The 57,671-nt window shown below is 30.1% G+C and carries 47 protein-coding genes, 3 tRNA genes and 1 riboswitch (1 of these 51 cut by a window edge); of the genes, 32 read left to right on the top strand and 18 right to left on the bottom strand.

Annotated features, from left to right (window positions below):
- From sov to ASC36_RS02345, 4 genes are all read left to right on the top strand, one after another.
- On the top strand, positions 1–1,933 hold the end of the coding sequence (sov, locus tag ASC36_RS02360) for a T9SS outer membrane translocon Sov/SprA (protein ID WP_055424879.1). It extends 5,156 nt beyond the left edge of the window; the window shows 1,933 of its 7,089 coding nt (coding positions 5,157–7,089); the start codon falls outside the window, past its left edge; it ends in the stop codon at positions 1,931–1,933.
- 28 nt (positions 1,934–1,961) lie between these two features.
- Positions 1,962–2,336 carry a glycine cleavage system protein GcvH gene (gene gcvH, locus ASC36_RS02355; RefSeq protein WP_055424917.1) on the top strand — a complete coding sequence of 125 codons (375 nt, stop codon included), beginning with the start codon at positions 1,962–1,964 and terminating at the stop codon, positions 2,334–2,336.
- Positions 2,305–2,688 (top strand): VanZ family protein, encoded by a 384-nt coding sequence (locus ASC36_RS02350; RefSeq protein ID WP_055424878.1) that lies wholly within the window; start codon positions 2,305–2,307, stop codon positions 2,686–2,688. The genes gcvH and ASC36_RS02350 overlap by 32 nt, the downstream gene beginning before the upstream one ends.
- A 402-nt stretch (positions 2,689–3,090) precedes the next feature.
- On the top strand, positions 3,091–3,366 hold the full coding sequence (locus ASC36_RS02345) for an RNA recognition motif domain-containing protein (RefSeq protein WP_055424877.1): 276 nt from the start codon (positions 3,091–3,093) through the stop codon (positions 3,364–3,366).
- Positions 3,367–3,453: 87 nt separating this feature from the next.
- On the opposite strand, the gene ASC36_RS02340 is transcribed toward ASC36_RS02345, so the two are convergent.
- From ASC36_RS02340 to ASC36_RS02310, 7 genes are all read right to left on the bottom strand, one after another.
- A complete protein-coding gene (locus tag ASC36_RS02340) occupies positions 3,454–5,721 on the bottom strand; it encodes a TonB-dependent receptor (RefSeq protein ID WP_055424876.1) in 2,268 nt (755 codons plus the stop codon).
- A 127-nt stretch (positions 5,722–5,848) separates the two neighbouring features.
- Positions 5,849–6,256, bottom strand: coding sequence for an HYC_CC_PP family protein (locus ASC36_RS02335; RefSeq protein ID WP_055424875.1), 408 nt, complete (start codon positions 6,254–6,256; stop codon positions 5,849–5,851).
- 72 nt (positions 6,257–6,328) lie between these two features.
- Entirely contained in the window at positions 6,329–7,840 is a 1,512-nt protein-coding gene (purH, locus tag ASC36_RS02330) for a bifunctional phosphoribosylaminoimidazolecarboxamide formyltransferase/IMP cyclohydrolase (protein ID WP_141656178.1), read from the bottom strand.
- A 13-nt stretch (positions 7,841–7,853) separates the two neighbouring features.
- The gene (locus tag ASC36_RS02325; RefSeq protein WP_055424873.1) at positions 7,854–8,900 is read right to left on the bottom strand and encodes an SRPBCC family protein; all 1,047 of its coding nucleotides are present in this window, start codon (positions 8,898–8,900) and stop codon (positions 7,854–7,856) included.
- 161 nt (positions 8,901–9,061) lie between these two features.
- Complete coding sequence (locus ASC36_RS02320; protein WP_055424872.1) at positions 9,062–9,466, bottom strand: DUF1573 domain-containing protein; 405 nt, start codon at positions 9,464–9,466, stop codon at positions 9,062–9,064.
- Between the two features lie 31 nt (positions 9,467–9,497).
- Complete coding sequence (locus tag ASC36_RS02315; RefSeq protein ID WP_055424871.1) at positions 9,498–9,860, bottom strand: DUF1573 domain-containing protein; 363 nt, start codon at positions 9,858–9,860, stop codon at positions 9,498–9,500.
- Positions 9,861–9,981: 121 nt separating this feature from the next.
- The gene (locus tag ASC36_RS02310) at positions 9,982–11,049 is read right to left on the bottom strand and encodes an NADH:flavin oxidoreductase/NADH oxidase (protein WP_055424870.1); all 1,068 of its coding nucleotides are present in this window, start codon (positions 11,047–11,049) and stop codon (positions 9,982–9,984) included.
- Positions 11,050–11,220: 171 nt separating this feature from the next.
- Between ASC36_RS02310 and ASC36_RS02305 the strand changes: the two genes are divergently transcribed.
- The 9 genes from ASC36_RS02305 (at position 11,221) to ASC36_RS02265 (ending at position 25,020) form a co-directional block, all read left to right on the top strand.
- The gene (locus tag ASC36_RS02305) at positions 11,221–12,594 is read left to right on the top strand and encodes a TolC family protein (RefSeq protein WP_055424869.1); all 1,374 of its coding nucleotides are present in this window, start codon (positions 11,221–11,223) and stop codon (positions 12,592–12,594) included.
- 9 nt (positions 12,595–12,603) lie between these two features.
- Positions 12,604–13,596 (top strand): HlyD family secretion protein, encoded by a 993-nt coding sequence (locus ASC36_RS02300; protein WP_055424868.1) that lies wholly within the window; start codon positions 12,604–12,606, stop codon positions 13,594–13,596.
- 71 nt (positions 13,597–13,667) lie between these two features.
- Positions 13,668–14,762, top strand: coding sequence for an ABC transporter permease (locus ASC36_RS02295; protein WP_245630721.1), 1,095 nt, complete (start codon positions 13,668–13,670; stop codon positions 14,760–14,762).
- Positions 14,755–15,942, top strand: coding sequence for an ABC transporter permease (locus tag ASC36_RS02290; protein ID WP_055424866.1), 1,188 nt, complete (start codon positions 14,755–14,757; stop codon positions 15,940–15,942). Before ASC36_RS02295 ends, ASC36_RS02290 begins: the two co-directional genes overlap by 8 nt.
- Positions 15,943–16,137: 195 nt before the next feature.
- On the top strand, positions 16,138–17,730 hold the full coding sequence (pckA, locus tag ASC36_RS02285) for a phosphoenolpyruvate carboxykinase (ATP) (RefSeq protein ID WP_055424865.1): 1,593 nt from the start codon (positions 16,138–16,140) through the stop codon (positions 17,728–17,730).
- Positions 17,731–17,955: 225 nt separating this feature from the next.
- Positions 17,956–20,277: an ATP-dependent helicase gene (locus ASC36_RS02280; RefSeq protein ID WP_055424864.1), complete on the top strand. Its 2,322-nt coding sequence runs from the start codon at positions 17,956–17,958 to the stop codon at positions 20,275–20,277.
- A gap of 692 nt (positions 20,278–20,969) precedes the next feature.
- On the top strand, positions 20,970–22,415 hold the full coding sequence (locus tag ASC36_RS02275) for a catalase (protein WP_055424863.1): 1,446 nt from the start codon (positions 20,970–20,972) through the stop codon (positions 22,413–22,415).
- Positions 22,416–22,473: 58 nt separating this feature from the next.
- Positions 22,474–22,941, top strand: coding sequence for an ankyrin repeat domain-containing protein (locus ASC36_RS02270; protein ID WP_055424862.1), 468 nt, complete (start codon positions 22,474–22,476; stop codon positions 22,939–22,941).
- Between the two features lie 147 nt (positions 22,942–23,088).
- On the top strand, positions 23,089–25,020 hold the full coding sequence (locus tag ASC36_RS02265; protein ID WP_055424861.1) for a hypothetical protein: 1,932 nt from the start codon (positions 23,089–23,091) through the stop codon (positions 25,018–25,020).
- A gap of 61 nt (positions 25,021–25,081) precedes the next feature.
- Here ASC36_RS02265 and ASC36_RS02260 read toward each other — a convergent pair whose 3' ends face one another.
- The 3 genes from ASC36_RS02260 to ribA form a co-directional block, all read right to left on the bottom strand.
- Complete coding sequence (locus tag ASC36_RS02260; protein WP_055424860.1) at positions 25,082–26,635, bottom strand: S8 family serine peptidase; 1,554 nt, start codon at positions 26,633–26,635, stop codon at positions 25,082–25,084.
- Positions 26,636–26,654: 19 nt separating this feature from the next.
- Positions 26,655–27,905, bottom strand: coding sequence for a peptidase T (pepT, locus tag ASC36_RS02255; RefSeq protein WP_394331985.1), 1,251 nt, complete (start codon positions 27,903–27,905; stop codon positions 26,655–26,657).
- 358 nt (positions 27,906–28,263) lie between these two features.
- Positions 28,264–28,851, bottom strand: coding sequence for a GTP cyclohydrolase II (gene ribA / locus ASC36_RS02250; protein WP_055424858.1), 588 nt, complete (start codon positions 28,849–28,851; stop codon positions 28,264–28,266).
- A gap of 160 nt (positions 28,852–29,011) precedes the next feature.
- On the opposite strand from ribA, the gene ASC36_RS02245 reads away from it, so the two are divergent.
- The 8 genes from ASC36_RS02245 (at position 29,012) to ASC36_RS02210 (ending at position 39,691) form a co-directional block, all read left to right on the top strand.
- Positions 29,012–30,190 carry a sigma-54-dependent transcriptional regulator gene (locus ASC36_RS02245; RefSeq protein ID WP_055424857.1) on the top strand — a complete coding sequence of 393 codons (1,179 nt, stop codon included), beginning with the start codon at positions 29,012–29,014 and terminating at the stop codon, positions 30,188–30,190.
- Between the two features lie 472 nt (positions 30,191–30,662).
- A complete protein-coding gene (guaA, locus tag ASC36_RS02240) occupies positions 30,663–32,195 on the top strand; it encodes a glutamine-hydrolyzing GMP synthase (protein ID WP_055424856.1) in 1,533 nt (510 codons plus the stop codon).
- A gap of 134 nt (positions 32,196–32,329) precedes the next feature.
- Positions 32,330–32,983: a DUF2461 domain-containing protein gene (locus tag ASC36_RS02235; protein ID WP_055424855.1), complete on the top strand. Its 654-nt coding sequence runs from the start codon at positions 32,330–32,332 to the stop codon at positions 32,981–32,983.
- A 938-nt stretch (positions 32,984–33,921) separates the two neighbouring features.
- Complete coding sequence (locus ASC36_RS02230) at positions 33,922–35,151, top strand: ABC transporter permease (RefSeq protein WP_055424854.1); 1,230 nt, start codon at positions 33,922–33,924, stop codon at positions 35,149–35,151.
- A gap of 2 nt (positions 35,152–35,153) precedes the next feature.
- A complete protein-coding gene (locus ASC36_RS02225; RefSeq protein WP_082435379.1) occupies positions 35,154–36,260 on the top strand; it encodes a DUF3810 family protein in 1,107 nt (368 codons plus the stop codon).
- A 297-nt stretch (positions 36,261–36,557) separates the two neighbouring features.
- A complete protein-coding gene (locus ASC36_RS02220) occupies positions 36,558–38,165 on the top strand; it encodes an Ig-like domain-containing protein (protein ID WP_055424852.1) in 1,608 nt (535 codons plus the stop codon).
- A gap of 45 nt (positions 38,166–38,210) precedes the next feature.
- On the top strand, positions 38,211–38,657 hold the full coding sequence (locus ASC36_RS02215) for a heme-binding domain-containing protein (RefSeq protein WP_055424851.1): 447 nt from the start codon (positions 38,211–38,213) through the stop codon (positions 38,655–38,657).
- Between the two features lie 83 nt (positions 38,658–38,740).
- Entirely contained in the window at positions 38,741–39,691 is a 951-nt protein-coding gene (locus ASC36_RS02210; RefSeq protein ID WP_055424850.1) for a S66 peptidase family protein, read from the top strand.
- Between the two features lie 249 nt (positions 39,692–39,940).
- Here the strand turns inward: ASC36_RS02210 and ASC36_RS02205 are convergent, their stop codons facing one another.
- A complete protein-coding gene (locus ASC36_RS02205; RefSeq protein WP_055424849.1) occupies positions 39,941–40,399 on the bottom strand; it encodes a GtrA family protein in 459 nt (152 codons plus the stop codon).
- Between the two features lie 101 nt (positions 40,400–40,500).
- Here ASC36_RS02205 and ASC36_RS02200 point away from each other — a divergent pair, with 101 nt between their 5' ends.
- The gene (locus ASC36_RS02200; protein WP_245630720.1) at positions 40,501–41,589 is read left to right on the top strand and encodes an agmatine deiminase family protein; all 1,089 of its coding nucleotides are present in this window, start codon (positions 40,501–40,503) and stop codon (positions 41,587–41,589) included.
- Positions 41,590–41,927: 338 nt separating this feature from the next.
- Here the strand turns inward: ASC36_RS02200 and ASC36_RS02195 are convergent, their stop codons facing one another.
- The 3 genes from ASC36_RS02195 to ASC36_RS02185 all read right to left on the bottom strand — a co-directional run bounded on the left by ASC36_RS02195 (position 41,928) and on the right by ASC36_RS02185 (position 46,808).
- Positions 41,928–43,322 carry an NADH-quinone oxidoreductase subunit N gene (locus ASC36_RS02195; protein ID WP_055424848.1) on the bottom strand — a complete coding sequence of 465 codons (1,395 nt, stop codon included), beginning with the start codon at positions 43,320–43,322 and terminating at the stop codon, positions 41,928–41,930.
- Between the two features lie 316 nt (positions 43,323–43,638).
- The gene (locus ASC36_RS02190) at positions 43,639–44,775 is read right to left on the bottom strand and encodes a YncE family protein (protein ID WP_055424847.1); all 1,137 of its coding nucleotides are present in this window, start codon (positions 44,773–44,775) and stop codon (positions 43,639–43,641) included.
- On the bottom strand, positions 44,772–46,808 hold the full coding sequence (locus ASC36_RS02185; protein ID WP_073961186.1) for a TonB-dependent receptor: 2,037 nt from the start codon (positions 46,806–46,808) through the stop codon (positions 44,772–44,774). Before ASC36_RS02185 ends, ASC36_RS02190 begins: the two co-directional genes overlap by 4 nt.
- A 114-nt stretch (positions 46,809–46,922) precedes the next feature.
- Positions 46,923–47,121, bottom strand: a riboswitch (cobalamin riboswitch).
- 117 nt (positions 47,122–47,238) lie between these two features.
- Here ASC36_RS02185 and ASC36_RS02180 point away from each other — a divergent pair.
- Both ASC36_RS02180 and ASC36_RS02175 read left to right on the top strand, forming a co-directional pair.
- The gene (locus ASC36_RS02180) at positions 47,239–47,571 is read left to right on the top strand and encodes a MerR family transcriptional regulator (protein WP_055424845.1); all 333 of its coding nucleotides are present in this window, start codon (positions 47,239–47,241) and stop codon (positions 47,569–47,571) included.
- A 20-nt stretch (positions 47,572–47,591) separates the two neighbouring features.
- The gene (locus ASC36_RS02175; RefSeq protein WP_055424844.1) at positions 47,592–47,828 is read left to right on the top strand and encodes a hypothetical protein; all 237 of its coding nucleotides are present in this window, start codon (positions 47,592–47,594) and stop codon (positions 47,826–47,828) included.
- 130 nt (positions 47,829–47,958) lie between these two features.
- Here ASC36_RS02175 and ASC36_RS02170 read toward each other — a convergent pair whose 3' ends face one another.
- Both ASC36_RS02170 and ASC36_RS02165 read right to left on the bottom strand, forming a co-directional pair.
- Positions 47,959–48,987: a glycosyltransferase family 2 protein gene (locus ASC36_RS02170; protein WP_176696531.1), complete on the bottom strand. Its 1,029-nt coding sequence runs from the start codon at positions 48,985–48,987 to the stop codon at positions 47,959–47,961.
- Between the two features lie 4 nt (positions 48,988–48,991).
- On the bottom strand, positions 48,992–49,945 hold the full coding sequence (locus ASC36_RS02165) for a glycosyltransferase family 2 protein (protein WP_055424842.1): 954 nt from the start codon (positions 49,943–49,945) through the stop codon (positions 48,992–48,994).
- 507 nt (positions 49,946–50,452) lie between these two features.
- On the opposite strand from ASC36_RS02165, the gene ASC36_RS02160 reads away from it, so the two are divergent.
- Positions 50,453–51,013, top strand: coding sequence for a 1-acyl-sn-glycerol-3-phosphate acyltransferase (locus ASC36_RS02160; RefSeq protein ID WP_055424841.1), 561 nt, complete (start codon positions 50,453–50,455; stop codon positions 51,011–51,013).
- Positions 51,014–51,169: 156 nt separating this feature from the next.
- Here the strand turns inward: ASC36_RS02160 and ASC36_RS02155 are convergent, their stop codons facing one another.
- Positions 51,170–51,868 (bottom strand): hypothetical protein, encoded by a 699-nt coding sequence (locus tag ASC36_RS02155; protein ID WP_055424840.1) that lies wholly within the window; start codon positions 51,866–51,868, stop codon positions 51,170–51,172.
- 72 nt (positions 51,869–51,940) lie between these two features.
- Here ASC36_RS02155 and ASC36_RS02150 point away from each other — a divergent pair, with 72 nt between their 5' ends.
- Positions 51,941–52,318: an RNA-binding S4 domain-containing protein gene (locus ASC36_RS02150; RefSeq protein ID WP_055424839.1), complete on the top strand. Its 378-nt coding sequence runs from the start codon at positions 51,941–51,943 to the stop codon at positions 52,316–52,318.
- A 9-nt stretch (positions 52,319–52,327) separates the two neighbouring features.
- Here the strand turns inward: ASC36_RS02150 and ASC36_RS02145 are convergent, their stop codons facing one another.
- Entirely contained in the window at positions 52,328–52,846 is a 519-nt protein-coding gene (locus tag ASC36_RS02145) for a shikimate kinase (RefSeq protein WP_055424838.1), read from the bottom strand.
- Between the two features lie 120 nt (positions 52,847–52,966).
- Here ASC36_RS02145 and ASC36_RS02140 point away from each other — a divergent pair.
- The 6 genes from ASC36_RS02140 (at position 52,967) to ASC36_RS02115 (ending at position 57,595) form a co-directional block, all read left to right on the top strand.
- A tRNA-Lys gene (locus ASC36_RS02140) sits at positions 52,967–53,039 on the top strand.
- 48 nt (positions 53,040–53,087) lie between these two features.
- Positions 53,088–53,160, top strand: a tRNA-Lys gene (locus tag ASC36_RS02135).
- A 46-nt stretch (positions 53,161–53,206) separates the two neighbouring features.
- Positions 53,207–53,279: transfer RNA gene (locus ASC36_RS02130), tRNA-Lys, on the top strand.
- Positions 53,280–53,955: 676 nt separating this feature from the next.
- Positions 53,956–54,351, top strand: a complete 396-nt coding sequence (tssD, locus tag ASC36_RS02125; RefSeq protein ID WP_055424837.1) for a type VI secretion system tube protein TssD — start codon at positions 53,956–53,958, stop codon at positions 54,349–54,351.
- A 47-nt stretch (positions 54,352–54,398) separates the two neighbouring features.
- Positions 54,399–56,186, top strand: coding sequence for a type VI secretion system Vgr family protein (locus tag ASC36_RS02120; protein WP_055424836.1), 1,788 nt, complete (start codon positions 54,399–54,401; stop codon positions 56,184–56,186).
- 17 nt (positions 56,187–56,203) lie between these two features.
- Positions 56,204–57,595: a PAAR-like protein gene (locus ASC36_RS02115; protein WP_055424835.1), complete on the top strand. Its 1,392-nt coding sequence runs from the start codon at positions 56,204–56,206 to the stop codon at positions 57,593–57,595.
- Positions 57,596–57,671 lie beyond the last annotated feature (76 nt).

The raw sequence follows: 57,671 nt of genomic DNA, 5'->3' as shown, positions 1-57,671 counted from the left end.
AATTTTTGCCAATAATTTTTTATTTGGTTGGCAATACAATATTGGATTCAATCTTACACGTTCACTCAAGTTGGATTTTTCATCTGGAACAAGGACGATATTGGATGATATAGGAAACGGATTGCCGGATGACGGAATGATATGGAATGGATTGTTTACCGCAGGAAGGCCTATCAATTTTAATCAAAGATTCCAGTTAAATTATAGAGTTCCTATTCATTTGCTTCCCTATTTGGATTTTACTTCAATGGAAGTAGGATATACAGGTCAATATGATTGGCAGGCTGGTTCTAATTTTCAGACTTCTTATGACCCAACTAACACCGATCCAAGAAAAAGAAGTTTAGGAAATACAGCACAAAATGCACAAACAATAACAGTTATAGGAAATGTTGATTTCAATAGATTTTACAATTATTTTTCAAACTATAAAAAATTTGAGGAAAAAAGAAGAAAAAGACAAAGAGAAATAGACTCCTTAAATAGAGCCTACGAAACAAACTTTGCATTAAAAAAGCCTAAATCATTTAAGAAATACATTATTAAAAATAAATATAGGACTACAGATTATTTATGGATGATAGCAGGTAGTTTCAAGAGAGGTCAAATACAGGTAAATGAAAACAAAGGAACTATCTTACCGGGATTCTTGCCTGAACCTAGTTTTTTCGGAGTAGGAAGATATGCCGGTTCAACAAGTGGTCCAACTTTTGGATTTTTATTTGGCTCACAATTTGATTTAAGAAATAAAGCGGTAACAGAAGGCTGGGTTTCCTTAAATGAATATATGACCAGTCCATATGTAAAAACAAATAACTCACAATTGTCCGCTACCTTACAATTAGAACCGATTAATCATTTACAGATTGATTTAAATATCATGCGTAATCATCAAAAGACATTATCTCATTCAGGATTTAATTCCATTGATCCTATAACAGGACAACTAGTAAATACATTTGTAAATCAATCAGCTATGTTCAGCTCATCCGTTGTATCTTTTGCTACCTCTTTTAAATCCGGAGAATATGTGTATAATAAAATGATAAGCAATTCTATGATTTTATCACAAAGAGTTGCTGCAATACAAGGACAACCTCTAGTTGATTCAAATAATGATGGTTATATAGATGGTTATGGATTAACAAACTCAGAAGTTTTATTACCATCGTTTGTGTCTGCGTTCACGGGTAGGAGTCCGAATAGTCAAAAGATAGGTTATAAACGCAATATGCCGGTTCCTAATTGGAAAATTACCTACGGAGGATTAAAAAATATTCCATTTATTAATTATTGGTTTAAAGAATTTAGAATTAACCATAGTTATATTTCAAATTATACTATTAATGGAGTGCAAACCAATCCTGATTATTATTTATTACAAAACGATACGAAAGCACCTGAACGGGATTTAAATGGTAACAGATACAATTATTATACATACGGTTCCGTTGTCATGTCTGAAGGTTTTAGTCCATTAGCAGGAGTTGATGTAACGATGAGAAATAATATTCAAATTAGAGTAGCATATAATAAAGATAGAATATATTCTTTAGGCTTAACTAATTACACTTTACAGGAGGATTATGGCAATGAGGTGGTATTTGGGTTAGGGTATATTGTGAAAGATGTTAAATTGAAGTTACGCTATAGAGGTGCTACTAAACCAATAACCGGTGATTTGAATATTCGAGGTGATGTTTCAATTAGAGATAACAAAACTACCATCAGACGTTTGGTAGAATTGGATTCACAGGTAACGGGAGGGCAAAATCTAGTTTCATTAAAATTTTCAACAGATTATAGCTTTACAAAGAATTTTAATCTTAAATTTTTCTATGAGCAAATGATTACTAAATATAAAGTTTCTACCGCTTATCCGCTTTCAACCATAAGAGCCGGCTTAAGTGCGACATTTACCTTTGGAAATTAATTATATTTGTAAAGAAAAAATTTTTAAAATGAATATTCCATCTGAATTACTTTATAGTTCTAAACATATATGGATAAAAATCGAAGGTGTAACGGCTCATATCGGTATTACTGATTACGCTCAAAAACAGCTAGGAGATATTATTTATGTAGATATAAATTGCATAGGTGGTAAACTGAAGATTGATGAAGTTTTTGGTACCTTAGAAGCCATAAAGACCGTGTCGGACCTTTTTATGCCTATTAATGGAAAAGTGCTTGAATTAAACCAGGAGCTGGAAAATTTACCTACATTAGTAAATACGGATCCTTATGGAAAGGGTTGGATTATAAAAATTGAATTACAAGATACTACAATAGACCATTTATTTAATGCTGAAAAATATAAAGAATTGGTTAATTAAACATTATAAAAAAATACGTATTATACTATTTTTATATTTTAGTTTGTTAACGTGGTTATTGCTACGTGCTCCTCAAGGAAATAAAAAGTTGTTAAAATATTTTCCTCTTTTTAATGATAAGTTAATTCATACTATTACATTTTTAGGATTAGCTTTTTTAGCAAAAATGTCTTTTCCGAAAAAAAACCAATTTCAAATAATATGTATAGGTACTTGTTATGGAATTTTGATTGAATTTTTACAAGAATATATGAAACTGGGAAGAACTTTTGAATTTTTTGATATGGTAGCAGATTGCGTTGGTTGTATTATTGGTTCTTACATTGCAAAAAAAATAACTATGAACTTATAAACATTTCGCCTGTTTTAAATTTGCTTCTCTTTTTTAAATTATAGCTTTAACAAAGAATAAACGTTCGATTATTACAATTTTTACTTTAAATTTTAAGAATTTTTCATTTTCTTATTTAGCTACTTTAAAATATTAAATGGGTAAAATATATTAATTTAGCTTAAAATATTAATAATAAAATACCTTATATAAATTAATATTAATGTAAAAGGTAGTAGGTAGGAAAGGTATTTTTATATTCTTATAAAAAATAAAAAATAAAATTAGATTTTATTGATAAAATTATGTAAATTAGCACGTTGAGATTGTTATTATACTTACTTCTACTTTTTACTTTGAATTGCTAGTTTTTGGTCTGATTTCTTCTCAATTAATTTTTTACCAATTTTTTAAAATTTTTATATGAACATTTTTATTTCAAACCTGAATTACAGGTTGACCAACGAAGATTTACATGACTTATTTTCAGAGTACGGAGAAGTTGAATCAGCAAAAATAATACAAGATCGTGAAACCGGAAGATCAAGAGGTTTTGGATTTGTTGAAATGGCAGACGCGGAAGCTAAAACGGCAATTCAGGAATTAAATCAAAAAGAATTTGATGGTAAAGTTATTAATGTCTCAGAAGCTAGACCAAGAGACGAAAAACCTAGAAATAGCTTTAGAAGAAGTTATTAAAAGGTTCATTTATTAATAAATACTGGAATAAAAAACGACTGAATTATATTCAGTCGTTTTTTATTTATAAGTAAATTCAATTGATCTTTATAATTTAAAATCAAATCCCAAATAAAACATAGAAGACACTATAGGAGCATAAATTATCGAGGTATCGAAATAGGAACCAAAAGGATTTTCAGAATTTATAATTGGATTTTTTTGTTTATAGTTGCTCAGATTTTCCACCCCTAAATAAGTCCTGAATTTATCTGTAAAATATCTGGATAATTGAGCATTCATTAGCGTATAATTAGGAGAAAACGATTTTCGTTGATACTCTATCGGGTTTTGAGAGGTATTAGGAAGTCTTTGTTTACCTATGTATTGCCATGTAAAATCCATCGCCCATTTACTTTTATTTTCAGTCTCTTGAGTAGTATACGATATAGAAAATAGACCTCTATTTTTAGAAGTAAATGGAACTTGTCGCCTACCTTCAGCATAATCTGCTTTAATATCATACCATTTATAAGCAAAATGTAATTCCAGGTTGGTAATAGGTATAATATCCCATACAGCCTGAAAAGTATTTGAAAATGATTTCCCATCTAAATTATAAAACCATAGAGCTTGGGAGGATCGATCAAGGTCTATAAGAATTTGTTTTTTAAAATCCGTTCGGTAATAATCGATCGTAAATGTATTTTTGACAGTTCCCATTTTAAAATTTTGAATTAAACTACCCCCATAATTCCATGCGATTTCAGGTTTTAAACCATAAATATCGCCATGGTTTGATTGAATATATACCTTACGTGAAGAGGCAAAATACTGCATATTTTCTGAAAAAATATTGGCTGTTCTCATACCTTTCCCGGCAGCTAAACGAAGGGTGGTTTTAGGCAAAAAAGAATATTTAATATTAATTCTCGGTAGTACTTGGTTCCCCGCCAAATTATGAAAATCTGTTCTTACTCCTGTTACTAAAGTTAAATTTTTAATTGCTGTATTCGTATATTCGGCAAATATACCCGGTACATTTTCAGTTCTTTTAAAATTAGTATTTTCAAAATCCTCATTGAATGCATCATGAAGATAACTTGCACCTAGCGTATATTTATGATTAGTGTTGCCCATGATACTTTCAAATAATAAATTGGTGAAAAATGAATTTTCATTACCGGTATAAATTCTTTGACCAAAATAGCTGTCAATATTGTGATGAATAAACTTAGTTTGTAAACCTATACTCTGATAAGGCTTACTAAGATATACAAATCCGGTTTTGTTCCATATTTCAAAATGTGTATTTTCAATACCTAGCCCATAATGATTTTTAGTCAGGCGGTCCGTTGATTCTCTAAATTTTTTTTCGCCCCCTGTTTGTTTATCATAAAGCGCTTGAATACCAATTTGAGAACCCCATCCATTGTTTTTAATTCCATCATAATGAATGATATCCATTATATTTATTTGCTTGGAAATAGGACTGTCAAGAAATCCATCATGATTCATATCTTCTTTAGCCAGTCTACCGCTTAGATGGGTTAAAATTGTATTGCTCCAATTATTGGAAATAGATGAAGCGTTAATTACATTTAATTCCAAACGAGCATTATGATTACCAAAAAAATTGATAGTGGTGAAATTCTTATCTTTATACTTCATTAATTCAGTATTAATTTGACCGGTAATTGCTTCGTAACCATTAGTAACCGTACTGCCTCCCTTGGTAAGTTGAATACTGCTTATCCAGGTGCCGGGTATAAAATTTATACCACTGGCACTAGACAATCCTCTTACTTCCGGCATATTGTCAACTGTGATGGAAGTATATTTTTGATCTAATCCTAACATTTTGATTTGTTTTGAACCTGTTACTGCATTGGTAGTTGATATGTCTACAGTGGGATTCGTTTCAAAACTTTCTGCCAAATTACAACAAGCGGCTTTCAACAATTCAGTTTTATTAATAGTATAAGTAAGAGAAGCGGAATTGGCTTTTATGCTCACCGCATTAGCCCTTTGTCGTATCACAACTTCATCCAATACTTTATCTGAGCGAGAAGGTTCCGCATCTAAAAAAACGTCTACGGGATGATCCACAGATTCTATTTTAATTTCTTGGGGAATAAAACCTTCTTTAACTGTTTCAATAGTAAAGAGACCTTCGTGATACATCAACTCAAAATTACCTAAGCTGTCCGTAACAGTTTTCATAATTGGATGTTCTTTCCAATTCACATTGGCGCCCCTAATCGGGATATTTTTTCCATTTTCTAAAGTAGTTAATATACGACCTTTTAATGTTTTATGCTGAGCTATTGAAAATAAGCCATAAAAGAGCAAAAACATACTTATATATTTTTTCATTTATTTTCATTTATTTGTAAAAATTGATTATTTATACTTGCACTATTGAGAATTGACTATACACAATAATGCTACTATTTCTATCATAAAGAAAATAGAATATAGATTAACAATGAAAAAATATACTTTATCCGTAGTAGGTATAACGGCAATACAATTTATATAATTGAGAAATAGGAGGGGGAGGGTTGCAATAAAGTTGCGCGACACCTTCTTTTTGACAAGATGCCCAATTAAATAGATTCCAATTCAAATTGGGAAGGATTCCTATAAAATTAAAAATGAAATGTTGAAAATTAGTCTCAAATGAGAAAAATGTATTTTCATTAGATTTTATTAGTATGTCCTTACAGCATAAATCTCTTTTAAAAGTAGGATTATCCTTCTTTTTCGAATGTTTTAATTCATTAGAAAATTTTTTAAAATTAATAGTATAGCCTATATTCTCTCCATGACACCAATTTTGGTATATAAAGATGTTTAGATTTGCAAATAAAACCAGGCAAATCAGAATTATAGACTGAATTAATTTCATAAGTTAAAGATAGAAAAAATTCATTTTGATTTAACAGTTGAATATATAGGTAATATATAAAGTTCTTTTATATCAATGTTTAAAATGTCGTATTCCTGTAAATATCATGGGAATATTGTATTCATTACAGGCGTCAATGCTTTCTTTATCACGTAGGGATCCTCCGGGCTGAATAATAGCTTGTATACCGTTCTTGGCAGCGGTATCTACTACATCTCGAAAAGGAAAGAAAGCATCCGAAGCCAGTACTAAATTATCTGTTCTTTTTTCTTTAGCGCGTTCAATAGCTTGTTGCGCTGCCCATATTCTATTGGTTTGTCCTGAACCAATACCCAGGGCTTGTAGTTCTGAAGCTACCACTATCGCATTAGATTTAGCATGTTTAACTATTTTTTGAGCAAAAATTAAATTTTCCAATTGTTTTTGATTCGGTGCTGTATTAGTTACTTGTTTGAAGTCATTAACAGTAGCATGATCAACATCCTGCACTAATAAACCACCATCAACCTTTACCAATTCAATTGAATCAGTTAAAGAATTGTTTACTTTAATAACGCGTAAACTTTTTTTGGTAGATAATATTTGTAATGCTTCGCCGGTAAATGAAGGTGCAATAACTATTTCTAAAAAAACAGTTACCAATAGTCGAGCGGTGTTTTCATCCACGGAGCGATTAAAAGCAATAATTCCTCCAAAAATAGAGATCGGATCGCATTGAAAAGTTTTTTGATATGCATCGGCGCTGTTTTTTCCTAATGCTACCCCGCATGGAGTAGAATGTTTTACCGCACAACAACAGGTCTCAGAAAATTCATTAACTACTTTATAAGCCATATCCATATCACGGAAATTGTTGAATGAAAGCTCTTTTCCTTGTAATTGTTCCAAGTCTTTCATTGCACCATTTTTAGTTTTATCAATATAAAAGGCGGCTTTTTGATGAGGATTTTCCCCATATCTTAGGTCTTCTACTTTTTCAAAAGAAGTGGTTAAGTAGTGAGGATAATCATCACGTAATAAATAATTGGCAATGGCTGCATCATAGCAAGAGGTAAGATTAAAAACTTTACCGGCCAACCATTTTCGTGTATTTTGGGAAGTGTCTCCTTCTTTTTTTATTTCTTTAATTACTAGTGCGTAATCTTCAATTTGAGAAACAACAGTTACCGAATGAAAATTTTTGGCTGCCGAACGTAGCATAGCAGGTCCTCCAATATCTATAAATTCTATCATTTCCGATTCGGGTAATCCTTCATTTAGTTTATCAAAAAATGGATATAGATTAACTACAACCATATCTATGGTATCTATCTTAAGATTATGAATAGATTGTATATGATCTTCTTTTGTTCTGGAAGCCAGTATTCCTCCATGTATGGTAGGATGTAAAGTTTTAACTCTTCCATCTAATATTTCAGGAAAATGGGTGTAATCACTTATTTCTGTAACTTGTATATTATTGGATTTTAAATATTTATATGTCCCTCCGGTTGAAATGATTTCATAACCTTGAGATTTTAAAAAAATAGACAAATCAATTATATTAGTTTTGTCTGAAACACTTATCAAAGCTTTTTTCATCAGTATAATTTTAGATTTATTCGGCAATTAAATAAAAAGCTTTTCCTTTAATATCATCATCAATAGATAAAGGATAATCCTTATATTCTTCCCAGTAAATATTTTTAAGCTTAATACCATTTTCTTTAGCATATTTATCTAATATGTAGCGGGCATTAAAAAGATTATGAACTTTTTCATTTATAGGAGTTGTAATTGCTTTTCCGGCTGGAAGTGAAAGTATGCTCATAGTGTTATTGGCAGGAATTATATTTGAATCTAAATCTACCGGATAACCGGAATAAAAAACAGCAGTTTTAGCTACGGTATCATATGTACTGTAATATATGATAGGATTTTTAATATCTATGTGAGAAAATTTTAAACTGTCCGTTAAGTAATTAGATATTTCATGTAAGGATTTATACATAGCTTTATACACTTCGAAAGAATTGGTGGAAGTTTCATTTTTAATTGCTAACAATTGTATGCCTTTAAAATCCAAATACTCGGTATCACCTTCATTGAGTTGTTTATTAGATCGTCCGTTTTGGAGTAAAACTGTAAGTTTTTCAAAGCTTTTATTTAGGCTTTCTTCAAGTTTATGAGAATATAAATAAGCAAAAATACGTGTAAAATAAGTAAAATTATCCGTTTTGAGATGGAATGAAACACGGGTTACTCCTTCATTCGATTTAAAATTTATATCCTCAATACAAACTACTCCAGTTTCAACAAAAATTATTTGAGATTTTATATAATTGTTTACTTTACTTGTTAATATTTTATATTCTCCTTTACCAATAGTATGATCTTTCGAATTATTCCAAGTTAAACTGCTACCGGCTCCTTTATAGGGAGAGAAATAATTTATTCTGGTGTTCACAGAATCTTCATTAATTAATAGCCCCCAAGATGCGTAATTTTCAAGATCATTAAATTCTGCAAATACTTCACTAATTGGATTGTTAAACTCTTTGGTAGTTATAATTTCTATTTTTTTTGGAAGAAATGATGGCATTATGCAACCGGCAACAATTATTAAAAAAACTAAAAACAGAAAAATATTAACAATCTTTTTCATGTAAATAAATAAGAAGTTATAATATGTAAAAAAATGAATTTAGTGTGAAAACACAAAGCTACAAAAAACAAAATGTACAGAAATGTAAAAAGACTTTTAATTTTATAAAGAAAGGACACTGATGTATGCAATGTCCTTACTATTAGTATAATAAATTGGTATTATTTTTTAATATTAGGTAAAGTTTCAGAAGCTATTACAGTGCCTTCTATTTTAACGGGTAAATTGGGTTTTTTCTCATCATTAGAAGAAATAGTAATGGTTCTACTGAATTTACCAACGTTAGAAGTATTGTAAGTTACTGTAATTTCTCCTTTCTTTCCTGGAGCAATCGGTTCTGTAGGCCATTGAGGTACTGTGCATCCACAAGATGTGTTTATATTGGAAATTATTAATGGTTTATCTCCTATATTTTGAATTTTTACAATCCTTTTACCGTCAGATCCTTTGTTTATTTTACCGTAATCCACTGTATTATTATCATAATTGATAATTTTTATTTCTTGAGCATTACTGAAAATATATGTTCCGAGTAGGAATGCTGAACTTAAAATAAATTTTTTCATGTTTGATATTATTTAACTGTAATTTTTTATATCATTGAACTTGTCCTTTAATTTTTAAAAGTTTTCTTGAAACCTTAGGATCATTACTATATACTTCAATTGATTTTGAAAACTTTCCGAGTTTTTTTGTGTTATACTTAACATTTATCTCACCTGATTTTCCCGGTAAAATGGGAGTTTTGGTCCATGAGGGAACAGAACATTCACATGAAGATTTAACATTAGAAATAATTAAAGGTTTATCACCTGTATTAGTAAACTTAAAAATTTGATTGCCATCTGAATCTTTTTTTATTGTTCCATAATCGATTTGATCTTGATCAAATGATATAGATTGAGCGGAAATAAAATACCCTAAAAAAAATAGGATAATTAACATAGCAGTTTTATTCATAAATGTACAGATATTAATTTAAATTTTACTTTAGCTTAATTGGTCTTTCAAAAATAATACCATCTGCTAACATAATTGGAAATAAAATTGCATTTTTACAAAAAAATAAAGTTTATACAACCTATCGCAATTTAGCTTTTTCATATTGTGGAGGCCATTCCAAATCTCTTTTTAAAATATTGGCCGCTTCAAAAACAAAATATGGGTTACGTAATAATTCTCTACCAATAAATATTAAATCAGCTTCTTTATTTTCAAGAATTTCTTCTGCTTGGATGGCATTGGTAATCAATCCTACAGTACCGGTTATTATGCCGGAATTATTTTTAATTTTATTAGCAAACGGTACTTGATAATTTGGCTTATTGGGTATTTTTGCTTGAGCAGTTAAGCCACCGGATGAAACATCTAAAACTTCAACACCCAAATTTTTTATAATTTCAGCTAATTCTATAGATTCATCCACCGTCCAGCCACCTTCTTCCCAATCAGTAGCAGATATTCTTACCCATAATGAAACCTTTTTTGGAATTATTTGTTTTATTGATTCTATAATTCTAATTAGCAACCGAATTCTGTTTGGAAAGTTGCCACCATAATCATCTTTTCTTAAATTACTTAGTGGAGATAAAAATTCATGAATTAGAAATCCGTGCGCAGCATGAATTTCAATGATATCATAACCCGCTTTAACAGCTCTTTCAGCTCCTTCTCTAAAATCATTGATAATAATGTTTATTTCATCAACTGAGAGTTCTTTGGGCTTTTGAGAATGTATATCAAAAGGAATGGAAGAAGGTGCTACAATAGCCCATTTACTGTATCCGTCTTCAAGTTTTTCATTTGGGAGCCAAGGAACAGGAGTACTTGCCTTCCTACCAGCATGAGCTAATTGGATCCCCGCCAAACATTTATTGTCATGAATGGATTGGACTATTTTACTTAATTTAAGTATATGTTCATCTTTCCAGATACCTAAATCCTTATACGTTATTCTACCTTGAGGTGAAACAGCAGTAGCTTCTTGTATAATTGCGGAAACTCCTCCAACAGCGCGAGATCCATAATGTACTAAATGCCAATCATTGGCAAACCCATCCCTCCCGAAATATTGACACATAGGAGACATTACAATTCTGTTTTTGAGAATGTTATTTTCTAGATTTAAAGGTTGGAATAATTTTGACATAATATAACATATTTAGGTTTTTATTGTTTTTCTAGATAACTAACAATAACTATGATGCTCTTATTAAAATGTATATCAATCAAAGTTAATAATTTTAAAATGGATACTTCAATAAAAAATAAATTATATTAAAAAATATTTTATTTTTGTAAATATAATATATACAAAAGTATGATAGGATATATCAGAAATTCCTTGACATTAGTGTTAACGTTTAGCATATCTTTAAGACTCTGTTCTCAATCATTATCATTTTCTGAATCTCAGATTATTATGTATAAAGAAAATAATCTGATCAAAGCAGTCGAAAAGCAAGAAGAAGCCTATCAGTTCGATTTAAAATCTTATAAAGGGTTGCGCTTTCCTCAAGTAGATCTATTCGGTGCCGGTATATATCGAGATAAAAAAATTGGTGCTAATTTAAATGGCGCAAGATCAGAAATTGCTAATATTTTAGACCTAGCAGATCCAGAAGAACTTGGAAATTGGGATGTAAATTTTCTTAAAAGAGATATAGCATTGGGAGGGATTAAATTTACTTGGCCACTATTCACAGGAGGAAAAATAAATGCAGCGATTGAAGCATCTAAAATTAAGGCAGAAATAGGAAATAAGGAATTAATAAGCACTAAAAATAAACTTATTTCAGAATTAGCTGAAAGATATTTTCAGGTCAAGCTCGCTGAAGAAGCGGTTAATGTCAGAAAACAAGTTTTGGAAGGTATGAATCAGCATTTGTATGATGCGACTAAAATGGAGCAACAAGGGGTAATAGCCCCTGTTGAAAAACTTCAAGCAGTTGTTGCAGTTTCAGAAGCTAATCGTCAGTTACTTGCTGCTCAAAAAGATGCCCAATTAGCTAGATTAGCTTTGGCAAATACATTAGGTGTAGACCAAGTTATAGAAGAATTATCCACCCCATTTTTTATTGTTCCTTATTTACAACCTTTACACTATTATCAGGACTTCGCAATTGATAATTATCCGGAATTACAAAAGCTCCAACTTCAAGTCGAATTATCAGAACAGTCAATAAAATCTAAGCAATCAACATATTATCCAACCATATCTGCTTTAGGAAATTCAATTTTAATTCACAATAATCCGATAGGAGGGACTGAAAGAAATAGAAAACCGTGGTCTTTAGGAGTAGGGTTAACCTATAATATTTTTAGCGGAATGCAACACAAAAATGAAATTAAATCAGCAAAAGCTCTTAAAGAAAGTATTGTGTATCATCAAGATAAATCCAAAAAGGATATACGGACCATGATTGAAAAAATATTTCAGGATTTACAAAAACAAGAAGAACAAATACAAAACTTAGATGTTCAGATTGTTCAAGCAGAAGAATTAGTAAGAGTAAGAAAAAGAGGATTTTCAGAAGGGGTTCAAACCTCTACGGATGTGGTCGATGCAGAAATGAATTTGTCAGGAATAAAGCTGCAAAAATTACAAGCCAGTTATAATTATGTAGTCGATTTAGCATCTTTATTAGAATATAGCGGATTGAGTCAAGATTTTATAAAATATACTAATCAATAATCATTTTATATGAAAAGTAAACTTATAAGTTCAATCATAAGTATTATTATAATTGTAGCAATAATAGGACTTTCAATTTGGTTTATGAATAAACCGATCCAAGCGACTATACAAGGTCAGGTTGATGCTACACAAATCAACGTTTCTCCTAAAATTGCAGGAAGGCTTGAACAAGTTTTAATAAAAGAAGGAGATATGGTAAAAGAAGGAGATTTATTGGCCGTATTAAGTACACCGGAGTTGGATGCTAAATTAGTGCAAGCTGAATCAGCTAAGGCTGCTGCAGAAGCACAAGATAAAAAAGCGAGAAAAGGGACAAGATCGGAACAAATACAAGGTGCCTACAATCAGTGGCAACAAGCAAAAGCTTCAGCAGAATTAGCAGATAAAACTTACGAAAGAATGCAGAATTTATATAATGATAAAGTCATATCTGCACAAAAAAGAGATGAAGCATATACGCAAAGTAAGGCTTCCAGAGAGTTGGAAAAAGCAGCCTATGCAAATTATAAAATGGCGATGAATGGATCGAGGAGTGAAGATAAAGAAGCGGCATCTGCCCAAGTTAATCAAGCTCAAGGAGCAATACAAGAGGTATTAGCTTATAAAAAAGAAGCTAAAGTACTTTCTCCTTCAACGGCAGAAGTTTTAAAAATAATTCCCAATAAAGGAGAGGTAGTAAGTGCCGGATATCCTATTGTGAACTTAGTTGATTTAAATGATGTTTGGGTAGTATTTAATATTAAAGAGAATTTAATGTCAAGTTTTAGTAAAGGAGCTACTTTTTGGGCACAAGTTCCCGCTTTAAATAATAAAAAAATAAAATTACAAGTTAGATATATTGCAGCTCAGGGAGACTTTGCTACATGGAGTGCCACCAAAACTCAAGGAGATTTTGATATGAAAACTTTTGAAATTAAAGCATATCCAATAGAAAAAGTAGATGGTTTGAGACCCGGTATGAGTGTCATAGTTGAAGATAATTCTTTGAAGAAACACTAATGCAAAAAGGCTTTTTCTCCATATTTATAAGTGAGATGCAAAGACTATTGACTAGTCCAAGGTTAATATTTTTGGCAGTAATTTTACCTTGTGGATTGTTTCTATATTATGCAAGTCTTTTGCAAGATGGAGTTCCCCGAAAATTTCCGGTTGTTTTGTTAGATCAAGATAAATCCAATACATCGAGAAAATTAGGAAGAATGTTAAACGCAACTTCTTCATTGGATATTGTAGCTGAAGTTGAAAACGAAAAAGATGGGGAGAAAATGATTCGGACGGATAAAGCATTTGCCCTACTTATTATTCCGAGAAATTTTGAAGATGATATATATAGAAATATAGATACTCAAGTAGTATGTTATTATAATAATAACTATCTCTTAGCCGGAGGGCTTATCAATAAAGCTTTTCAATCTACAGTAGGCTCTTTTGCTGCTCAAGCTCATATAAACGGTTTAACTCAAAAAGGATTGACTCAAAAACAAGCAATAGCAGCTGCTTCTCCAATAATTACGAAACAGCATATACTATTTAACCCCTATACAAACTATTCCTATTATCTTACTATAGCTTTAATGCCTATGAGCTTGCAGATTATTATGATGGTGGTATCTATTTATGTTTTAGGATCAGTTTTAAAAGACAGAAAAGGCAGAGAACTTTTTGTAAGAAGCAAAGGTAATGTATGGGTATCGTTTTGGGCTAAAATCTTACCGTATACGATTCTATTTTCAATAATTGGCTTTTTTATGAACAGTCTATTATATTATAAATTAGGAGTGCCACTGAGAGGTAATTTCATTATAGTAAATATTTATTTTATAGTATTTGTAATAGTTTGTCAATTATTTGGGCTATTTTACGTCAGCTTTAATAAAGATTTGCGTTCGGCACTTACGTTAGGCGGATCTTATTCAGCTATAGCATTTTCATTCACAGGATATACTTTTCCTAAAGAAGGCTTACCAAATATTATACAATATTTGAGTTATACGTTTCCATTTACTTCTTATTTGCGATTTATTATTGATTATGCCATAAGAGGTATTGCCATTGGAAGCCTTAACTTCGGTTATATAATAGCCTTTATGGTATTTTGTTTATTAGGAATTCTTTCAATGCCGAAGTACAATCGATTATTAAAACAAGGGGGATATTATGTTTAAATATTTATCAGAATATATATCAATAATTGGCAAAACATTTATAAATGAGATTCGTCTTATTTTTTCAGATGCTGCTGTAAAATCATCTTACCTTATTAGCCCTATAATAGTCGGCTTTCTATATTCATACATATATTCACATGAAATTATTACTAAAATACCTATCGCTGTTGTGGATCAGGACCATTCACAGATGACACATAGTATTACACGAATGTTAAATTCATCTCAACAGGTCACCATTGATTACTCTGCTACGAGTTTGTTAGAAGCTGAAAACCTTTTTAACTTAGGTAAAATTAAAGGTATTATTCTCTTACCGAATGATTTTACCAGAAAATTACAAAGAGGAGAAGTTCCTGTCATCTCGGTATACTGTGATGCCTCATATATGCTCTATTATAAACAGTTTTTGACTTCTGTTACGGCTTCTATTGGAACCTATAGTGCGCAAATAGAAGTTAACAAACTAATGGCAGGTGGAACTCCTCAAAAACAAGCAGTTTCTTCAAGAAGACCAATCGATACAGTTTCGGTTCCACTATTTAATATTGTTTCAGGATATGCAACATTTGTAATGCCGGCTGTATTTTTGATTGCCATACAAACATTACAAATTTCAGCTATGGGAGTTTTGGGCGGGACACAAAGAGAAAGAAAATCATTTACTAAACTATATCCTTTTATAAAAAAGCCATTAGGATCAATTCCTGTTTTATTGGGCAGATCAGGAGTTTATTTATTAATATCTATGATATTGATGTTAATTCAGGTAGGATTAGTAATGGGGATTTTTAAATTTCCACAACGGGGTAATCCATTTGAAATATTTGTTTTTTTAATTCCGTTTATTTTTTCAGTGACTTTTTTAGGTATATTCTTAATGAATTTCTTTAAAAAAAGAGAAGATGCTATAATGATAGTAACTATCTTTTCCATACCTTCATTATTTTTGTGCGGAGTATCTTGGCCCACATTAGCATTTCCACAATGGATAAAAGTGATTTCCTATTTATTTCCATCTACTTTAGCAGTAAAAGGTTTCTTAGAGATAACACAATCAGGAGCTTCACTTATAGAAATAAAAGAACTTTGGTTGCAAATGTGGATCATGTGTTTTATTTATTTCGTAATTGCCGCGTTAACATTAAAAAGATTAAGTTATGTTAATGTTAGATAAAATACGGGTAATTTAGAATATAATACTCAGTATAAGTATTAAACTATTGCTTTATATTTTCATTTGATTTCCATACATTTTATTTTTTTAAATAATCAGATATTTTTGACTTGTGAGTTATATCATATAAATATGTAGATTTATATTATTAGATTTGTATATACAAAAAATAAGAAAATTAATTTATTTTAAATTATGGAAAATTTAATAAAATCTCTAGAGAAACATGGAATCTCAGGTATTAAAGAAATTGTTCACAATCCAACGTATGAACAACTTTATCAAGCGGAAATGGATCCTAAAAATGAGGGATATGAGAAAGGGGAATTGACTACTTCAGGAGCTGTGGCCGTTAAAACAGGAGTTTTCACCGGACGTTCACCTAAGGACAGATATATTGTAAAAGATTCAGTAACCGAAAATACTATATGGTGGGATGGGAAAATTAATGTTCCGACAACTCCACAAACTTTCGATAATCTTAAAGGTTTAGTAGCCAAACAACTTTCCAATAAAAAATTGTATGTGGTTGATACATTTTGTGGAACCAATAAAGATACAAGAATGAAAGTTAGATTCGTAATGGAAGTAGCATGGCAGGCACATTTCGTAACCAATATGTTTATACGTCCATCTCAATACGAGCTAGAACACTATGGAGAGCCGGATTTCTTTATTATGAACGGTTCTAAGGTAACCAATCCTAATTGGAAGGAGCAAGGGCTGAATTCAGAAAACTTTGTAATGTTTAACCTTACTCAAAAAGTACAAATTATTGGAGGAACTTGGTACGGAGGAGAAATGAAAAAAGGAATGTTCTCTATGATGAATTACTATTTACCATTAAAAGGAATGGCTTCTATGCACTGTTCGGCTAATGTTGGAGAAGCTGGTGATGTAGCCATTTACTTCGGATTATCAGGTACAGGAAAAACTACTTTATCAGCAGATCCAAAACGTTATCTTATCGGTGATGACGAGCACGGGTGGGATGATAACGGAGTATTTAATTATGAAGGAGGTTGCTATGCAAAAGTAATTGATCTTTCCGAAGAAAAAGAACCGGACATTTGGAGAGCAATCAGACGCGATGCATTATTAGAAAATGTAGTTGTAAAATCTGATGGAGAAGTTGATTTCAAAGATAAGTCTATTACAGAAAATACCCGTGTATCTTATCCTATTTACTATATCAATAAGATTGTTCTTCCTTCTAAAGCCGGACATGCTAAAAAAATTATTTATTTATCAGCAGATGCATTTGGAGTATTACCTCCGGTTTCCATATTAGATGAAGAACAAGCACAATATCATTTTTTATGCGGGTACACATCTAAATTAGCAGGAACAGAAAGAGGTATTACAGAACCTCTACCATCATTCTCACCTGCATTTGGTGAAGCATTTCTCTCATTACATCCAACCATGTATTCAAAAACATTAGTATCTAAAATGAAAAAGCATGGAGCTAAAGCTTATTTAGTGAATACCGGATGGAACGGTACTGGAAAACGTATATCTTTAAAAGATACCCGTGCTATAGTGGATGCTATCATCGATGGATCTATCGAAAAAGCAGACACTAATAAAATACCCTATTTAAATTTAACTTTCCCGACTAAATTACCAAACGTATCCGATATATTAGACCCAAGATCTACTTATTCTAATGTATCTGAGTGGGAAACAAAAGCTAAAGACCTTGCTGCTAAATATATTGAGAACTTCAAGCAATATACTGATACAGAAGAGGGTAAAAAATTAGTAGCAGCAGGACCTAAAATATAATCAACAAACTTAATTACATTCTAAAATTCTCTGATTTTTTTAATTTCAGAGAATTTTTTATGACCCATTACCAATCAATATCATACAATCCAACCTTGATCGAAAACTATTAATTTTTTTCGAATTAATACTTTATAAAAATCATAATTTACAAGTTTAACAATTGATTCAACCATTTTAACATAATATAGAAAATTAACGAATAATTCCTAACTTTGGCTCCGTATGAAAGATTTATTTGCAGATTTAAATGAGGTTCAAAAACAAGCAGTTAGTACAATAGAAGGGCCTTTAATGATTATTGCAGGTGCAGGTTCGGGAAAGACTAGAGTCTTAACTTACAGGATTGCCCATCTTATAGATAAAGGAGTGGATTCATTTAATATTCTTGCTCTTACATTTACGAATAAAGCAGCTCGAGAGATGAAAGAGAGAATATCTTTATTGATTGGGGGTACTGAAGCAAAAAATTTATGGATGGGAACATTTCATTCCGTTTTTGCAAGAATTTTACGTGCAGAAGCGATTAAATTAGGATTTCCTTCCAATTTTACTATTTACGATCAACAAGATTGTATAAATGTTATAAAAAAAATAATTAACGAATTACAGCTTGATACGGATATATATAAGCCTAAACAAGTTTTAGGACGCATATCAAGTTATAAAAATAATTTAATAACAGTTCGTGCATATTTTAATAATCCGGAATTAATTCAAGCAGATACCGCAGCCATGCGTCCTAAAATTGGTAATATTTATCAAGCCTATGTAGAACGTTGTTTTAAATCAGGCGCAATGGATTTTGATGATTTGTTGCTTAGAACCAATGAGTTGCTTACTCGTTTTCCGGAATCCTTAGCCAAATATCAAGACCGTTTTCGCTATATTATGGTGGATGAATATCAAGATACCAATCATTCTCAATATTTGATTGTAAAAGCACTTGCATCAAGATTTGAAAACATTTGTGTTGTTGGAGATGATGCACAATCCATTTATGCATTTAGAGGAGCGAATATTAAAAATATATTAAATTTCAAAAAAGATTATCCGGATGCAAAAATTATTCCACTAGAACAAAACTATCGATCCACTCAGATCATTGTGGAAGCTGCCAACGAGGTTATCGCTAAAAATCGAGATCAGCTAGAAAAGAATGTTTGGACGCAAAATCCTTCCGGTGATAAAATTCCTGTTTATAGAGCCTTATCTGATGCAGATGAAGCGAATTATGTAGCCTCAGAGATATTTTCACTAAAAATGTCTCAACAGAAAAAAAATAAAAATTTTGCCATACTTTATCGTACCAATGCTCAATCAAGAGCTATAGAAGAAGCGTTACGAAAGAAAAATATATCTTATAAAGTATTTGGAGGTCTATCTTTTTACCAAAGAAAAGAAATTAAGGATCTTTTAGCCTATTTAAGAGTTTTAGTGAATCCGAAAGATCAGGAAGCATTATTAAGAATAATAAATTATCCGGCCAGAGGAATAGGAGATACTACTGTAAATAAGCTTATTGTCGGAGCTGATCAGCAACAAAAGTCCTTGGATGAAATTTTAAATCAGATTGAACTATTGGGTAATTCTTTGGGTATAAATAAGCCAACTATTGATAAATTAGCAAACTTTTGGACCATGATTAAAAGTTTTCAAGTTTTATTGAAGACTGAGAATGTTTATGAAGTAGCCATGAAAGTTGCCGTTACATCAGGGATTCTTAAGACATTAAAAGAAGATGATACTCCTGAAGGAATTTCCAGAGTTGAAAATATTCAAGAATTATTAAATAGTTTACAAGGATTTGTAGATGAGCAGACACAGCTGGATGAAGGTGATTCCAGTTTAAACTTTTTCCTAGAAAATATTGCGTTGGCTTCTGATTTGGATTCAAGAGATGAACATGATGATAAAGTTTCATTAATGACCATACATTTAGCAAAAGGATTGGAATTTCCGGTTGTTTTCATAGTAGGATTAGAAGAAAATTTATTTCCTTCTCAGATGTCATTAAATACACGTCAAGAATTAGAAGAAGAAAGAAGATTATTTTATGTAGCATTAACCAGAGCTCAAGAAAAAGCTTATTTTACTTATGCAACGACTAGATTCAGGTGGGGGAAAATAGTTGAAGGAGAGCCAAGTAGATTTTTAGAAGAAATTTGTGAAAAGCACCTTGAAATATTGAATATTAGCTTTACTAATACGATAAGAAACCATTCGGGTTTAAATTCAGATTTATTTGCAGATGATTTTGCCCCAAGATATCCAAAAAGTTCTGACCCTGTTTATAAGAAGTTGAAAGGGCAAATTAAACCTCCTCAAAACTTAAAATCTATTTCTAACGCCAAACTAGCGAATCCGGTAGGTGGTTCGGTTGCTAATTTAAAAATTGGGGATTATGTTTTGCATGATCGTTTTGGTAAAGGAAAAGTGGTTTCTATAGAGGGAGATCCTGAAAATGCAAAAGCACTTATAAATTTTGAAAATGAAGGAGATAAAAAGTTATTGTTGAAATTCGCTAAACTTAAAGTTTTAGGTTAAAAAAATATAATTTATTAAAAGTATATTCCTAATAATTAACCTATAACTATGTAAAATCATTAATATATAAAGAATAGTAAAAAATAAAAAAAGAAGAAAACGGTGGATAAAGCCGTTTTTTTTATTTCTTATTTAAAAATATAAAATATTTACAAAATATCTTTGCACTATTTGATCAACCTAAATAAAATTACGCTTGTTTCTTAAGTAAATCTTTAAGCATAATATTTTGTTTACTTACATTTCAGATGAATATATTTTAGTTTTGTAGTTATAATATATAAATAATGAGATAACTATTTTTAATTGCTCAGAGTATATTTTTTAACGCTTAAATAAATTAATATATTTAAGCGTTAAAATTTTTTATTACTAATAAAAATCATATAATTATTTTTAATTATTATAATTTTTTATTTTACAAATATAATAGATATAATATATTGTAAATGTATTTTAATATAGTAATTATATTGTTAATATTTTTTTATATATATAATGCTAAATTTTTAAAGTAAAAATATTATTGGATAATAATTTGTAATTTGGCATAGTAATAGCTATATTGCATACAAATATTATAATATGAGGAATATTTATGCTATATTATTAAAATCAATCAATTGATTTGATGTAAAGGTTTATTAAACACTCAAAAAAAAACTTTATTAACACTTAAAGAGCAATTCAAAATGAGCAACGAGAAGTTGACTACTACTGCTGGAAATCCGATAGCTAATAATCAAAAATCATTGACGGCAGGCTTAAGAGGTCCCGTTCTAATGCAAGATTATCAACTAATTGAAAAATTAGCGAATCAAAACAGAGAACGTATACCTGAAAGAGTAGTTCACGCTAAAGGTTGGGGGGCTTTCGGGACCTTTACGGTGACTCATGATATCACCCGTTACACAAGGGCAAAAATCTTTTCAGAAATTGGGAAAAAAACCAGAATGTTGGCGCGTTTTTCAATGGTTGCCGGTGAATCGGGAGCATCAGATCTAGACAGAGATGTTAGAGGTTTTGCTTTAAAATTTTATACTGAAGAAGGGAATTGGGATATGGTCGGAAATAATACTCCCGTGTTTTTTATTAGAGACGGTTATAAGTTTCCTGATTTTATCCATACTCAAAAAAGACACCCTAAAACGAATTTAAGATCCAGTGAAGCCATGTGGGACTTTTGGTCATTAACCCCAGAAAGTTTACATCAAGTAACCATCTTAATGTCAGACAGAGGGATTCCTAAAAGTCCGATGCATATGCATGGGTTCAGTTCGCATACCTTCTCATTCTGGAATAATAATGGAGAACGATTTTGGTTTAAACTCCATTTCAAAACTCAACAATCAATACAAAATTTAACCAATAAAGAGGCAGAAGAAATTACCGGTAAAACAAGAGAATATTATCAGGAACAGTTATTCGGGGCAATAGAAAAAGGAGATTTTCCTAAATGGACGGTTTATGCTCAAATCATGCCGGAAGAAGATGCCTTAAAAACACCTTATAATCCTTTTGATTTAACTAAAGTATGGCCTCATTCAGATTATCCGTTAATGGAAATAGGAGTGATGGAATTAAATGAAAATCCAAGTAATTATTTTCAATATATTGAAAATGCTGCATTTTCACCATCCAATATAGTCCCAGGAATATCATTTTCTCCGGATAAAGTTTTACAAGCCAGAATTTTCTCTTATGCCGATGCACATCGTTATAGACTGGGAACCCATTATGAGTTTCTACCGGCCAATCATCCCTTAGTAGAAAATAATCCATATTATAAGGATGGAGCAATGCGTTTTTTTGAAAATTTAAATGAAAATCCGGATGCATATTATGAGCCAAATTCTAAAAATGGCCCTGTTGAAGATCGCTCCTTTCAAGAACCGCCCTATAAAATTCATGGCGATATCGATCGATATGAAGAAAATGATACGTACGGCGATTTCAAACAGCCCGGAGACTTATTTAGATTATTTACTGATGAAGAAAAACAGAGACTTTTTAATAATATTAAGGACGCAATGCAAGGTGTTTCCAGAGAAATAATTGAAAGACAATTAAAATTATTTGATCAAGCAGATCCAGAATACGGAAATGGAGTTAGAAAAGCGTTAGGAATACTGGAATAATATACAAACTTTTTAACTGCCGAATAATCATCCGGCAGTTTTTTTAATATAATTTAATATGGGTAATCAAGAAATACTATTTCAAGCCATAAGGGAAAATAATTTACCTCTCATAACTGAAATTTTGAAAGAAAATATGTCTTTGTTAAATTGTAAAGACAATCGAGGATATAACCCTTTACTTTTAGCAGCTTATTATGGATATGAAGAAATAGTCCGATTTTTATTGGAATTGAATTCTTTGGTCGATGAAAAAGATACTTCAGGAAATACCGCGCTAATGGGAGTATGCTTTAAGGGTTTCGAAAATATTGCAGATTTATTAATTAGTGCTGGAGCAAATGTTAACGAAACTAATAATTGGGGGGCTACTGCGTTAACTTATGCGGTTTCATTTAATAGACCTTCTTTAGTAAAATTATTAATAAAGAATGGAGCTGATCCCTCGATAGCAGATATAAGAGGAAATACACCAGCCATACATGCGAAAATACAAGGTTTAAAAGAAATTTCAGCTTTATTGTAAAAGATATATTAACTTTATAAATTCAATATATTTATTTTTGCTTGTATATCGTTATATTTTTTAAATATAACTGTATGCGAAAATTCGTGTTGTTCAAAGATAAAAAATAAATATATAATGAAATATTAAGTTAGTCTGAAGATAAAGATGGAAGAAAAATTAATAAAGATTTTAAATAATAGAGAAGAACGTAATTTTCTGTTAAGTTTACTTAAATACGGTAGGAAAAATTTCCATAACTCTATTGACTTTATAGATTATATAACACATTTACTACAAACCAATTACTCCATTAAAGAAAAATTTATTGAGCGTCTTATTCCTTTATTTAGGAATATTTATATGCAGAAATTTTTAACTGATTTTGGAATATTTACTAATGACAAATTAATTTCATTATTTTTCAGACAAATAGGTAATAAAATATTACCACAAATTTCTGATGATCAAACGTTACTTTCATTATCCAATGAAGTTCTTTATTCTAATGTAAACCACAATTTCATGAAACTAATTCCGCTTGACAGATGGGAGAGATTTTATGAAGTTTTATTTAACGATGATAGTGTAATTTGTAATAGAGGATACGTAAAAAAACAATTCAGAGAGGGCGCTTTGATATTAATTGATAGGGTAATAGGAGGCGCTGCTGATACGGAAGTATATAAAATGAGCTACATAAGGAATATGGAAGAAAATCCTTTTCAAAAATTAACAAGTAGCCTGATTAAAATATTACAAGATCATGAAATTATAAATCTAGAAAAAATAGATACTTTATCCGAACAAATCAAACTATGTAAAATTTATTTAGATAATATTATTGATCAAAAAGAAAGTAAAGGAATATCCTTAGCAATTACGATAAAAGTAACCTGTTTAAGACAACAGCTTGATCGTATATTAATTCTTTTAAATGCTCTATATTTATTAGATAATAAATCCCTATCCTTGTCTATGGCTAACATTACTAAAAAATTATTGGGCATTTATTCAACTAAAAGTAGTGTTACCAATTCATTTCAAAGTACTCTCTATGTAGTTGCTTCACTGGTAACTTGGCATAATAGACAAGCTGGTAAAAAATATATAACCAATACTTCAAAAGAATACATTCAAATGCTTTATTCTGCTATGGGAGGTGGTTTTTTGGTAGCCATATTATGTTTTATAAAGGCACAAATAGGTATGCGAACCTATACGCCTTTTATTCAAGCATTATTATATAGCCTCAATTATTCTTGGGGTTTTGTTTCCATATATTTAATACATTGGACTTTAGCAACTAAACAACCGGCAATGACAGCGGCAACATTGGCACATGCTTTAAATCAGGATGAACTATCTGCCAGTGATTATAAAGAATTTGGTCTATTATTTTCACGAATATTTAGAAGTCAGTTCATTGCTTTTATTGGAAATGTATTTGCTGCTTTTATTGTTGGGGGATTGTTATATTATTGTTTATCGTATTTTACAGGCATTAAATTATTGAACTTGCATAAAGCTACCGATTTTCGAGATGAAGTGGTACACTTTGATTTAAAAATTTTTTGGTATGCTTCTATAGCCGGAGTATTTTTGTTTATATCCGGATTAATTTCGGGAATAACGGAAAATTATACCCGTTATCATAATATACCGGAAAGGCTATATAACCATCCTTTATTAAAACGATTCATCAATGAAAAAAGAAGAAGGAATTGGGCAAATTGGTATAATAAAAAAATTGGAGGTATTTCGGGCAATATTTTTTTAGGTTTTTGTTTAGGGAGTGCTTTTTTGATTGGTAATTTTTTAGGAATACCATTCGATATTCGTCACATAACCTTTTCGGGAGGTAATTATGCAATGGCATTATCATTTTTTAACTTAGATATTTCTTGTGGAGATTTTATTTTAGGATTTATAGGAATATTCGGAATAGGACTATTTAATTTTTTGGTAAGCTTTTCATTATCGTTATGGGTGGCTATGAAATCAGTTAACGTCCCCACTAAAGAAATGGGAAAAATACTTTATTCAGCACTAAAACTATTTATAAGAAATCCAGCCCGTTTTTTCTTACCTATAGAATAAAAACCAACTTTCAGCAATTTTCCGAAAATTGGTTATTTAACAAAATAGCTTTTAAAGTTTATTATTTTATAATGCTAATTTTTTTAGATATTTTTTTACCATTATCTAATTTAAAATGTATGAAATAAATTCCTGGTTCAGAAATATAAAAAGAGTCACTAGTTAAACCATTAATATTTTTAGATTGAATAATTTGCCCTACATTACTAAAAATGATAATTTGTTTTGTATTTGAAGGAAAATCACATATAAAATTTTGTTTAGCAGGATTGGGATAAACTTTTACCTTTTTTTCAGTTAAATCAGTATTTTTATCTACATACTTTTCTGAAAGAGCACGATATGCATTGATTCTGCCAAATCCATAATATTTATCCCATCCCGGTGTGTCCTCTAAGGGATTACCCATTTGATCATCAGCAGTTTTTTCAATAATAGTTTTTATATCTGCAGGAGTTCTGTGTGGATCTTGAGCCAGTAATAAAGAGGCTAATCCGGTAACATGAGGGGAAGCTTGTGAAGTACCACTTAAACAATTATTTAGATTAAATGAAGCATTATCATATATACTGCAAATAACATCGCCCGGTGCTACAACAGAGATGTGATTTCCATAATTACTACCGGTATTCCATGTGCGATAAAATGGATTAGAACGATTAGATTCTGCATTTATTGCTCCGACGGCTATAACTCCGGGATATGCTGCGGGGTAGTTTTCTATCATACTATTTTCATTTCCCATAGCCGCAACTACAACCACATTATTTTTTAAAGCTTTTTCAATTGCTAAGCTCATAGATTGAGAATAATTTTTACTACCCAACGATAAATTAATTACTCTAGCTCCGTTATCCACAGCATAATGTATCGCTTCAGCAATCGAAGTAGTATAGCCTGAACCATCGTTATCCAAAACTTTTAAAATCATAAGCTTACAATTCCAATCAATCCCGGTAAAACCAATACCGTTATTAGCATTAGCTCCGATTATACCCGCAACATTGGTAGCATGATCGTTGGTGGAAGATAAGTCTTTTGGGTTTTGATTCTCGATAAAATTCTTACCGATGTTAGCCCAAAATCGGTTTTTAAGTTCAGGATGGTTTACATTCAAACCCGTATCAATGATTGCCACAATAATAGAATCACTACCTTTTTCTATTTCCCATGCTTTTTCCATATTTATATCAGCACCATTTTTTGAAGGGTAATTTTTTATGGCTGCTGAGATTGATCCGTCATTATGTAATCCCCATTGATAATTATAATACGGGTCATTAGGACGAATGAATGTTGACTGAGTTTGCGTTGTATATATATAATTCGGTTCGGCGTATTCTATCTCTCCTGTTTTATAATATTCTTCGATAATTTTTTTAATATCTGCATTTTCTGGAAACTCGATCGTGTAAATTGTATTATTATCTTTCTCGCTCAGTACAATTCTTTCTGTTTTATTCGATGAAAATAATTTATTTATTTTAGATACCTTATTTGCGTGACTTAATTCTCCGTGAGAATTATCTTTCAGCTTAATTATAATTTTATTAACTGTTTGACCATCGATAAAAATTATAGAAAAAAGAAAAAGAACAAAATAATTTCTTTTCATACTGAGTGAATTTTATTTTTTAATATATATTTTGAGTAATTTCTATAATAACTTTGGTAGCTTTTATCATGGATTCAAGCGGAACAAATTCATAGGGGCCATGAAAATTAACACCACCGGCAAATATATTGGGGCAGGGCAAACCCATGTAGGAAAGTTTAGAACCATCCGTACCCCCCCTTATTGCTTTTATATTAGGTTTAACACCTGCCATTTCCATTGCCGTTTTTGCGATATCAATTATAAACATTTTATCTTCAATTTTTTCTCGCATATTGAAATATTGATCTTCTAGTTCAATTTTAAAAATTTCTTCACCATATTTAGAGTTTAGTTTTTTAGTAACTTCCTTCATAAAGGCTTTTCTTGCTTCATATTTTTTAAAATCATGATCGCGAATGATATATTCTAATTGTGCTTTTTCAACATTACCGGTTATTTTTGTTAAGTGATAAAAACCTTCGTATCCTTCGGTGGTAGCAGGTGTTTCGTTGGAAGGCATGGAATTTGAAAACTCTACAGCAAGTAAGCCTGCGTTAATCATTTTTCTTTTCGCTGACCCCGGATGTACGCTTTTACCTGTTATAGATATGACAGCCGCTCCTGCATTAAAATTTTCAAATTCTAATTCTCCTACTTCTCCACCGTCAACGGTATAAGCCCATTTTGCACCAAATTTTTTTACATCAAATAAATCAGCTCCCTTTCCGACTTCTTCGTCGGGAGTAAATCCAATGGCTACTCTTCCATGCTTTATTTTCGGATGTTGGATTAGATATTCGGCAGCGGTCACAATTTCTGCAATTCCGGCTTTATCGTCAGCACCAAGTAAAGTGGTTCCATCGGTAGTAATTATTGTTTCTCCGATATGGTTTTTGAGCTCAGGAAATTCACTAACCTTTAAAGTGAAACCAGTGCGCTCATTTAAAATCAAATCTTTACCGTTATAATTCTTCCAAATTTGAGGTTTTATATTTTCACCTGAAAAATCGGGAGAGGTATCATAATGAGATATAAATCCTACTGTTGGTAAATCTTCAGAACAGGTTGAAGGAATATACCCCATAACATAACCGTTTTCATCAATGGAGACATTTTCCAATCCTATGGACTGTAATTCGTTGAAAATGTATTTAGCTATATCCCATTGCCTTTCAGTACTAGGTGTTTTATCTACGCCGGCTTCACTGGTAGAGTGAAAGCTAACATATTTTAAAAAACGATTAAGAAGTTTATCTTCCCATAGTGTGGTTAAATTTGTTGACATTATTATATAGTGATAATTTTATCAAATTTATAAAAAAATATATTTAGTAATAAAACTATTAGTAAATGATATAGATAAATATTTAATTTTTTTATTTGGCTAGGTAAAAGTTTATAACTTGAATACTTATATGAATGAAGTAAAAAAACTTAATTGAATCTCATTACGATAAAATAAAACATAAAATATTTTCATATTTTAACTATAATTATAAAACATGAGACTAATATGACCACTAGTAGCCAGTAACAAAATATATACAATGTGATTATATGATTTTTATAAAAAAATTATATTCGATAAACTAAATAAAAATGGGCATAAGAAAGAGTTTTAAAAATTATAGTAAGTTGATGTCCTATTAAATATTGTTTAGAAAATGACCGAAGAAGTTTTTCTTAGTTTTCAAATAATCTAAATTTTCTTTTTCCGGCGCTATTTCAAGAGGAATTCTATTTATTAATTGTATGGAACTATCATTGATAAAAGATATCTTTTCCGGATTATTGGTTAATAAATTGATTGATTTAATTCCCAATTCTTCCAGAATTTCCACCGCAATTTTGAAATCTCTGCCATCGGCCGGAAATCCTAATTCTATGTTTGCTTCAGCAGTATTAAGACCTTTGTCTTGAAGGTTGTATGCCTTAAGTTTGTTGATAATTCCAATGTTTCTTCCTTCCTGTCTTAAATAAAGGAGAACACCTCCATTTTCATGAATATATTTAATGGCAGCATCTAATTGCTTTCCACAGTCGCATCTTTTAGAATGAAATAAGTCACCCGTAATGCATTCAGAATGAATACGGACATTAACAGTTTGGCTTAAATCCGTATTTTCACTAATCATTACTAAATGAGGCATCCAGTCGTTTTCATTGTCTGAATAAGCTATTATTTTGAATTCCCCCCAATCGGTGGGTAATTTAGCTTCCGCTTGTCTTTTCATCTTCATTATTTACAAAAAACAAAATTAATATAATTATTGATATTGGAAATTTAGATTATCAATTAATTTATTTATTCAGGCTAAATCTGAATGACTAACTATATAGCAATCAATTTTTAACCTAAAAGCAGTATCTTTGTAAGTACAAATAAATTAATTTATGACAAAAATTTTAATTGTTGAAGATGAGGAAACTATACGAAGAGTATTAAAAAGTATACTGTTAGATGAAAATAAAAAATTTGAGATTGATGAAGCTAAGGATGGTTTAGAGGCGAAGCAATTAATTGATAAAAATGAGTATGATCTGGTAATATGTGATATAAAAATGCCTAAGATGGATGGAGAAGAATTACTTTGTCTGATAATGAAAGAAAAACCTCTACTACCTTTTATAATGATCTCAGGACATGGTACTATTGAAATAGCAGTTGATTGTATTAAAAAAGGAGCATTTGATTATATTTCTAAACCACCGGATTTAGGCAGGTTATTAAGTGCAGTAAGAAATGCATTAGATAAGAAAAATCTTATCAGTGAAAACCAAAAGCTTTTTTCTCAGAATAAAATACTTAAGAAAAAGGTCAGTAAGAAGTACGAAATGATCGGGAACTCTAAAAAGCTTAAGGAAATTAAAGAAATGATTGAAAAAATTGCTTTAACTGATGCCAGGGTTTTAATTACCGGACAAAACGGTACAGGAAAAGAATTGGTAGCCCATTCCATACATGAAAAAAGTGATAGGGCAGCAATGCCTATAGTTGAGGTAAATTGTGCTGCTATTCCTTCTGAATTGATTGAAAGTGAACTTTTCGGTCATATGAAAGGTTCTTTTACAGGAGCTGTAAAAGATAAACAAGGTAAATTTGAATTAGCTAATAAAGGTACTCTTTTTTTGGATGAAATAGGAGATATGAGCTTATCAGCTCAGGCTAAAGTGCTGCGAGCTCTACAAGAGGGTAAAGTTTGCAGAGTAGGGAGTGATAGTGAAATTTCAGTGGATGTTCGAGTACTTGCTGCTACAAATAAAAATTTAAAAGAAGAAATTAAAGAAGGAAGATTCAGAGAAGATTTATATCATAGGCTATCTGTTATTGAACTTAAAGTTCCTGCTTTGAAAGACAGGATCGAAGATATACCCATTTTAATTGAACATTTTTTGGGAGTTATAGCAGAAGAATACGGCTCTAAAGTAAAAAAGTTTGATAAAGAAGCTATTGATATTTTAAAAACTTTTGAATGGACCGGAAATATTCGGGAATTAAGGAATGTTGTGGAAAGGTTAATTATTTTGGGTGGAGATCCTATCATCAAAGAAGATGTTATAAATTTTTGTTAATAGTAATTAAACTAAAAAACTTTTATTTTATTAAATCTATAATTTTAAATTGTATAAGATAAATCAAAAAATATTTTGTAAGAATTTTTTATTACGCAAAAAATAAGTTTATTGGTATTAAATTTATCTATTGTATGGTATTTCTTAAGTAGGGGAATATTATGATAAAACACATCAAATTGAATATATTTTAACATATATTTATAAAATATAGGTGATATGCTAGCAAGCTATAAAAGCCGGCTGTAGAGATTTATGATAATTTTTTTAAATTTGCAAAATTTAAAAAAATAAATTCAATTTATTTAAATATTCAGTCAAAACGCAATTGGAATTATTTAAACAAGTGATAAAAAATATATGCATTAATTTCAGCTACATAAATCTAACTATAGTTTAAGCATATGTATCATGAGATTTTCTGTTAAAGAAGGTGAACGTTGGCAATTAAAATATATTTATACGATACTTAATGAAAAATGGAATTATCATTTTGGATTTCGGTTCCCAATACAATCAATTGATTGGACGCCGAGTCCGTGAATTTGGTGTATACTCTGAAATTTTACCCTATTATACTCCAATAGAAGAAATATTATCTCATCAGCCTAAGGGAATCATACTTTCTGGCGGCCCCTCATCGGTTAATTCAGAGAATGCTCATTTGGTTGAAGATCAATTATATGAGCAAAATATACCGGTTTTGGGAATTTGCTATGGCATGCAAGTTACGGCTAAAATTTTAGGTGGAGAAGTATCTGAGGGAATAAAAGGAGAATATGGAAAATCTGAATTTAAAATTGTTAAGGATACCCCACTTCTTACCAATCTTCCACAAAACTCTACAGTATGGATGAGCCATTTTGACGAAGTAACCGAATTACCGGAAGGTTTTGAGCTTATAGGAACAACTAGTAATTCTATTGCATGTATTGCCAATGAAAACAAAAAAATTTACGCAGTCCAATTTCATCCGGAGGTCTCTCATAGTGAATATGGAGAACTCATTTTGAGAAATTTTATTTTTGATATTTGTCAATGTAATAAGAATTGGGAAATTTCTGATTTTATTGAAACAGAAGTAAGGAAGATAAGAGAGATAGTTGGAAATAAAAAAGTGATGCTCGGGCTTTCCGGAGGAGTAGATTCTTCCGTTGCTGCTGTTTTAATACAAAAAGCGATAGGAAATCAGCTAACCTGTATTTTTGTTGATACCGGTTTATTGCGTAAGGATGAAGGAGATAAGGTTATGAAAGTGTATGGAGAGCATTTTCATATGAATATAAAAAGAGTAAATGCTGAGGAAAGATTTTTCTTTAAGCTAAAGGGAGTTAATGAACCCGAAAGAAAAAGAAAAATTATAGGCAATGAGTTTATAAGAGTATTTGAAGAAGAAGCGTTTAAAATGGAAGATATTGATTTCCTTGCTCAAGGAACTATATATCCGGATATTATAGAATCGAAATCTGTAAAGGGACCTTCAGCCGTAATTAAATCACATCATAATGTTGGCGGACTACCGGATGAACTGAATCTTCAATTATTGGAACCATTAAGAGAACTATTTAAAGATGAAGTTAGAAAAGTGGGCATAGAATTGGGTATTCCAAAAGAATTGGTGTATCGCCACCCATTTCCGGGGCCTGGTTTAGGAATTCGCGTGGTAGGTGAAGTTGACGAAGAAAAAGTAAAAATTCTACAACAAGCAGATGAAATATTTATTGAGGAATTAATTAAACATGGTTTATATGATAAAGTAAGCCAGGCATTTGTAGTTCTTTTACCGGTAAAATCCGTTGGAGTTATGGGTGATGAAAGGACTTACGAGTATACGGCAGTAATTCGCTCTGCCAATACGGTTGATTTTATGACGGCCACTTGGTCTAAATTTCCTTATGAATTTTTAGAATTAGTTTCTAATCGTATTATAAATGAAGTTAAAGGAATTAATCGTGTTACTTATGACATCTCATCCAAACCACCTGCAACTATTGAATGGGAATAAAACATTATTATACGTAAAGTCCTGAAAAATTAAACTCAGGACTTTTTTATTCAATTTTAAATTCTAAATTTATCTTATTTTTTTAATTAACTATAATACTTATTAATATATTTGTATATAGTAAATTAAAAGGGATGCTGCAAAAAGATACCATAATTTTTCTGTCAGAATTAAAAAAAAATAATAATAGAGACTGGTTTGCAAAAAATAAAGATTGGTATGAAAATTCCCATAAAGATTTTGAGCAATTAGTGTCAGAGCTAATCCATTCAATATCTCAATTTGATATTCAAACAAGATATTTAATTCCTAAAAAATGCATTTATAGAATTTATAGAGATATGCGTTTTTCAAAAGATAAAACACCCTATAAAACCCATTTTGGTGCTGTGATAAGCGAGAAAAAAGGATCAGGATTCTATATACATGTAGAACCGGGAAATACCTTTCTAAGTTGCGGATATTATGGTTTAACCTCGCATCAATTAAAAAACATTCGCCAAGGTATATCGAAAAACTATAAAGAATTTCGAACACTACTATCTGATAGTGAATTCAAAAAAGAAATAGGGGATTTATCCAGGGGTTCTAACGTTTTAAAAAGAGTACCCGTAGGATTTGATAAAGAAAATCCGGCAGCTGAATATTTAAAATTAAAAGAGTTTTATACAGTCAAGCCTTTCGATGATGAAAAACTATTTAATAGAAATTTTATAGCATATACAACGAATATATATAAGCTTATGCAGCCGATTTATGAATTTTTAGAAGAATTTGTTCATGATTAATTAATAAAAAGATATGACGAACTGAGTAGTAAAAAATATGATGAAAGAAACTTTTGCCTTGTAGAGATATTATGTCCATAAGATCAGTTGAATATATACAGCATTATTAACTGATAGGATACTTTGCACTAACAGGTTAATAATAAGAGTTACAACAACTAGTACGAATAGGGAATTTATAGTATTATCCGCTACATTGAGGTTAATTGCCGGAGTTATGACTTACGGAGAATATGTTTGGGTGAGCAACCAAGAAGATATTGAGAAATCGAATTAAATAAGAGTAAAAAAAGAAATAGGAATAACCTGAGATTGAATTAGAAGAGTTTATTAAAATAGGTCAAAAAAAGATTTAGAAAAAAATGTTATTTATGGTGTCAGAACAACCAACTCGTTATAATGCATTAGCAACCCATTTTGGAGTTGAACTTGGAATTAACTATGATTTTAAAGCACGCCTCATTATAAGATGCATTTGCATTATTATTTTTTTTATCTAATAGTATTTTACATTTATTACAATCAATTTTTACTCTTTATACTTATTATACTCGGATTATACTCGGAGTCATTTGTTCAATGAAAAAAAGTTATAGCATTTTAAAAGATATGTATAGGATGCTTTATCAATGGATTTAGCAGCTTTTGTTGATCATCTTTCTCTATACAACTTGAATAATATATATTCGTAAAAATTTATCTACTGGATTTAAACTTTTAAAATTAAATAAACATCTTTATATCAGACAAATTAAAATATGGTCTACTAAAATAATATATATTAAGAATACGATAACCATGATAGTAAAATAAAGATTAGCTATCTTTACTATACGAAATATACATGCATAAATTTAAAATCCTCATTTATATAACGAAATAGGCTAAAAAACGTATAAATAGTAAACAATTGAGTATATTTGAAAAAAATTTCCGAGTTGAATTTTACCTGGTTTATATCTAAAAAAATTGCATTTTCAAAAAGTAATAAAAAAAATCTTTCACAAATCATAATCCGTATAGGCCAAGCGGCAATAGCTATAGGTATCATAGTTTCTGTTTTGACTATGGCTATAGGACTAGGATCTAAAAAAGCTATCAAACAGAAAATGGCCGATTTTAATGGTCATATAACTATAAGAAGTTACGACAGTAATAATTCGTTTAACAGTTCTAAATTAAATAGAAAAAATGTTCAACTTGAAAAAATAAAAGAGAATCCGGATGTTTCTAATATTCAGGAGTATGCTACCAGAAGCGGGGTAATTAGAACAAAAGTAAACTTTGCCGGTGTAATTTTAAAAGGAGTTTCCGAAGATTTTGATCGAAAACGATTTAAAGAATTCATGATAAAAGGAGAAATTCCCCGATATACTAAAAAATCCATTAGTAATGAGGTTATGCTTTCCGAAAAAATAGCTAAAGAAATGAAGCTTCATATTGATTCTTCTTTTGTAATGTTCTTTGTAAGAGAAAATCAAACACCTATTTACAGACGTTTTACGTTAAAAGGTATTTTTAGAACAGACATAAAGCAAATCGATGATGTATTTTTGATAGGAGATATACAACACATTCAAAAACTAAATCATTGGAATGAGGAAGATATAGGCGGATACGATGTTTTTATCAAAGATATTGAAGATTTAGATAAGGTTTTCCCGAAAATAGAGGAATGTGCCGGATTTAATAATTATGCGGAAAAAGCAACCACAACATTTTCCCAAATCAATGATTGGATACGAATTTTTGATACAAATATTTTCATAATTATGTCAATTATGATGGTAGTGGTTGTCATAAATATTATTATGGTACTTCTTATTCTGATTATTGAGCGAACCAATTCAATTGGAATGTTAAAAACATTGGGAGCTTCGAATAAACAAATTAGAAAAATTTTTATTAATTACACCCTTTTCATAATGATTCCGGGTTTGTTAGTGGGAAATTGTATGGCTATAGCCTTGTTATATATTCAAAAGTATTTTGAGATCATAAAACTGAACCCCGATAATTACTATGTAAGTTCAGTTCCTGTTTATATAAATTTCTTTTATATTTTTATTATATCTTTAGTGTCTTTAATAATTAGTGGGATAGTTTTACTTTTACCTTCCTTTTTAATTACTAAAATATCCCCTATAAAAGCAATAAAATTTCAATAAGTATGTTACATAAGAGGAAAATAAAAGTAAGTATAAGCGGTTTATTGTCTTCACTTCTGTTACAATTTTTCATATTTCAGGCTTTTAAAATGAGTTTAAGTCCAACAGATAGTTGGTATTTTCACTTGATAGTAAAAGTAAAGTTCTTTCTAAATTCAATATTTGGATTTATTTCAATTTCAGTAGGAGACATTTTTTATATATTTTTATTAGTACTTATTATAATCTGGTTAATACAAGTATCAGTTTTTTATATTAAAAAAAAGAAAGAAAAGGTTGCCTCTTGTTTTATAAAGATATTATTTCTTATCAACATCTTGTATGGATGGTTTATGTTATCCTTTGGGCTTTTATATAATTATAGTAATTTTTATCAATTTGAAAATTCTCGTGAAAAATTATTTTTGATTGATTATAAAATTGTTGCCGGGCATTTGTTGAATGAATGTGTAAAGTTAAAGGAAGAGGTCTCTAATAATAAAAATGGAGAATTTGCGGTGGATCGTGATAAAATGATTATGATAATTAATCAGGAGCAGAGCGCTTTTTATGGTATTCCTAGACAAAAAGAAAACATTAAAAAATCTATATTAAATCCTATTATAATTAAATTGGGAATATTAGGATATTACAATCCCTTTACGGGAGAAGCGCAAGTTGCTAAAGATATTCCGGATACTTCGATACCATTTACTATAGCGCATGAAATGGGCCACCAGGTAGGGGTCGCAAGAGAAGATGAAGCGAATTTTTATTCATTCTACATGGGAGAATCTTCTCCTAATAAAGATTTTCAATATAGTGTTAAATATAAAGCTTTAAATTATTTATTACGTGAAATATATGTAAATGATTCAGCATATGTTCATTTAATTTTAAAAAATTATTCAAAAGGAATGAAGTTGGATCGAGAGAAAGAAAAAAAGTATTACCTGGGAATGTCAGGCTTAGGATCAGATGTATTTTCTTACATGAATAATATATATCTTAAATCAAATTCACAAAATGAAGGAATCATCGCTTATAATAATGTTTCAAAAATGATTGTCAGCTACTACAAAAAACAATATCCTTCTTTATTTACTAAAGAAAACTCTTTAATACAATGAAAAATAAATATCGGATAAGTAATTAGCTTATAGTATTACTAATTTTATCTTCTTTTAATTAAAAACTAAGAAAATGTTAATTAATCAATGAATGTTAATTGATAATATCATATTTATCATTAATGTTCACTACATAAGAAAGTTCCATCAATCCCTTATATTATACGTAAATGAATTTAATAATCTAATTTAAACATTAAAAAAAGTTATTGGAGGAAGATTAATAATCAATTAAATAATTTACAATGGGATACAATAAGTATATTTGTAAATACTATACTAAACTTTGTGTTATATATGTATAAAATAATTAAAATTTTTGTATTAAGCGTTTTTATAATTTCTTGCGCAAGAGTAGGTAGTCCAAATGGAGGACCTAAAGACATAATACCCCCTAAATTTTTAGGTTCTAAGCCGGATACATTAGCTACCCATGTAAATCCCAATATTAAAGAAATTGTATTAAATTTTGATGAATATGTGATTTTGAAAGATTTAGCAAAACAAGTCATCATTTCCCCACCTCCAAGAATCACACCTTCAATATCACCGGTAAGTTCAGCAAGAAAATATGTGACTGTTCGTTTTTATGAACCTTTACTGGCGAATACTACTTATCATATCAACTTTGGAACCAGCATTCAAGATAATAATGAAGGAAATAAATTAAATAATTTTTCATATACGTTTTCTACGGGAGATAAAATTGATAGCCTTCAAGTTAATGGAACAGTTAAACAAAGCTTAAAAAGGGGACTGGCGGAACCAACATTGGTATCCTTATATAAGATTGAAAAAGATAAATCAGGGAAAGATTCCATCAATTTAAAAAATAAGCCTTATTACATTTCTAGAGTAGATTCTTTGGGAAATTTCAAATTTGAACATTTACATGAAGGAAATTACAGATTATTAGCATTTAATGATTTGAATTCAAATTTAATTCCTGATATGGATAAAGAAATAGTAGGGTTTACTACCAAAGAAATTAATCCTATACATGCGGATACTTATAATTTAATATTATCTCCGGTGAAAGAACCCTACCATGTTATAGGAGCAGTACAAGAAGGACAAGGCATTATAAAAGTTAAATTTAAAGGTAATCCTGACAAGTTAAATATTGTTCCTGTAGATCGAAGTTTTCCTTCCTATAAAATTGATCACCAGCCGTTTTCAGATAGCTTATATATCTATTTTAACAATAAAGAATTTAAAAAAACAGAAAATAAATTCAAAGTAAAATTACTTGTGAAATTTCGTCAAAAAGCCGATACAGTTAATTTATTATACGATAATACCATAAATTCACATCTCTCACTAGAACCCATTGATAAAGAAATTTCACCGACCTCTTATTTTATGTTACAAACTACCAATTATATTGATTTGATTAATAAAGATAGGATAGAAGTAATTAAAAATAAAAAATCAATAAATTTTAGTACTGAAATAGATTCTTTAGATGCTAAAAAAATTACCATTAAATTTCCTGTATCCTACGATACCGAATATAAGGTTACTATAAAAGATAATGCTTTTCAAGACTTTTTAAATCAAAAAAATAAGGATACATTGTCTTATATTATTAAAACCAAAAAACAAAATGAGTTTGGGAATTTAAGCATTAAAATAAAAAATAAGCCCGAATCAAAATTCTTTTTTCAACTTTTAAATGAGAAATATGAAATAGTTGAAAATATTTATGGTTCACAAGATACTTTTATATTTCAAAATATGAGACCAGGAAAATACTTGATTCGTATTTTAGTTGATGAGAATAATAACGCTACTTGGGATCGAGCAGATTTAGAAAATTTTAAACCGGCAGAACCTACGTATTTATATCCAAATTTAATAGAAGTCAGGCCTTTATGGGATATTAATGAAGTTTGGATTTTGTAAGTTTAGGTAAAAACTATTTTAAATATAATTAGTAACTAATGAATGATGAAAAAAATATTGCTTTGTGGAGTTATTCTTGTATTACTTATACAATTAATCCAAATTAATAAAGAAAATCCGCCTGTAAATAAAGAAATGGATTATAATAATGTGACACAAGCTACCCCGGAAATAAAAAAGATTTTGAAAAAATCATGTTATGATTGTCATTCCAATGAAGTAAAATATCCTTGGTATTCAAATATTGCTCCTATTTCTTGGTTTATTAAGGAACATGTAAATCAGGGAAAAGAATACCTTAATTTTTCAGAATATGGAAAATACAATACCTATCAAAAAGAGCATATAAATTCAGCCCTCTACCGGGTAATTGAAAATAAATACATGCCATTAAAAAGTTATCTTTGGATACATAAAGAAGCTGTTTTATCTGAAAAAGAAAATAAAATCTTAATCCATTGGTTTGAATCAAATTTAAGTAAAAAGAATTAAAAATGCATGCATTTTGCAAGTATAAAATAAATTTAAGATAGGGTAAAAGTATTAAAACCAAATAATTAAAATATAGAATAGTAATGAGTTTATACCGTAATTTTATCAAACCGATTAAAAAAGGAGATACATTTTTGATTATAGCACCAGCAGGCGCGGTTCAAAAGGAAGATATTCAACCGGCTATAGATATAATTACTAAACAAGGCTGGAATTTTGAAATAGGTAAAAACACATTCAAACATTATTATTTCGGATATAATTATTCTGGAACTGTAAAGGAAAGATTGGAAGATTTGCAGTGGGCATTAGATCACCCTCAGGCTAAGGCAATATGGTTTGCAAGAGGTGGCTATGGGGGAGTACAAATTGTAGATTTTTTAAAATTAAATAATTTTAAGAAAAACCCTAAATGGTTAATTGGATATTCTGACAATACAGTTTTTCATCAACATTTTAACAGGAGGGGAATTCCCACTTTACATGCTACCGTATGTAAGTCATTACCGCAAGGTCAATCAGAAGAAACGTATACTACTCTTATCAATGCGTTAGAAAATAAAAAATTACATTACGAAATTAACAGTACCACATATAATAAGACAGGTAAGGTTGAAGGAATATTGACGGGAGGCAATTTATCGGTATTATATAGCTTACTGGGAAGTCGATCTTTAGATCATTTTGAAGATAAAATATTATTTATTGAAGATTGGTATGAAAACTATTATCACATTGATCGAATGCTAATCGGAATGAAAAGGGCAGGAGTTCTTAACAAAATTAAAGGATTAGTGGTTGGAGCTTTTACGAAAATGGATTCAAAAGAAGAAAATAAATTTTATCATGATCCTTTCGATCAGGAAGCCTATAAAATTATTTCATTACGATTTCAAAAATACAATATTCCTATGGCGTTCAGTTTTCCCAGTGGGCATATTTTTGATACACGCGCATTAATGATGGGAGGAAAGGTAATCTTGGATATACAAAATAATAAGGTTAAGCTAAGTAATGAAATATTGTTTAAGTAAAAAGTAAAGGGTTCAAAGTAGATCACAATTGTCTCGTTTTTACTACATATTAAGAGTTAAAATAGTAATCTTACATTAAATTATGATTTTGGTTATCGGTGTTAATTTTATATATATTAAAAAGTTTGCATACACTTTTCAAAAATCCTAATAAAGTTAATACATAGTTTTATAGCTTTGATAAGTACATAAAACTCTAAATACAGTAGATAAAATACTGTATTTAGAGTATAAGAGTACTGATTTTCATTAATTAGAAAATACTATTTTCTTTTTTGCGATGTAATTTATTAAAGACACCGCGAAAATAGCAGCAGCTTTACAAAATACTATATCATCCACATTATAAAAATAAAAATTAATGGGCTTATTAATAAAGAAATGAAATAACGCAAAAGCCCCCCAACTCATAAACATAGTAATTATTGAAAGAGAAAGAAATAATATAAATTCCTTTTTTCTGGAATGTTTACCCCGTTCAAAAACATAACGAATGCTAAAAAAATAATTACTAAGAATACCGGAACCCGTGGATAAAAGGTTGGATAATGGATACGCGTTGGACTTATTTTCAAAAGAAAAAAAATGAGGCAGCATATTAGGCAAGCTTAGTAATTTCATACAAAAAATTTCAATTACAGCACTTAATGCTCCTGCTATAAAAAACAAAACTAATTGCTTTTTGTGCTTTTTTATGGAAGTGATCACTTAATAGAAAGTATTAAAAATTTGTACAAAAATAGATTAAATTTTTTTATTTCTGTAATTTTGAAAAAATAAATATTTATAAACTTAAACATATAATAAATATGTTAATTAAAGATTATATGAAATACACCCCACAAGAGTTTTTAAATAAAACCCCTAAAGAACTGGGATTCTTTTTTCCGGCTGAATTTTATCCTCATAAATCTACCTGGCTTTCTTGGCCGCATAAAGAATTATCCTGGCCGGGTAAAATTGATAAAATTTATGAGCCTTATGCACTATTTATAGCAGAATTGTCAAAAGGTGAAGAAGTGAACATAAATGTTGTTGATGTCGAAATGAGAGACTTTGCATGGATGCACATTAAAAAAACAAATGCTAATCCGGATAGAATCAATTTTTACATTCATCCAACCAATGATGCGTGGTGTCGCGATCATGGTCCGGCATTTTTAATAAATCCTGATTCTTTAGAATATAAAAAAGCTGTTATAAATTGGAATTATAACGCCTGGGGAAATAAGTATCCTCCGTATAATTTGGATAATGAAATCCCTCTCCATATTGCTAAAGAAGAAAGATTACCTGTTTTTACTCCGGGAATAGTGATGGAGGGAGGTTCAGTTGAGTTTAATGGTAAAGGTACAGTGCTTACTTCAAAATCCTGTCTGCTAAATAAAAACAGAAATCCTCATTTAAGCCAAGAACAAATAGAGGAATATTTGAAAAATTATTATGGAGTAAATCAAGTTTTATGGGTTGAGGAAGGGATAGTTGGAGATGATACAGATGGACATATAGATGATACTGTCCGTTTTATTAACGAAAATACTGTACTTGCTGTCGTAGAAAGTGATAAAAATGATGAAAACTACCAATTATTGCAGCATAATTTAAAACAATTAAAGGCAATGAAACTTCTTGATGGCACACCTTTAGGTGTAATAGAATTACCTATGCCCAAACCGGTCTATTATGAAGGATGTCGTTTACCTGCTTCGTATGCAAATTTTTACATAGCTAATAAATCTGTTATAGTACCTATTTTTAATTGTGAAAATGACAAATTAGCACTTTCTATTATAAAAAAATGCTTTCCAGATAGAAATGTGATTGGGATAGATTCCACAGATATAATTTGGGGGTTAGGAAGTTTTCATTGTTTGAGTCAACAAGAACCTGCTATTTAATATAGATAGTATAAAATAAATTAAAGGTAATGTGAGAGGATTTTGATTTTCAAGTATGTATGAGAAAATAAAAAAAAATTAATGATATATATACTTTTAGAGACGATATAGATAAAATATAATAATCGTAATAAAGACATAAATGAAGTAAAAAGTAAATTATAGATTTAAAAGATTATGTTACTATTTTACATACTCAGGTAAAATTAAAAAGTCGCAACGTTTTGCGACCTTCTAGTTTTTTACAATATTGTTATTTAAATATATTTATCTGTTTTTTAGGTAATTCTATTAAATAAAACCATCCATTTAAATTCTCAACAAAACTGTTTACTTTTTTAATTAGCTGATGCTAAACAAGAAAATACAGGTTCAGGATACACTCCTAAAAGAATGAGTAAGATCACTAATATAACCGCTATAACGTTGTAAATATAAGGAGCTTTTTTAGCCTCGTTTAATTCTTTATAGCCGGGTTTAAAATACATAGCTATGACTATTGTAAGATAGTATCCTATGCTGATTGCAGATCCTATAATAGCAATAACAACTAAAATAGGCTGGGTGTACAATGCTTGTGAAAACAAAGTAAACTTAGCAATAAATCCGGATGTTAATGGTATACCAGCCATGGATAAGAGTGAGATAGTAGTTACTAAAGCTAAGATGGGTTGTTTCTTCGCTAATCCATTAAAAGCATTTATTTCGGTAATTCCATGCGAAATTCTTTCGATGTAAATAAGGCTGATAAAAGCACCTATTGTAGAAAGAGAATAAGCTAATAAATAGAATGCCAAGGTATATACGGAATTAGCATCTGTGTTGAAAAATATAAGCAATAAATAACCGGCATGTGAAATGCTTGAATAGGCTAACATTCTTTTTGCATTTTTTTGTAGAACACCAACAATATTTGCAGATAATAACGTTAAAATTGCTGCGTAGAATATTATATATTGCCATTGGTTTAATTGACCGATAAAGGCTGTTTCAACCAATTTATATAAGGCTACAAATCCTGAAATTTTTACAACAGATGCCATAAAAGCAGTAATAAGTGAAGGAGATCCTTCGTATACATCGGGAGCCCAAAAATGAAATGGAACTATGGATATCTTGAAGAGTAAACCGACTAGCAGTAAAATAATCCCGGTTATGTAAAGAGTGGGATAATGGGTTGCCTGTATGCTGTATAAACGTATAGTTTGTAGGTCAAAAGAACCGGTTATACCATAAATTAATGTTATTCCAAAAAGTAGAAATCCGGTAGCAAAAGCTCCTAATAAGAAATATTTAATGGAAGCCTCGTTAGAACGCAAATCATTCTTATTACTTCCGGCTAATACATATAAAGGTATAGATAAAATTTCAATACCTAAAAATAAAGTTATCAAATTTTGATATGAGAAAAGTACGATACCCCCGCAAAGAGCAAAAAGCATTAAGCTGTATACTTCTGCCTGATGGTGATCGATGAGACGAAATGCATATTTTCCTAAGAATACGATTAACAAAGTGGCCAATAATGATATTTGTGTAAATATTTTGGCAGTTTGATCAAAAGCAAACATGGACGCATATCGCGTGAAAAAGGGACTATCTCCATAAAAAGAAGCGATTAAAGCGATAAGTAATCCTAAAATTGCAAATGGTTGAGAATATTTCCCCTGCCCGAAAACACCTGAATAAAGACTCAGGATGGCTGCTGCGAAAATAATGATGATGATGCTCATTATATTTTTAGTATTTTTTTAAAGTTTTGCATCCAAAGTTACAATTTTTGATTAAACTGTAAAATTAAAAAGTTAAAATAGTAACGTATTATATAATACCTCAGTAAATTTAATAAATTTATGAAATATAGTAAGTTATTTTAAAATTTAATTTTCAGACTGTTATACAAATTTTATCTCAAAATTAATTTTTGTTTTAGTAGATTTTTATAAATTTTCCAATAAATTAATTCATGAACAACTAGTATAATAAAAAATGAAAAAGTTGTGATCCCACAACCTTTTCATTTTTCATTGCTTACATTATTTATAGACTTTATTTAATTACTATGGCAAAATGTCCGGGCGAAATTCCTGTTGATTTCCACCATTTTAGATTACCGTTTTTACTAAAGTAATATATTTTTCCGTCAGAAACAAAATCCATAGCATCTGCTATGAAAAAACTACCATCTTTTGGATCGGCAATTATTCCATATGGAGCCATAATTTCAGACTTTGTTCCGTCTTTAATTAATTCGGAAGATATGATTTTTTGTGTATCTACGTTTATTATACCATAATTAGTTAAGGTTTTTCCGGAGGTATATTCAGATCCGTAAAAATAAATTTTTTCATTGTAAAAAGTTAAGTCGGAAATAGCTATATCCAGCTTATTAATGATTTCATCTGTAGAAGGATCAATAACAGCCACTAAAGGTTTGAAATTACCATAATCACCTCTTGAGGTAACCCAAATATGATTATTTTTATCTTTTCTTATTCTATGCAAGTTTTTACCCACTTCTATATCATAAATTTTCGTGAATGAGTTCAAGTCAATTACAGAAACGGTTGTATCATAATCCGGAAAATAATATCCTCCTGAATTAGCAACATAAAGTTTGTTATTTACAATAGTCATTTCTTCCGGATTACGTCCAACAGAAACTTCATTTACTATAGTACCGTTATTAATATCAATTTTAGCTACATATCCCGGTCCATTTAGAGTATCACTGGCATACGAGGATACAAACGCATAGTCGCCATCAAAAGTTATATATCTACAATTGGGAACGGTTATTTTTCCTATATGCTTTGCGGTTTTCGCATCCATAACTTCAACATAATTGGAATTGTTGATTACCGCATACATTTTATCTTTATAAATTTTCAAATCATTTCCGGTGTCACCTAAACCTCCTTGATTGGGGTTGGTTTTGGTAAAGTAATCTTTAAAAAAATCGGCTGTATCAAAATCAAAATAGGATAGAGATGAGTTATTTTGTTGATAATTGCCTTCATTTAAAATATATAAACCTTGTTTGGCACCCGGTTGTGATTCAATAATAGTATTCTGGTCAGACCAAGAATCGTCATTACTACAAGAAACAAAGAATGGTGTAATTATAAATAAAAATGGTAATAAAAATTTTCTTGCTACTCCGCTAGTAGTTACTAGTTTTTTCATATGTTAAATTTAATGATGATCTTATAATTTCTACCCGGCATGGGATAATTGGCTACTATATCGTAAAACTTATTAAAAATATTATTAATTTGTAAAGATGCTTTACATTGGATATAAGTTAAAATGAATTCTTTGGAAAGTTGTATGTCATGGGTATACCAAGCTTTCACAAGATTGTCAATGTTGTTAGCCGGAGAATTATACCGTTCTCCGGTATACATAAAACTGTAATTAAAATTCCAATCTTTATATACACACCCAAATACGAGAGAACCGCTGTTCCAAGGAATGTAAGGAAGCTGATTTTTATAATTTAAAACCGGAGAAGATAAATTCTGAGCATCTTCATAAGTATAGGTTATTCTGGTTGAGAAAAGAATGTCTTTAATTAACCATGAAGTTTGAGTAGAAATATCTAATCCTCGTATACGGGATTTACCAAAATTTAGCATCGTCCAACGAAATTGTTGCCCTTTAGGATAAGCAATGATCTTATTTCTAACTGTATTATAATATGCATCAATGGTAAAATCAATATGACTAAACAAACTTGAAGTAAAGTTTTTATTTAAATTAAGACCTACATCAAACTGATTAGTATATTCAGGCTTTAAATTAGAATTTCCAAAATCCGTATAGTATAAATCATTGAATGTTGGCATTCTAAAAATTCTTTTGTAAAAACTATGTATACTTAAATCTATCGATCGTAAAGGTTTATAATTAAAAAAGAGAGCAGGGGTAAACTCACTCTTATCTGAAGCTGTTCCCGTACTATTGTTAGAATTCGTTTTTTCTTGCACAAATGTGCCTAAAACACTGGACTGAAGTTTTATATTAGCAAAGTGTAAAGATGAAGCTAAAGCGATCATTTCCGTATTTCTTTTGGGAGAAGAAAAATTTTTCAGGTCAGCATTCATACTATTGTTCTGATAGTCGGCAGATAAAGATATATCCCAAAAAGAGAACAATGAAATTTGTTGAGCGGTTGAAATATATATTTCTTCTTGCTTATACGTATTATTTATAAGATTGGAAAATTTATCTCCCCATTTAGGGTCTTTAAAAACTTCTAAATTTTTATAGTGCAAAAAATCATGGGCAAACTTTGTATTTATTAATATTTTATATTTTGAACTGATCAGTTTTTCTAATGAGCCTTGTAAAAAGAAGTTGCGATCCCATTGTTGGGCGAATTGATATCTTTTATAAGAATTTTTTAAAACCGCTCCGGGTATTCCTCTGTCGGAATCATAGTAGTATCCTTTTACATTCCATGTTCCATCGGTAAAGATACCGAATAAACTACCCTCTGCTCGGAAAGCACTTATGTTCCCATTTTGCCTTATAGCAATAGTATCCCAGTTTCCTTTCTTCTGCTGATATATATATTTCCCATCTGAATTGATATATTCAATATTTAATGATGAAGTAACTGAAGAGGATAATTTTTGTTCCCATAGAATAGAGGGGTTAATTAATTGAAACGATCCGGAACGATAAGTTGCATTTATATTCGTTTTTTTTAATTCCGTAAATACAGGACGTTTGGTAGTAAGATAAATGCTTCCAGATGAGCCAAAATCTTTTGCGGACTGAAATATTTGACTTTTTTGTCCATTGTATACAGAGATGGATTCTAAATTATCCATAGAAAATTTTCCTAGATCTACCATTCCGTTTTGTGCATTTCCTACTTGTATTCCGTCATAAAAAACACCTACATGTTCGCTTCCCATTCCTCGGATGTTAACTGTTTTTATCCCACCAACTCCTCCATAATCTCTAAGTTGTATTCCGGAAAATAAACGGACGGCATCAGCTACAGAAGAGCTAGCACGATTTTCTAATTCTTTTCCTTTCAATTCTTGGTATGGAATTATTCCTTTGTCGTTTCTTTTCCCGGTTGCAACAACCTCCTGTAATTCAGTAATTTTAAGGCTATCTTTTTTTTCTTGCGAATAAGATAAAGAACTCATCAGGCTTATAACATAAACAAATACCATATTTTTCTGATTGATGTTCCTCATCATTTTGTCGAGTATCTTGAATTATAGGCATAGTTAACTAGTTTCCGGAAAAGAAAACAGGAAAAGTAAATTTGAAATGCTTTTAATGTTTTCAGCCTTATTCCACGAAAGCTTTTAAAACTATATTCAAATCTGGCAGGTATTCTGACTTACTTCATTTTAAGAACCTTCCCAAGCTAATAATTACTCAGTGGCATAACTCTTAAAACATATTTAAAGATTACAGCAGCGGGCCTGTTTCGGATTTACACCGAATTCCCTTTTAAGATTGTTTTTTAACTAGTAATTAACAATCACCAAATTCAAGCAAATATAATTATTTTTTAGAGCATCTATCGTAGTTGTTGTTGATAAATTGAAATGGTCCTTAAAATAGATCGATTTTTTTAATCAAAATTTAGTAAGTTGCATTAAAAAATATTAGATTTGAATAATGAACGTACAGCTTCCTGAAAAATTATATTATTCTATAGGCGAAGTAGCACAGGCTTTTAATGTAAATAGTTCACTGATAAGGTTTTGGGAAAAAGAATTTGACATTATTTCCCCCAAAAAAAATAAGAAAGGAAACCGTTTTTTTACCCCAAAAGATATTGAAAATTTTAAAATAATCTTTCATTTAGTAAAAGAAAAAGGATATACCTTAGAAGGAGCAAAAGTTGCTTTACAGTCACAACAAAACTTATCCGTGAAAGTTGAGATAATTACTCGTTTAGAGATGGTGAAGGCAGAATTAATTAAATTAAAAGAATTATTAGACGAATAAAAAAATTAAATAAAGATAATATGAAATTACCTAAATTTTTAATGGCAGACAATTCAGATTTTCCTGAAGATTTATTTGTGGTACATACAGAGTTTCCTAGATTTATTTTAAATGTAGAGGAGGAAGAGGTTGAGTGGTTTGATGATTTAGAAGGAGAAGAAGAAGATGTAGCCAATGAAGTAAATTCTTTGATTCAACAAGCTTTTGATTTTTGTGATGCAGAAATTGAAAAATATGAGGAAGAAGATGAGGATTAATCATCCTTAGATTTTTTTATACTATTAAAAGAATAAGCAGTTTTTACAGCTTATTCTTTCTTTGTTTTATATTCAACCTAACAAGATTATTTTGTATAATCGACAATCTTAAAAATTACATCTATAACCTTTATTCATCAACAGAACAGCCTTGAATCCGGTATTGATTTTTAAATTTTTCCGACCATTTTTTCCACTCTTGGAGTTTTATTTTTCGATTATCCTTATTTTTCAAAAACGATGCAATGTAATCTTCTGAAAAATCCTTAGGAAAATTTTGTAGTGAATCAAATTCACCGGAAAACCATTTTTCATTCATTAGAAAATTATATTGATTTACATCGAAATCGAATCCATAATTATGATAGGAATTGGTAGCTGATGAAGTAAATGTAGTTTTCATAACTTCATCATTTAATTGAGCTATCATTTTTTTGTTATGTTTATATTTACGGTAGTACATGGTCGAGTTATATAATTGTCTTTTCTCATCAACTTTTCCGTCAATATTATCCCATATTTTAAGCCAATATTCTTTTTTATATATACCCATAAGAATGGAATTTAATATCCAATATTTTGCTTTAGTATGATTGGTAACCAATCCTAATTTATATAATAAGCTGAAAAATTTTAATTTATTATAAAAGAAGCATCTCATAATGAAAGGGGAAGCAGTAAAAAGATCAGGGTAGTTAGCAGTTATGTAAGGAGTAATTTCAACATGTTTAAATTGTTTAATAAAATTATCGTTCCCTAACCAGCCAAGTCTAAGCAATGAAATATCTTCCTCTTTCATGATCTTGATTAATTCGCTTACATGTATTTCTTTGGTAAACCAAACATCATCTTCTGTAATTATAAAATATGGCGATGCTTCTTTTACAGCTGTAACCCATAATTGAGTAGGAATTTTAAAACCATCAATTTCTTTTCCTGTTTTAAGATTTTGTTTTATGGCTTCTTCTTTTTCTAAATAATTTTCAGATTTTACAATTTTAATCGTGGGATACTTAACTTTTATTTTGTTTAAATATTTTTCAGGAGTTCCATCATCTAAGACTTTAATTGAATATGTACCATCTACAAATGTTTGAATACTGGCTAAACACCTATCCAAATAGAACGGACGATTGAAAGATTTTATTAGTATATCCATAATTTTAAAGCTTAGAATAAATAGTACTAATTAAAGCAAAAATATATTTATTTTTTGATAAAAGATTATAAAGAATGAAACGAATAGACACTGAATAATTTTTATGATATTTTTTTAGTAAAAATTTCAAATGTATTCGATCTTTTCTGTAAAGACAAATTTTCATTGCATCAAGCAGATCATTTTGATCGATAGGGTAATTAATATCTAATAGGTTAATCAAGGAATTTGGATCAAAATTATTATAGTTGTCTTTCCCGGTTAAAATTCTCTCATGATAAAATTTCCGGGCTTTATTAATAAATAACCATTGGATCAACCTTTCTTTGGTTTTTGATAAGGAACCGACTGTTTGTCGATAGGAAATTAATATATCAGGTAGATTTTGAATTTTTTTTCCTTCTGAAAACAACCGTAATATGAGATCATAATCTTCAGAATAAATCATTTTTTCACGATATAGAACCTTCTCATTTCTGAACATTATTGATGAATGATAGATGAGGTTGTTTTTGTGAATAGCTTTTTTTAGTTCATAATATCCGGTAGTGGCGTTAAAATCGTAAATTATTTTATTAGTTTCATCAATTATATGAGCACTGCTTCCTATTAAAAATACCTCAGAATTATTTTCCAGGAATTTTATTTGTTTTTCCAGACGATTGGGTAAAGCCAGATCATCAGAGTCCAATATTGCGATGTACTTACCTTTTGCCTTTTCAATTCCAATATTGCGTGATTTTATGACAAAAAAGTTTTTATAATTATTAATAAGTTTAATTCGAGAATCTCTTTTACAAAACTTTTCTACAATCGATTGAGTTTTATCGGTAGACCCATCATTAACAATCAGCAATTCAAAATTAGCATAGGATTGATTTAGTACCGATTCAATAGATGCAGATATATGTTTTTCTGCGTTGTAAGCAGCCATAATAACTGATACAAATGGATTCATAATTTTATATATAAATACAAAAGTAAAATAATTTTATTTAAATGGTTTTAAGCTGTTATATTTTAGATAAATGAAATAATTAGAGGTCGAATAGGGAGATTGAAAAATATTATATTACAACAGATGATTGAATGCTTGATATTTAAAGCTTAAGTAAAATTTAGCTTATATATTTATAATAAATTTAAGTTAAATTCAAAGAAAATTTTTAATTTAGCAAAAAATTTAGGGCGTTCATATATATAATAGAGATTCTGATAATTAAAGCTCGGGTTTTTATAACATGTATAATGTAGTGCACCTGAATATAACTTTTTTAGTTTAGTGTTTTTAATTAATTCAGAAAAAAATAAAAAGATCATGGTACAAATTCTCTTTAAGATGGTGTTAGTTATTATGGATTACGTAATGTCAATGTTCAGTTAATTAGAAAATTATATACATGTGAAAAGTTCAGTTAAGATTTATTAGCTGAACTTTTTAATTGTTTCAATAAGTAATCAAGATATGAAAAAATTATTAGGAAGTTTGATGTTGTTCGTTATGGGATGGAAATTTAAAAACGAAGTACCTGTCTATGAATTAAGAAAATGTGTATTAATTTGTGCTCCACATACCTCTAACTGGGATTTATATTATTGTTTGGCCAGTTTTTGGTGTTTGAAAATTCCTTATAAAGTTATGATTAAAGATGCTTATACCAAACCTTGGTATGGATTTTTCTTTAAAGCAATAGGTTGCTTAGGAGTTGATCGAAGTCAATGGAATAATTTAGTGCAATATTCATCAGAACTTATTAAAAATTCTGAATCTATGGCTTTAATAAATACTCCGGAAGCAACACGTTCCCGTTCTTTAAAATGGAAAAAAGGATTTTATTATATAGCGAAACAAGCCAATGTACCTATAGCTTTAGCTTATGCAGATTATAAAAATAAAGTAACAGGTGTATCTAAAATAATTAACATTGGGGATAAACCCATAGAAGAGGTATTTGATCAAATTGAAATTTTTTATAAACCGGAAATGGCTAAATACCCTGAAAACTATAATCCTAAAATTTATTAAATATGATTACCTGAGTTTATATCTTATAAAGTCAATACTATTCCCTCATTTTGAAATGGTTTCAGCATAATAATTTTATTATCTTTCTGTATATATTTTAGTGAAAGTAATAAAATAACTCATAGTAAAAATAAAATGCATATGTAAATATCAAATTTAATTACAAGTTTGATCTTGAGAACAAACTTTATATAATTCGAAATTTAATATAAATGTAGCATCTTTACTATTTATATAATTAGATTCTCTTCCGTATGCCAATCGCGAAGGCACAATGATTAATCCTTGTAAGACATTGTAAAGTTCATTTTTTGATTTATTGGTAGGTTTAAAATCTTTTAAACCGTCAACAATACCTCTGATAACATAATAGTTTTCATTTTGAATAGTATCGTTTTTAGGCTTTTTATAAAAGAATGGATTTTCTTGTGCAACACCTGAATTATCAATAGTACTTGAAGAAGTATTTAAGGTCGTATAACCATTTCCTCCTTCACCGGCTACAAAATATTGAAGTGAATAATGAATGAGTATGTTGTTTTTGCCGTCTGCAATATTGTCGGTGTTTATTCCTTGATCCGCTTTAGGATTTTTAACTATCCAATATCCTGAGGTTGATTTTTGTGCATTTTTGCTTAAAGGCTCTTTATCGTCAGGTGTAATCGTATCAGAAAATTTAGTTACTTTTCCAAGATCATCGAAATAATAATTATTTAAAAAATTTAAAATAGCCATATCATCAGCCGTATTTTGCTCATCGACGGATAAAGTAGAAACATTATTATCATCGCTTCCACAAGAAACAAAAAATAATAATGAGAAGAAACAGGCGGCTAAAAAAGATTTCTTAATCATGTAAATAAAATATGTTAATTTAGTTGCTAATTTACAATTAAATTTAATTTTAAGGATCAATTTTTTTAACCTATGAGAATAGATAAATTTTTATGGTGTGTACGTTTTTATAAGACCAGGGCTATTGCCACAGAAGAATGTAAGAAAAACCGTGTATTTTTGGATGATACTCCGTTAAAGCCTTCCAGAGAAGTATTAGTTGGAGAAACATATAAGATTAAAAAAAATCAGATTGACTATAAAATTCAAGTTATTCAAATACCACCTAATAGAGTAGGCGCTAAATTGGTCCCTTTATATATTAAAGACTTAACAGATCCTGAACAAATTGAAATGATGAAAACAAGAACACAAACGCAAAATTATTACAGACAAAAAGGATTAGGTAGGCCCACCAAAAAAGATAGGAGAGAGTTGGATGATTATACTTTGGAATGGGAAGACGAGTAGTTTCATTATTTATTTTTTAGATTGTAAAATATGGATAATTTCCTTACAAATTTCATCTGGTTTTTTTTCAGATACCCTAATTATATGTTCCGCCTGTTCATAAAATGCCGAACGCTCAAATAAATGCTTGGCAATAAATTCTTTTAGGGATTCATCATTTAAATGAGAGATAAGAGGCCGATGTTTTTTCTCTGTAATTAATCTTTCATATAGCTCCGAAGGAGACATTTTTAAATAAAACGAGATACTTTTATCAGTAATTAATTTCATATTATCATAATAAATTGGCGTTCCTCCTCCTAGACTCAATACAACATTATTTTGATTAATCAATTCGTTTAAATAATACTTCTCCTTTTTGCGGAAATGAATTTCTCCATGTTCCGAAAAAATTTGTTGTACAGTTTTTTTTTCATGAAAAGAAATATAATTATCCAAGTCTGTAAAAGGTAGGAGTAAAGTCTTAGCTAAACTTTTTCCAATGGTAGATTTTCCGCATCCCATATAACCTAGTAGAGAAATAATCATTACACTTAAAATTTTTACAAATATGAGATTTTTTTATTATAAATGTTTGGATAGCAAAAAAAAGTAAGTATATTTGCACTCGCTAAACAAAATGGTTAGCAAACACTAGAACACTAAAAAGACCTGGTAGCTCAGTTGGTAGAGCACAACACTTTTAATGTTGGGGTCCTGGGTTCGAGCCCCAGCCAGGTCACATTTATAACTAGTTTATATTTAACATGTAAATGTTATGAGTTATGGAGACCTGGTAGCTCAGTTGGTAGAGCACAACACTTTTAATGTTGGGGTCCTGGGTTCGAGCCCCAGCCAGGTCACATATTGAAAATTCGCGCTTGAGTATCTCAAGCTTTTTTTGTTTACGACTCCGTAGCTCAGTTGGTAGAGCAACTGACTCTTAATCAGTGGGTCGAGAGTTCGAGCCTCTCCGGGGTCACTTGATAATCAAGGAGTTACAATAGATTTGTAGCTCTTTTTTGTTTAAACTGCTTAAACAAACTACAAACAACAACCGAGAATAATCTTTTCACTTTATCCTTGTTATTTATTTTAGCTGTTTCTTAATAATCAATAGTTGTTAAAATACTATAACTATACATTTAAACAATATCCCGAAATAATTACTAATCAGATGAATCATTTGATTAAGGAAAGGCAGATGATTATAAAAGAAGAGGTAAATTTAGAAATTTAAAGAAATAAAAGGGATAACTTAAAGTCGGATCATCAGTATGCATATACAGCAAAAAATGTATTAGCATGTTTGCCGGTTAATAGTTTATTAATTTGCACAACCGTTTTATTGTTAGTTTCTGCTTAATTTAATTAAGCATATATAGCATAAAATATATGACATCTATCCCTAACATTAGTTTTTTTAATATCTAACATTCAATAATAAATATACTTATTGCTTTATTTTATACTTATAAATAATTTATTATTTTAGCAAAAATTTGTATGTAATTATAATGAAAATCTATAGTTATTTATACATATAAAAGTTATTTTATTTAAAGTAAAGGCGGGCGTAAGACAAGTAATTTTTCATATAGAGCATATAAATTGCGATACTTATTCGAAGAATAATTTTTAATAAAAATATAGTATTTATGTCATCATTTTTAGCAAAATTAGAATTGGACGGAGAAATCTATACAGTATTAGAATGCAATTATTCATTCCAAAAAAAAAGAGATAAAACCTCAAAACCAACAGGTGAAACCTCAGGCGGAGAAATAAATTTAAGTATAGAAAGCAACGGAAAAACTGACTTTATTGACTGGATTTTATCACAAGACCGTACTAAAAAGGGTAACATCATTTTTTATCGTCGAGATGGAATGAGTAAGCTTTATGATATTGAATTTGATAAAGCCTACTGTCTTGATTTCAAAGAAACCTTCAATTCTACGGACTCTTCTCCCATGAAAATAGATTTTACTATAGTAGCACGTACACTGAAGTTTAATTCTAAATCAGTTTATGAAAAAAACTGGAAGATCTAAGATCTCTCAATTATTTAAAGTCAAACTAATCTCAAAAAAATCATCCTATGAATATATATCGGAGTTCTACTTTAGGTGAATCCTTTCAAACCTATGCAAAAGTTACTATTAATGGAGTGGAAATTTCACGAGAAAATCATATTCAAGTGAAAATCAAGCAAAAGTTACTCACCCATAATCGTTTTGAAATATTATGTCCAAGTGAAGCCTTTAACGAAAAAAATAGTTATCCACTTACCAATAGCCAAAACCTGCACTATACCTATTTTTCCGTGCATTTGATTCGATTTAATGAAACAACGGCGATATTTCAAGGTGTTATTACGGGGGTTCAACATCGTGTTCAGGATGGATATCCTTATATAATTCTGAAAGGACAATCAGCTACACATCTTATGGATAAGAACATAAATTGCCAAACCTTTGTTAATAAAACGCTGAAAGAAATTGTAACAGCAGTTACCGATAAATATAAAGATAATCGCTTACAGGTACTTATATCTCCCGAAACTACGGAGGTGCTGCCCTATACAGTATGCTATAACGAAACCGATTTTCAGTTTTTAAAACGATTAGCCATGCGATATGGTGAATATATGTATCATAATGGAGAATATTTGGTTTTCGGTAAAGGCAATCAAATAAGAACTGAAATATCCGAAGGAGAAGATTTTCAAGAATATTCCTTAAACGTAATCAGTAAACCTCAACATTTTATCCGTCAACGGTATGATTTACGTAACGATAAGGTTATAAAAGAAGAATCAAATCAACTTTACTATCCTGATCAAAAAAATCTTTTTCATGTCAAATCAGTTCGTGCATCAGAAAAATACTCCATACAACCGCAATCGGGTTATTCTGCTCCCGATTTATTCTATGGGGATGCTCAACAATTAGAAAGAGCCGTACAACGTAAAAAACTTAGTCATGAATCAACCATTTTAGCCACAGCTAAAACCGATAATCCTCGTCTCCGTTTAGGCGATACTATGCAAATGAATGCATGGACTAAAGAAAAAAATAAACTTCAACCCATTGAAAGCTACCGTATCACAGAAATCGAACACAGCTTTACCGAAGAAGGATATACCAATCATTGTGAAGGTATTCCCTTTGAACAAAAAATAGCCCCTTATTTGGATGAAAATGCTTACCCGCATATCGATAATCAAATTGCGATAGTGGTTGACAATAACGACCCCGAATCTTTAAACCGACTAAAAATTCGCTTTTATTGGCAAGAAGAACATGAAAGTACCTTGTGGGTTCCTTTAATGCAAGGACATTCGGGGGGGGGACAAGGAGCGCATGTAATACCAGAAATTGGACATGTGGTATGGGTGGATTTTTTCGGTCATAATGCCGAAGCACCTATCGTTTTAGGTAGTCTATACAGTGGAAATCAGAAAAGCGGATTTCATACTAAAAATAATGATTTGAAAGTATTTCAAACCCGAAGCGGCACTAAACGAATTGTCAATGATGCCGAAGGCAGTATAAAAGAAGAAGATGCAGCAGGAAGCTTTATAAAGTTTGAAGGTGACGGTAACGTTACTTTAAACGTAGTAAAAAATTTATCAATAAAAGTAGGTGAAAACATGAATGTTTCAGTACAAAATGATAAAACTGAAAGAGTAAACCATAACACTTATTATTATTCTGAAAATTTGAGCAATAGCATATCTGACAATAAAGCTGAAAGGATTGGAAATTATTATTATCAAGAATCAGGAAATGCAAATATACAAACATTAAAAGGCAGTTTACTGATGAGAGGAACAACGCTATCTGTCTTACAAGGTGGAGATGATGTAAAAATAAGCAAAGGCTAATAAGTAAAAACAATCTCATGGACAAAGAAAAGAAATTTACCTTTTTAGCCGAAGAATCCGAACAAGGTTTTTGGGTAGATTCTAAAGAATTAACCCAAAGTACGCAAAGACAAAATGAGAAAACAGAGACCGCCCAAAAAGAAGAAATAGCCAATAAATTAAGAGCAGAAAATGATAAGCTCCTCAAGGAAGGGCTACCGGAAGAAAAACGAGAAATGGTTATACATGGTGCAATTTTATATTGTCCGTACGCACAAGCAGAAGGAAAACTAAAGGTTACCTCTAACGAAATATTATTACAAGATCGCATTTGTGCTACAGAAGGCGACGGAAATAACATGATTAATCTGCAATTTCCGGGCTTATGCAACCATCCCAAATGGGGAGATAAAAAACCCGCTTGTCAAAGTGTAATCAATTTAACGCCGTGGCAAAATTTAGGTAAGACCCTGGTTCAAGAGCAAAGAGTTTTAGTAAAAGAATCCTACATAAGTTGTAATCCTTCCCCGAACACAGCAGTTGCAAAACCCATTCCAACTGTAGAAAAAATAACTGCAACCGGTTGTGATAGAAATGTAATTATCAGTTACAACCATGGAAAGTATGGCAATTGTGAGTTTTATAAATTCAGATATGAAGATTTTATCAGACGTCACAGTTTATGCAATCACATGCCTCCGGTTTATTATTTTGGAGAAATGCGAGAAATCAGTGAATATGATTTTATTAATACAGCTAAAGAGTGGTTGACACCAAGTTTAACCGAAGAGATGGACAAAATGGAAATCAAAGAAGTTAAGAAAAAGGGTAGTTTATATAAACCGGTCCCTGCTACCAGTTACGGATATAAATATCGCGTGCGCTTCTCTAAAGTTTTAATGCCAACCTTAACCCAAAGAGGGCAACAGTGGTTAGTAAAAGCAAGATATAAATTGCAAGAATATATGGAACAAGGGGTGATTAATAAATCTTATAGAGCTAATTATGATACGATATTACCGGAAGACTGGGAAACATTGGGAAAATGGGAAAATAATTTTAATAAAAATTTTGAATTAACCGAGAAAGAAATAGAACAGTGTAATCAATGTAACAAAGATGATTTGGATAAAATTCGTGCAAAAAAAATGAAAAAATATTATACTGATATCGAATTAGATAATGATCGATTTCAAGAATTTGCCTTTGCCACTCATCCCGATGCCTATAATCCTAAGGAAATGAAAAAATTGCCGGTAGATGATTTAATAAAAATATTAACAACCCCCGACTTTAAAGAGTGGTTGGGAGCAGATACTTGGAAACAGGCTCTTATTATGGCTCGAAATTTAGATTATCTGTCGATAACAGAAGCCACCTTACAAAGACTGTTTAAAAAATATATTTTACAGGATGATACCTTTGAATAAAAAAACAATAATAACAATTTTAGTAAGCTTCGCCTTATGGAGCTGTAACCCCGTTAAACAAGGAAATATGAAATGG

Origin of the sequence: Apibacter mensalis (genome assembly GCF_001418685.1) — a bacterium.
Taxonomy (GTDB): domain Bacteria; phylum Bacteroidota; class Bacteroidia; order Flavobacteriales; family Weeksellaceae; genus Apibacter; species Apibacter mensalis.
Note: the sequence above shows the minus strand (reverse complement) of the source record. Positions and strands in the feature narration are given on the sequence as shown.

Coding starts and splice junctions, on each gene's coding strand:
- ASC36_RS02265 (WP_055424861.1), top strand. CDS start 23,089: ATGGAAGAAAAATTAATAAAGATTTTAAATAATAGAGAAGAACGTAAT.
- ASC36_RS02115 (WP_055424835.1), top strand. CDS start 56,204: ATGGACAAAGAAAAGAAATTTACCTTTTTAGCCGAAGAATCCGAACAA.
- ASC36_RS02200 (WP_245630720.1), top strand. CDS start 40,501: ATGTTAATTAAAGATTATATGAAATACACCCCACAAGAGTTTTTAAAT.
- ASC36_RS02185 (WP_073961186.1), bottom strand. CDS start 46,808: ATGATGAGGAACATCAATCAGAAAAATATGGTATTTGTTTATGTTATA.
- ASC36_RS02305 (WP_055424869.1), top strand. CDS start 11,221: ATGATAGGATATATCAGAAATTCCTTGACATTAGTGTTAACGTTTAGC.
- ASC36_RS02280 (WP_055424864.1), top strand. CDS start 17,956: ATGAAAGATTTATTTGCAGATTTAAATGAGGTTCAAAAACAAGCAGTT.
- ASC36_RS02270 (WP_055424862.1), top strand. CDS start 22,474: ATGGGTAATCAAGAAATACTATTTCAAGCCATAAGGGAAAATAATTTA.
- ASC36_RS02325 (WP_055424873.1), bottom strand. CDS start 8,900: ATGAAAAAGATTGTTAATATTTTTCTGTTTTTAGTTTTTTTAATAATT.
- ASC36_RS02235 (WP_055424855.1), top strand. CDS start 32,330: ATGCTGCAAAAAGATACCATAATTTTTCTGTCAGAATTAAAAAAAAAT.
- ASC36_RS02335 (WP_055424875.1), bottom strand. CDS start 6,256: ATGAAATTAATTCAGTCTATAATTCTGATTTGCCTGGTTTTATTTGCA.
- tssD (WP_055424837.1), top strand. CDS start 53,956: ATGTCATCATTTTTAGCAAAATTAGAATTGGACGGAGAAATCTATACA.
- ASC36_RS02290 (WP_055424866.1), top strand. CDS start 14,755: ATGTTTAAATATTTATCAGAATATATATCAATAATTGGCAAAACATTT.
- ASC36_RS02190 (WP_055424847.1), bottom strand. CDS start 44,775: ATGAAAAAACTAGTAACTACTAGCGGAGTAGCAAGAAAATTTTTATTA.
- ASC36_RS02225 (WP_082435379.1), top strand. CDS start 35,154: ATGTTACATAAGAGGAAAATAAAAGTAAGTATAAGCGGTTTATTGTCT.
- ASC36_RS02210 (WP_055424850.1), top strand. CDS start 38,741: ATGAGTTTATACCGTAATTTTATCAAACCGATTAAAAAAGGAGATACA.
- ASC36_RS02160 (WP_055424841.1), top strand. CDS start 50,453: ATGAAAAAATTATTAGGAAGTTTGATGTTGTTCGTTATGGGATGGAAA.
- ASC36_RS02245 (WP_055424857.1), top strand. CDS start 29,012: ATGACAAAAATTTTAATTGTTGAAGATGAGGAAACTATACGAAGAGTA.
- pckA (WP_055424865.1), top strand. CDS start 16,138: ATGGAAAATTTAATAAAATCTCTAGAGAAACATGGAATCTCAGGTATT.
- ASC36_RS02150 (WP_055424839.1), top strand. CDS start 51,941: ATGAGAATAGATAAATTTTTATGGTGTGTACGTTTTTATAAGACCAGG.
- ASC36_RS02145 (WP_055424838.1), bottom strand. CDS start 52,846: ATGATTATTTCTCTACTAGGTTATATGGGATGCGGAAAATCTACCATT.
- ASC36_RS02275 (WP_055424863.1), top strand. CDS start 20,970: ATGAGCAACGAGAAGTTGACTACTACTGCTGGAAATCCGATAGCTAAT.
- ASC36_RS02315 (WP_055424871.1), bottom strand. CDS start 9,860: ATGAATAAAACTGCTATGTTAATTATCCTATTTTTTTTAGGGTATTTT.
- ASC36_RS02165 (WP_055424842.1), bottom strand. CDS start 49,945: ATGAATCCATTTGTATCAGTTATTATGGCTGCTTACAACGCAGAAAAA.
- ASC36_RS02350 (WP_055424878.1), top strand. CDS start 2,305: ATGCTGAAAAATATAAAGAATTGGTTAATTAAACATTATAAAAAAATA.
- ASC36_RS02260 (WP_055424860.1), bottom strand. CDS start 26,635: ATGAAAAGAAATTATTTTGTTCTTTTTCTTTTTTCTATAATTTTTATC.
- ASC36_RS02180 (WP_055424845.1), top strand. CDS start 47,239: ATGAACGTACAGCTTCCTGAAAAATTATATTATTCTATAGGCGAAGTA.
- ASC36_RS02340 (WP_055424876.1), bottom strand. CDS start 5,721: ATGAAAAAATATATAAGTATGTTTTTGCTCTTTTATGGCTTATTTTCA.
- ASC36_RS02300 (WP_055424868.1), top strand. CDS start 12,604: ATGAAAAGTAAACTTATAAGTTCAATCATAAGTATTATTATAATTGTA.
- ASC36_RS02320 (WP_055424872.1), bottom strand. CDS start 9,466: ATGAAAAAATTTATTTTAAGTTCAGCATTCCTACTCGGAACATATATT.
- ASC36_RS02170 (WP_176696531.1), bottom strand. CDS start 48,987: ATGGATATACTAATAAAATCTTTCAATCGTCCGTTCTATTTGGATAGG.
- ASC36_RS02175 (WP_055424844.1), top strand. CDS start 47,592: ATGAAATTACCTAAATTTTTAATGGCAGACAATTCAGATTTTCCTGAA.
- ASC36_RS02215 (WP_055424851.1), top strand. CDS start 38,211: ATGAAAAAAATATTGCTTTGTGGAGTTATTCTTGTATTACTTATACAA.
- guaA (WP_055424856.1), top strand. CDS start 30,663: ATGAAAAATGGAATTATCATTTTGGATTTCGGTTCCCAATACAATCAA.
- ASC36_RS02220 (WP_055424852.1), top strand. CDS start 36,558: ATGTATAAAATAATTAAAATTTTTGTATTAAGCGTTTTTATAATTTCT.
- ASC36_RS02345 (WP_055424877.1), top strand. CDS start 3,091: ATGAACATTTTTATTTCAAACCTGAATTACAGGTTGACCAACGAAGAT.
- ASC36_RS02195 (WP_055424848.1), bottom strand. CDS start 43,322: ATGAGCATCATCATCATTATTTTCGCAGCAGCCATCCTGAGTCTTTAT.
- ribA (WP_055424858.1), bottom strand. CDS start 28,851: ATGAAAAGACAAGCGGAAGCTAAATTACCCACCGATTGGGGGGAATTC.
- ASC36_RS02155 (WP_055424840.1), bottom strand. CDS start 51,868: ATGATTAAGAAATCTTTTTTAGCCGCCTGTTTCTTCTCATTATTATTT.
- ASC36_RS02120 (WP_055424836.1), top strand. CDS start 54,399: ATGAATATATATCGGAGTTCTACTTTAGGTGAATCCTTTCAAACCTAT.
- gcvH (WP_055424917.1), top strand. CDS start 1,962: ATGAATATTCCATCTGAATTACTTTATAGTTCTAAACATATATGGATA.
- ASC36_RS02310 (WP_055424870.1), bottom strand. CDS start 11,049: ATGTCAAAATTATTCCAACCTTTAAATCTAGAAAATAACATTCTCAAA.